This window comes from Thermoactinospora rubra (genome assembly GCF_002093975.1).
GTDB lineage: Bacteria > Actinomycetota > Actinomycetes > Streptosporangiales > Streptosporangiaceae > Nonomuraea > Nonomuraea rubra_A.
Genome location: NZ_MSZZ01000032.1, coordinates 1 through 54,334, shown reverse-complemented (window position 1 = coordinate 54,334; position 54,334 = coordinate 1). Strand labels below are relative to the sequence as shown.

General features: G+C 71.5%; 57 protein-coding genes, 2 tRNA genes and 1 riboswitch (1 of these 60 cut by a window edge). Of the genes, 31 read left to right on the top strand and 28 right to left on the bottom strand.

Annotated elements, in window-relative coordinates; genetic code table 11:
• A protein-coding gene (locus tag BSB02_RS25790) for a TetR/AcrR family transcriptional regulator (RefSeq protein WP_084962763.1) crosses the window boundary here: on the bottom strand, positions 1 to 71 show its beginning. Its footprint begins 487 nt before the window's first position; the window shows 71 of its 558 coding nt (coding positions 1-71); the start codon lies at positions 69 to 71; its stop codon lies off the left edge, out of view.
• 15 nt (positions 72 to 86) lie between these two features.
• Between BSB02_RS25790 and BSB02_RS25785 the strand changes: the two genes are divergently transcribed.
• Positions 87 to 1,691, top strand: a complete 1,605-nt coding sequence (locus BSB02_RS25785) for an MDR family MFS transporter (protein ID WP_084962761.1) — start codon at positions 87 to 89, stop codon at positions 1,689 to 1,691.
• A gap of 77 nt (positions 1,692 to 1,768) precedes the next feature.
• Positions 1,769 to 2,509: a M15 family metallopeptidase gene (locus tag BSB02_RS25780; protein ID WP_169729435.1), complete on the top strand. Its 741-nt coding sequence runs from the start codon at positions 1,769 to 1,771 to the stop codon at positions 2,507 to 2,509.
• Between the two features lie 101 nt (positions 2,510 to 2,610).
• Here BSB02_RS25780 and BSB02_RS25775 read toward each other — a convergent pair whose 3' ends face one another.
• The 3 genes from BSB02_RS25775 to BSB02_RS25765 form a co-directional block, all read right to left on the bottom strand.
• Positions 2,611 to 3,108 carry an Imm26 family immunity protein gene (locus BSB02_RS25775; protein ID WP_158088722.1) on the bottom strand — a complete coding sequence of 166 codons (498 nt, stop codon included), beginning with the start codon at positions 3,106 to 3,108 and terminating at the stop codon, positions 2,611 to 2,613.
• A 68-nt stretch (positions 3,109 to 3,176) separates the two neighbouring features.
• Complete coding sequence (locus BSB02_RS25770) at positions 3,177 to 3,644, bottom strand: hypothetical protein (protein ID WP_084962757.1); 468 nt, start codon at positions 3,642 to 3,644, stop codon at positions 3,177 to 3,179.
• Positions 3,645 to 3,670: 26 nt separating this feature from the next.
• On the bottom strand, positions 3,671 to 4,657 hold the full coding sequence (locus tag BSB02_RS25765; protein WP_084962755.1) for a helix-turn-helix domain-containing protein: 987 nt from the start codon (positions 4,655 to 4,657) through the stop codon (positions 3,671 to 3,673).
• A 98-nt stretch (positions 4,658 to 4,755) separates the two neighbouring features.
• On the opposite strand from BSB02_RS25765, the gene BSB02_RS25760 reads away from it, so the two are divergent.
• The 3 genes from BSB02_RS25760 to BSB02_RS41590 are packed head-to-tail and all read left to right on the top strand — an operon-like array spanning position 4,756 to position 7,429.
• On the top strand, positions 4,756 to 5,829 hold the full coding sequence (locus tag BSB02_RS25760; RefSeq protein ID WP_084962753.1) for a saccharopine dehydrogenase family protein: 1,074 nt from the start codon (positions 4,756 to 4,758) through the stop codon (positions 5,827 to 5,829).
• A gap of 1 nt (position 5,830) precedes the next feature.
• Positions 5,831 to 6,157 carry an ArsR/SmtB family transcription factor gene (locus BSB02_RS25755; protein WP_084962751.1) on the top strand — a complete coding sequence of 109 codons (327 nt, stop codon included), beginning with the start codon at positions 5,831 to 5,833 and terminating at the stop codon, positions 6,155 to 6,157.
• Positions 6,158 to 6,199: 42 nt separating this feature from the next.
• Positions 6,200 to 7,429, top strand: coding sequence for a GNAT family N-acetyltransferase (locus tag BSB02_RS41590; RefSeq protein WP_084962749.1), 1,230 nt, complete (start codon positions 6,200 to 6,202; stop codon positions 7,427 to 7,429).
• A 65-nt stretch (positions 7,430 to 7,494) separates the two neighbouring features.
• On the opposite strand, the gene BSB02_RS25745 is transcribed toward BSB02_RS41590, so the two are convergent.
• Genes BSB02_RS25745 through BSB02_RS25735 form a run of 3 tightly spaced genes read right to left on the bottom strand, consistent with a single transcriptional unit; the run spans position 7,495 to position 9,857 of the window.
• A complete protein-coding gene (locus BSB02_RS25745) occupies positions 7,495 to 7,899 on the bottom strand; it encodes an arsenate reductase ArsC (RefSeq protein WP_084962747.1) in 405 nt (134 codons plus the stop codon).
• 28 nt (positions 7,900 to 7,927) lie between these two features.
• Positions 7,928 to 8,314, bottom strand: coding sequence for an ArsR/SmtB family transcription factor (locus BSB02_RS25740; protein WP_084962745.1), 387 nt, complete (start codon positions 8,312 to 8,314; stop codon positions 7,928 to 7,930).
• Between the two features lie 49 nt (positions 8,315 to 8,363).
• Positions 8,364 to 9,857 carry an FAD-dependent oxidoreductase gene (locus BSB02_RS25735; RefSeq protein WP_084962743.1) on the bottom strand — a complete coding sequence of 498 codons (1,494 nt, stop codon included), beginning with the start codon at positions 9,855 to 9,857 and terminating at the stop codon, positions 8,364 to 8,366.
• A 182-nt stretch (positions 9,858 to 10,039) separates the two neighbouring features.
• On the opposite strand from BSB02_RS25735, the gene BSB02_RS25730 reads away from it, so the two are divergent.
• The 3 genes from BSB02_RS25730 (at position 10,040) to BSB02_RS25720 (ending at position 12,006) form a co-directional block, all read left to right on the top strand.
• Positions 10,040 to 10,534 (top strand): hypothetical protein, encoded by a 495-nt coding sequence (locus tag BSB02_RS25730; protein ID WP_084962741.1) that lies wholly within the window; start codon positions 10,040 to 10,042, stop codon positions 10,532 to 10,534.
• Between the two features lie 147 nt (positions 10,535 to 10,681).
• Entirely contained in the window at positions 10,682 to 11,137 is a 456-nt protein-coding gene (locus tag BSB02_RS25725) for a lamin tail domain-containing protein (protein ID WP_084962739.1), read from the top strand.
• Between the two features lie 29 nt (positions 11,138 to 11,166).
• Positions 11,167 to 12,006: an NUDIX hydrolase gene (locus tag BSB02_RS25720; protein ID WP_084962737.1), complete on the top strand. Its 840-nt coding sequence runs from the start codon at positions 11,167 to 11,169 to the stop codon at positions 12,004 to 12,006.
• A 7-nt stretch (positions 12,007 to 12,013) separates the two neighbouring features.
• Here BSB02_RS25720 and BSB02_RS25715 read toward each other — a convergent pair whose 3' ends face one another.
• Positions 12,014 to 12,349 (bottom strand): STAS domain-containing protein, encoded by a 336-nt coding sequence (locus tag BSB02_RS25715; RefSeq protein ID WP_158088721.1) that lies wholly within the window; start codon positions 12,347 to 12,349, stop codon positions 12,014 to 12,016.
• Positions 12,350 to 12,436: 87 nt separating this feature from the next.
• Here BSB02_RS25715 and BSB02_RS25710 point away from each other — a divergent pair.
• Positions 12,437 to 12,523, top strand: a tRNA-Ser gene (locus BSB02_RS25710).
• Here the strand turns inward: BSB02_RS25710 and BSB02_RS43120 are convergent.
• Positions 12,514 to 14,139, bottom strand: coding sequence for a MinD/ParA family ATP-binding protein (locus tag BSB02_RS43120; RefSeq protein ID WP_276206353.1), 1,626 nt, complete (start codon positions 14,137 to 14,139; stop codon positions 12,514 to 12,516). The genes BSB02_RS25710 and BSB02_RS43120 overlap by 10 nt on opposite strands.
• A gap of 102 nt (positions 14,140 to 14,241) precedes the next feature.
• Here BSB02_RS43120 and BSB02_RS25700 point away from each other — a divergent pair, with 102 nt between their 5' ends.
• Positions 14,242 to 15,198: an NAD(P)H-quinone oxidoreductase gene (locus tag BSB02_RS25700; protein WP_084962734.1), complete on the top strand. Its 957-nt coding sequence runs from the start codon at positions 14,242 to 14,244 to the stop codon at positions 15,196 to 15,198.
• Between the two features lie 5 nt (positions 15,199 to 15,203).
• On the top strand, positions 15,204 to 15,716 hold the full coding sequence (locus BSB02_RS25695; protein ID WP_084962732.1) for a bacterial proteasome activator family protein: 513 nt from the start codon (positions 15,204 to 15,206) through the stop codon (positions 15,714 to 15,716).
• Positions 15,717 to 15,784: 68 nt separating this feature from the next.
• Here BSB02_RS25695 and BSB02_RS25690 read toward each other — a convergent pair whose 3' ends face one another.
• On the bottom strand, positions 15,785 to 16,582 hold the full coding sequence (locus tag BSB02_RS25690; RefSeq protein WP_084962730.1) for a Cof-type HAD-IIB family hydrolase: 798 nt from the start codon (positions 16,580 to 16,582) through the stop codon (positions 15,785 to 15,787).
• Positions 16,583 to 16,802: 220 nt separating this feature from the next.
• On the opposite strand from BSB02_RS25690, the gene BSB02_RS25685 reads away from it, so the two are divergent.
• Both BSB02_RS25685 and BSB02_RS25680 read left to right on the top strand, forming a co-directional pair.
• Positions 16,803 to 17,006 (top strand): cold-shock protein, encoded by a 204-nt coding sequence (locus BSB02_RS25685; RefSeq protein WP_084962729.1) that lies wholly within the window; start codon positions 16,803 to 16,805, stop codon positions 17,004 to 17,006.
• Between the two features lie 215 nt (positions 17,007 to 17,221).
• Positions 17,222 to 18,268, top strand: a complete 1,047-nt coding sequence (locus BSB02_RS25680) for a hypothetical protein (RefSeq protein ID WP_084962727.1) — start codon at positions 17,222 to 17,224, stop codon at positions 18,266 to 18,268.
• A gap of 99 nt (positions 18,269 to 18,367) precedes the next feature.
• Here the strand turns inward: BSB02_RS25680 and serS are convergent, their stop codons facing one another.
• From serS to BSB02_RS25660, 4 genes are read right to left on the bottom strand one after another with little or no spacing between them, the layout of a single operon-like run.
• Positions 18,368 to 19,630, bottom strand: coding sequence for a serine--tRNA ligase (gene serS, locus BSB02_RS25675; RefSeq protein ID WP_084962725.1), 1,263 nt, complete (start codon positions 19,628 to 19,630; stop codon positions 18,368 to 18,370).
• A 58-nt stretch (positions 19,631 to 19,688) separates the two neighbouring features.
• Complete coding sequence (pheA, locus tag BSB02_RS25670) at positions 19,689 to 20,606, bottom strand: prephenate dehydratase (RefSeq protein ID WP_084962723.1); 918 nt, start codon at positions 20,604 to 20,606, stop codon at positions 19,689 to 19,691.
• Between the two features lie 4 nt (positions 20,607 to 20,610).
• Positions 20,611 to 21,021: a DUF4446 family protein gene (locus BSB02_RS25665; RefSeq protein WP_240506655.1), complete on the bottom strand. Its 411-nt coding sequence runs from the start codon at positions 21,019 to 21,021 to the stop codon at positions 20,611 to 20,613.
• Positions 21,022 to 21,040: 19 nt separating this feature from the next.
• The gene (locus BSB02_RS25660; protein ID WP_240506654.1) at positions 21,041 to 22,237 is read right to left on the bottom strand and encodes a glycosyltransferase 87 family protein; all 1,197 of its coding nucleotides are present in this window, start codon (positions 22,235 to 22,237) and stop codon (positions 21,041 to 21,043) included.
• Between the two features lie 61 nt (positions 22,238 to 22,298).
• On the opposite strand from BSB02_RS25660, the gene BSB02_RS41585 reads away from it, so the two are divergent.
• Together BSB02_RS41585 and BSB02_RS25650 are read left to right on the top strand one after the other, a co-directional pair.
• On the top strand, positions 22,299 to 24,788 hold the full coding sequence (locus tag BSB02_RS41585) for an alkaline phosphatase family protein (protein WP_206184882.1): 2,490 nt from the start codon (positions 22,299 to 22,301) through the stop codon (positions 24,786 to 24,788).
• Between the two features lie 151 nt (positions 24,789 to 24,939).
• Positions 24,940 to 25,605: an alpha/beta fold hydrolase gene (locus BSB02_RS25650; RefSeq protein WP_084962717.1), complete on the top strand. Its 666-nt coding sequence runs from the start codon at positions 24,940 to 24,942 to the stop codon at positions 25,603 to 25,605.
• A 41-nt stretch (positions 25,606 to 25,646) separates the two neighbouring features.
• Here BSB02_RS25650 and mptB read toward each other — a convergent pair whose 3' ends face one another.
• The 3 genes from mptB to BSB02_RS25635 form a co-directional block, all read right to left on the bottom strand.
• A complete protein-coding gene (mptB, locus tag BSB02_RS25645) occupies positions 25,647 to 27,398 on the bottom strand; it encodes a polyprenol phosphomannose-dependent alpha 1,6 mannosyltransferase MptB (protein WP_084962715.1) in 1,752 nt (583 codons plus the stop codon).
• 470 nt (positions 27,399 to 27,868) lie between these two features.
• Complete coding sequence (locus tag BSB02_RS25640) at positions 27,869 to 28,585, bottom strand: glycosyltransferase family 2 protein (RefSeq protein ID WP_084962713.1); 717 nt, start codon at positions 28,583 to 28,585, stop codon at positions 27,869 to 27,871.
• Between the two features lie 9 nt (positions 28,586 to 28,594).
• On the bottom strand, positions 28,595 to 28,942 hold the full coding sequence (locus tag BSB02_RS25635; RefSeq protein ID WP_084962711.1) for an STAS domain-containing protein: 348 nt from the start codon (positions 28,940 to 28,942) through the stop codon (positions 28,595 to 28,597).
• 225 nt (positions 28,943 to 29,167) lie between these two features.
• On the opposite strand from BSB02_RS25635, the gene BSB02_RS25630 reads away from it, so the two are divergent.
• Positions 29,168 to 29,689: a hypothetical protein gene (locus BSB02_RS25630; protein WP_240506653.1), complete on the top strand. Its 522-nt coding sequence runs from the start codon at positions 29,168 to 29,170 to the stop codon at positions 29,687 to 29,689.
• Here BSB02_RS25630 and BSB02_RS25625 read toward each other — a convergent pair.
• Positions 29,679 to 30,755: a sensor histidine kinase gene (locus BSB02_RS25625; RefSeq protein ID WP_084962709.1), complete on the bottom strand. Its 1,077-nt coding sequence runs from the start codon at positions 30,753 to 30,755 to the stop codon at positions 29,679 to 29,681. The two genes, BSB02_RS25630 and BSB02_RS25625, sit on opposite strands and share 11 nt — an antisense overlap.
• Complete coding sequence (locus BSB02_RS25620) at positions 30,752 to 31,441, bottom strand: response regulator transcription factor (RefSeq protein ID WP_084962707.1); 690 nt, start codon at positions 31,439 to 31,441, stop codon at positions 30,752 to 30,754. Before BSB02_RS25620 ends, BSB02_RS25625 begins: the two co-directional genes overlap by 4 nt.
• Positions 31,442 to 31,537: 96 nt before the next feature.
• On the opposite strand from BSB02_RS25620, the gene BSB02_RS40715 reads away from it, so the two are divergent.
• The 3 genes from BSB02_RS40715 to BSB02_RS25610 are packed head-to-tail and all read left to right on the top strand — an operon-like array spanning position 31,538 to position 32,623.
• A complete protein-coding gene (locus BSB02_RS40715; RefSeq protein ID WP_158088720.1) occupies positions 31,538 to 31,714 on the top strand; it encodes a hypothetical protein in 177 nt (58 codons plus the stop codon).
• On the top strand, positions 31,711 to 31,944 hold the full coding sequence (locus BSB02_RS25615; RefSeq protein WP_084962705.1) for a DUF6412 domain-containing protein: 234 nt from the start codon (positions 31,711 to 31,713) through the stop codon (positions 31,942 to 31,944). The genes BSB02_RS40715 and BSB02_RS25615 overlap by 4 nt, the downstream gene beginning before the upstream one ends.
• A 49-nt stretch (positions 31,945 to 31,993) precedes the next feature.
• Positions 31,994 to 32,623, top strand: coding sequence for a YidC/Oxa1 family membrane protein insertase (locus BSB02_RS25610; RefSeq protein ID WP_084962703.1), 630 nt, complete (start codon positions 31,994 to 31,996; stop codon positions 32,621 to 32,623).
• Here the strand turns inward: BSB02_RS25610 and BSB02_RS25605 are convergent.
• Both BSB02_RS25605 and BSB02_RS25600 read right to left on the bottom strand, forming a co-directional pair.
• A complete protein-coding gene (locus BSB02_RS25605; protein WP_084962701.1) occupies positions 32,620 to 33,039 on the bottom strand; it encodes an ATP-binding protein in 420 nt (139 codons plus the stop codon). The two genes, BSB02_RS25610 and BSB02_RS25605, sit on opposite strands and share 4 nt — an antisense overlap.
• A gap of 136 nt (positions 33,040 to 33,175) precedes the next feature.
• Positions 33,176 to 35,071 carry a sensor histidine kinase gene (locus tag BSB02_RS25600; RefSeq protein WP_084962699.1) on the bottom strand — a complete coding sequence of 632 codons (1,896 nt, stop codon included), beginning with the start codon at positions 35,069 to 35,071 and terminating at the stop codon, positions 33,176 to 33,178.
• A gap of 56 nt (positions 35,072 to 35,127) precedes the next feature.
• On the opposite strand from BSB02_RS25600, the gene BSB02_RS25595 reads away from it, so the two are divergent.
• Positions 35,128 to 35,670 carry a methylated-DNA--[protein]-cysteine S-methyltransferase gene (locus tag BSB02_RS25595; protein WP_084962697.1) on the top strand — a complete coding sequence of 181 codons (543 nt, stop codon included), beginning with the start codon at positions 35,128 to 35,130 and terminating at the stop codon, positions 35,668 to 35,670.
• On the opposite strand, the gene BSB02_RS25590 is transcribed toward BSB02_RS25595, so the two are convergent.
• From BSB02_RS25590 to BSB02_RS25580, 3 genes are all read right to left on the bottom strand, one after another.
• Positions 35,654 to 37,009 carry a purine-cytosine permease family protein gene (locus tag BSB02_RS25590; RefSeq protein ID WP_084962695.1) on the bottom strand — a complete coding sequence of 452 codons (1,356 nt, stop codon included), beginning with the start codon at positions 37,007 to 37,009 and terminating at the stop codon, positions 35,654 to 35,656. The genes BSB02_RS25595 and BSB02_RS25590 overlap by 17 nt on opposite strands.
• Positions 36,999 to 37,112: riboswitch (TPP riboswitch) on the bottom strand. Its footprint overlaps the gene before it by 11 nt.
• Positions 37,113 to 37,144: 32 nt before the next feature.
• Positions 37,145 to 37,477: a rhodanese-like domain-containing protein gene (locus tag BSB02_RS25585; protein ID WP_084962693.1), complete on the bottom strand. Its 333-nt coding sequence runs from the start codon at positions 37,475 to 37,477 to the stop codon at positions 37,145 to 37,147.
• A 51-nt stretch (positions 37,478 to 37,528) separates the two neighbouring features.
• Positions 37,529 to 38,407, bottom strand: coding sequence for an Fpg/Nei family DNA glycosylase (locus tag BSB02_RS25580; RefSeq protein ID WP_084962691.1), 879 nt, complete (start codon positions 38,405 to 38,407; stop codon positions 37,529 to 37,531).
• Positions 38,408 to 38,447: 40 nt separating this feature from the next.
• Between BSB02_RS25580 and BSB02_RS25575 the strand changes: the two genes are divergently transcribed.
• Positions 38,448 to 39,098, top strand: a complete 651-nt coding sequence (locus BSB02_RS25575) for a GOLPH3/VPS74 family protein (RefSeq protein ID WP_084962689.1) — start codon at positions 38,448 to 38,450, stop codon at positions 39,096 to 39,098.
• 73 nt (positions 39,099 to 39,171) lie between these two features.
• On the opposite strand, the gene BSB02_RS25570 is transcribed toward BSB02_RS25575, so the two are convergent.
• On the bottom strand, positions 39,172 to 40,395 hold the full coding sequence (locus BSB02_RS25570) for an LCP family protein (RefSeq protein ID WP_240506651.1): 1,224 nt from the start codon (positions 40,393 to 40,395) through the stop codon (positions 39,172 to 39,174).
• Positions 40,396 to 40,608: 213 nt separating this feature from the next.
• Here BSB02_RS25570 and BSB02_RS25565 point away from each other — a divergent pair, with 213 nt between their 5' ends.
• Complete coding sequence (locus tag BSB02_RS25565) at positions 40,609 to 41,934, top strand: hemolysin family protein (RefSeq protein WP_084962685.1); 1,326 nt, start codon at positions 40,609 to 40,611, stop codon at positions 41,932 to 41,934.
• On the top strand, positions 41,931 to 42,941 hold the full coding sequence (locus tag BSB02_RS25560) for a CNNM domain-containing protein (protein WP_084962682.1): 1,011 nt from the start codon (positions 41,931 to 41,933) through the stop codon (positions 42,939 to 42,941). Before BSB02_RS25565 ends, BSB02_RS25560 begins: the two co-directional genes overlap by 4 nt.
• 277 nt (positions 42,942 to 43,218) lie before the next feature.
• On the opposite strand, the gene BSB02_RS25555 is transcribed toward BSB02_RS25560, so the two are convergent.
• Positions 43,219 to 43,301: transfer RNA gene (locus BSB02_RS25555), tRNA-Leu, on the bottom strand.
• Between the two features lie 197 nt (positions 43,302 to 43,498).
• On the opposite strand from BSB02_RS25555, the gene BSB02_RS25550 reads away from it, so the two are divergent.
• The 7 genes from BSB02_RS25550 to pknB are packed head-to-tail and all read left to right on the top strand — an operon-like array spanning position 43,499 to position 52,139.
• Positions 43,499 to 44,239, top strand: coding sequence for an FhaA domain-containing protein (locus BSB02_RS25550; RefSeq protein ID WP_084962680.1), 741 nt, complete (start codon positions 43,499 to 43,501; stop codon positions 44,237 to 44,239).
• 17 nt (positions 44,240 to 44,256) lie between these two features.
• Positions 44,257 to 44,724 carry an FHA domain-containing protein FhaB/FipA gene (locus BSB02_RS25545; protein ID WP_084962679.1) on the top strand — a complete coding sequence of 156 codons (468 nt, stop codon included), beginning with the start codon at positions 44,257 to 44,259 and terminating at the stop codon, positions 44,722 to 44,724.
• Positions 44,721 to 45,998, top strand: a complete 1,278-nt coding sequence (locus BSB02_RS25540; RefSeq protein ID WP_084962677.1) for a Stp1/IreP family PP2C-type Ser/Thr phosphatase — start codon at positions 44,721 to 44,723, stop codon at positions 45,996 to 45,998. Before BSB02_RS25545 ends, BSB02_RS25540 begins: the two co-directional genes overlap by 4 nt.
• Positions 45,999 to 46,024: 26 nt before the next feature.
• Positions 46,025 to 47,371 carry an FtsW/RodA/SpoVE family cell cycle protein gene (locus BSB02_RS25535; protein ID WP_084962675.1) on the top strand — a complete coding sequence of 449 codons (1,347 nt, stop codon included), beginning with the start codon at positions 46,025 to 46,027 and terminating at the stop codon, positions 47,369 to 47,371.
• A complete protein-coding gene (locus tag BSB02_RS25530; RefSeq protein WP_084962673.1) occupies positions 47,368 to 48,831 on the top strand; it encodes a peptidoglycan D,D-transpeptidase FtsI family protein in 1,464 nt (487 codons plus the stop codon). The genes BSB02_RS25535 and BSB02_RS25530 overlap by 4 nt, the downstream gene beginning before the upstream one ends.
• A gap of 31 nt (positions 48,832 to 48,862) precedes the next feature.
• On the top strand, positions 48,863 to 50,245 hold the full coding sequence (locus BSB02_RS25525; RefSeq protein ID WP_084962671.1) for a serine/threonine-protein kinase: 1,383 nt from the start codon (positions 48,863 to 48,865) through the stop codon (positions 50,243 to 50,245).
• Between the two features lie 52 nt (positions 50,246 to 50,297).
• The gene (gene pknB, locus BSB02_RS25520) at positions 50,298 to 52,139 is read left to right on the top strand and encodes a Stk1 family PASTA domain-containing Ser/Thr kinase (protein WP_084962669.1); all 1,842 of its coding nucleotides are present in this window, start codon (positions 50,298 to 50,300) and stop codon (positions 52,137 to 52,139) included.
• 155 nt (positions 52,140 to 52,294) lie between these two features.
• On the opposite strand, the gene BSB02_RS25515 is transcribed toward pknB, so the two are convergent.
• Entirely contained in the window at positions 52,295 to 52,879 is a 585-nt protein-coding gene (locus BSB02_RS25515; protein WP_084962667.1) for an anthranilate synthase component II, read from the bottom strand.
• A 234-nt stretch (positions 52,880 to 53,113) separates the two neighbouring features.
• On the opposite strand from BSB02_RS25515, the gene BSB02_RS25510 reads away from it, so the two are divergent.
• On the top strand, positions 53,114 to 53,374 hold the full coding sequence (locus BSB02_RS25510) for a cell division protein CrgA (RefSeq protein ID WP_084962975.1): 261 nt from the start codon (positions 53,114 to 53,116) through the stop codon (positions 53,372 to 53,374).
• Positions 53,375 to 53,410: 36 nt separating this feature from the next.
• On the opposite strand, the gene BSB02_RS25505 is transcribed toward BSB02_RS25510, so the two are convergent.
• Positions 53,411 to 54,274 (bottom strand): rhomboid family intramembrane serine protease, encoded by an 864-nt coding sequence (locus tag BSB02_RS25505; protein WP_084962665.1) that lies wholly within the window; start codon positions 54,272 to 54,274, stop codon positions 53,411 to 53,413.
• Between the last annotated feature and the right edge of the window lie 60 nt (positions 54,275 to 54,334).

Sequence of the window (54,334 nt, the reverse complement as noted above, 5' to 3'; positions counted from 1 at the left end):
GCCGCGCGCAGCAGACGCCGCCGCGTGGCCTCCCGGTCACGCGGCCTGGACTCCGCCGTCGCCGTTCGCATCACGTGCCCAACTGTATGCCGACTCGTACACTTGCCGCCCGGCTAGTAAACATTCGTATACTCGACACCGTGGCAACCCGAACGCACTACACCCACCGCGAGATCCTGGAGATCCTCTCCGGGCTGATGCTCGCCATGCTGACCTCGATGATCTCCACCTCGGTGGTCGGTACGGCGCTGCCGACGATTGTGGGCGAGCTCGGCGGCCAGGAGCAGTACTCGTGGGTCGCCACCGCGACCATGCTCACCATGACGGTCTCCACGCCGCTGTGGGGCAAGCTCTCCGACCTGTTCGGCAGGAAGCTGCTGTTCCAGACCGCCCTGGTGACCTTCGTCGCCGCCTCGCTGGCCGCCGGCATGTCGCAGGACATGGGCCAGCTCATCGCCGCCCGCGCCGTCCAGGGCCTGGGCGTCGGCGGGCTGTCGGCGCTGTCGCAGGTGATCCTGGGCGACGTCGTCTCCCCGCGCGAGCGCGGCCGCTACTCCGGCTACATGGGCGCGGTCTTCGGCATCTCGACCGTCGCCGGCCCGCTGCTCGGCGGCTTCCTCGTCGACGCCGACGGGCTCGGCTGGCGCTGGTGCTTCTACGTCTGCGTGCCGCTCGCGGTCGTGGCCTTCCTGGTCATCCAGAAGGTCCTGCGGCTGCCCAGGATCAAGCGCGACACGACCGTCGACGTCTGGGGCGCCACCACCATCACCGCGAGCGCCGGCGCGCTCATGCTGCTGCTCTCGCTGGGCGGTCACGAGTTCGAGTGGAACTCCTTGTGGACCTACCTCCTCGGCTCGGTGAGCCTGGTCATGCTGGCGCTGGCCGTCCTCGCCGAGCGCGGGGCGCGCGACCCGATCCTGCCGCCGCGGCTGTTCCGCGACCGCACCTTCGTCCTGACCAGCCTGGCCTCGCTGCTCGTCGGCATCGCGCTGTTCGGCGCGATGATCTACCTGCCGCAGTACCTGCAGATCGTCAAGGGCATGTCGCCCACCGCGTCGGGCCTGATGATGCTGCCGATGGTCGGCACGATGTTCGTCTCGGGCGTCGTGTCCGGCAAGATCGTGACCAGCACCGGGCGGTGGAAGGCCTTCCCGGTGGCCGGCATGGTCCTCGTGGCGGTCGCGCTGTACCTGCTGTCGCGGCTGCACGTCGACTCCGGGCAGTGGGTCGTCGGCCTCGACATCGCCGTCCTCGGCGCCGGCCTGGGCCTGACCATGCAGATGCTCATCCTCGCCGCCCAGAACGCCGCCGAGCCGCGCGACATGGCCGCCACCACGGCCGGCGTGTCGTTCTTCCGCTCGCTGGGCGGCGCCGTGGGCGTGGCGGCGTTCGGCGCGATCCTCACCAACCGGCTGAAGGACGAGATGGCCGGGCTGATGGCCGCCGCGCACGTCCGTCCTCCCGCGGGAGGCGCCCACCTGGGCACCCCGGAGGCGATCCAGGGGCTGCCCGAGCCGTACAGGGGGATCGTTCTGGAGGCCTTCACCCGGGCCCTGGAGACCGTCTTCCTCGTCGGCGTCCCCATCGCCCTGCTCGGGTTCGTGGCCGTGCTGTTCCTCAAGGAGCTGCCGCTGCGGTCCGGCCGGACCCCGGGCCGTCCCGAGCGCGTCACCGAGGAAGTCGCGAAGTAACACGCATCGGCGCTCGGAGCGTGCCCTGACCAGTGCTGATCACCCAGGGCGCTCGCGGCGTCGCATATGGTGGGGCGATGATGCGTCCAGCCGTACTCGTCGGGATGGCGTTGGTGGTGGCGGCTTGCTCGACGGGCGAGCCCGCGGCCACCTCGGCCGCCACTTCCCCGCCCAGTCCTAGTTCGACCCCGGCCTCGGCTCCTTCCTCGGCCCCGTCGCCGAGCCCGCGGCCGACGACGCCTCCCGGCCCGCCGAAGTTCGCCGCGCAGGTGTCGAAGGTGCCCAGGGACCGCGTGCCGTACTCCTGGCGCCCCGGCTGCCCGGTCCCCCTCGGCGACCTGCGGCTGATCAAGCTCACCTACTGGGGCTTCGACGACAAGGCCCACACGGGCGAGCTCGTCGTCCACGAGCGGGTCGCCGACGACGTCGTCACCGTCTTCGGCAAGCTGTACGGCTGGCGCTGGCCCATCAGGCGCATGGAGCTGGTCGACGTCTACAAGGGCAGCGACTTCGACTCGATCGAGGCGGACAACACCTCGGCCTTCAACTGCCGCCGGGCCACGGGTTCGAGCAGCTGGTCCAAGCACGCCTACGGCCAGGCCATCGACATCAACCCGCGCGAGAACCCGTACGTGACCGCGTCGGGGACGACGGCGCACGCGAACGCGCAGAAGTTCAAGCGGCGCCCGCTGCAGGGCAAGGGCGTGATCAATCCCGGCGACCGCGTGGTGCGGGCGTTCGAGGCGCTGGGCTGGGAGTGGGGTGGCTACTGGTCCGGCACGAAGGACTACCAGCACTTCTCGAAGGGTGGGGGCTGAGACCCGGGCCGATGTCCCGGCATAGCGCCCGGCCTACGGTTCGCCATGCACCGACGCGGAACGACCTCAATCTTTTTAATCTCTGCAGCGGGAAAACCATGTCAGTAATCTTCTGGAGTCTCCAGCTGGGGTAGGCCCAGAGCGTCGCCGATGGCACTGCTGATTCCTGAATAACTGTGCACGCCAAAGATGCCGCACGGCTCGACCTTCGCGCGGATCGGGCGCTCCATCTCGTCTACGTAGCGCCCGAAAATCGCATCGTGGAAGCAATGCTGAGGAAGTAGGTCATCGGTGCCGAGCGGCACGTTTGACACCGTTTGAAAGAAGCCTGCTCTCCAGGGAAGCCTGTTAGTGAAGAGAGGAGGAAGAAGGAGCATGTCCGGCCTCATACAAGAATTATCCGGCAGGGGACCGTCATGCTGTCGCGCATATATGTATATTAGACACGCCTCATGCGTGTGAGGGTGATCCTCAGGCAGCCGCGGAATGATAACTCTTCCAAAGAAATAGCCTTTTCCTTTAATCCGCATCGCGAAAACATCGCCGGCCGACAGCCGCCTTCTGGCGCTCTTGAGCTGTTCGAAGTGCAGCTTGTCCATCCTCATATTGGCGTTCTACCACACACATGAGGTACGCCTGTGCGGACGGGCACATGCTCTGGGGACGCCTACCGCGTGAGCTTCACAGCGAAAACAGGGAACGAGCGCTCGACCTGCTCATCCGGGCCGGCAGCCTCCCCAGCGGAGACTTCCCTCAGATCGGCCCACGGCACCACACCTGGCTGCGCATCCGCAGCCATCAGGGCAAGCACAGGCGCGGGATCGTCCACGGTGCGGAACCGCCCCTCGAACGGCAGGTCACCCGGCTCGACGGAGGCCACCGAACACCGCAACTGGCCGGCCTGCTCGTCATACCAGGCATAAAACGTCACCGGCCCCGCGACATCGACGAACCGCATGACGAGTCGCTCGCCAACCACGCCGAGCGCACGCTCGACGGACCGCGCGTCGAAGCTTTCCGGGCCGACGCCGAACGCCACCAGATTGCCCCGGGCCTCCGCGTTCACATCCTCCCGGTTGAGGATCAGCTCCTCGTCAGCGAAGGACAACACGAGCTGCGCGAGATCGTCCGACACTCACCATCTCCGCTCACCGGTACGTTTCAGAACGAAAGCGACTTTCCCACGGGTCGGTCCGAGATGAGCGCCTGCCGGCTGCGGAAGGTGCGGCGGTAGGTGTCCGGGGAGACGCCGACCGTGCGGTTGAAGTGGCGGCGGAGCGTCGTGGCGGTGCCCATGCCGGTGGCCTCGGCGATGGCCTCCACGCTGTCGTCGGTGGTCTCCAGGAGCTCCTGGGCGCGGCGGATCCGCTGGGTCAGCAGCCATTGCAGCGGCGTGGTGCCGGTCATCGCCCTGAAGTGGCGGGCCAGGTTGCGCGAGCTCATGTTCGCCTGGCGAGCCAGGGCCTCCACCGTCAACGGCTGGTCCAGCCGTTCGAGCACCCAGGGGAACAGCCTGCCGAGAGGGTGGTCGGGCTGGTCGGGTATCGGGGTGGTGACGAACTGGGCCTGGCCGCCGGCCCGGTGCGGCGGCACGACCAGCCGCCGGGCCAGCGCGTTGGCGACCGCCGAGCCGTGGTCGCGGCGCACCAGGTGCAGGCACAGGTCCAGCGCGGCGGCCTTGCCGGCGGAGGTGAGCACGCTGCCGTTGTCGACGTAGAGCACCGCCGGATCGACCTCCACCCGGGGGTAGCGGGCGGCCAGCGTCTCGGCGTGCGCCCAGTGCGTGGTGGCGCGCCGCCCGTCCAGCAGGCCGGCGGCGGCCAGCACGAACGCGCCCGTGCAGAGGGAGGCCACCCGCGCCCCGGCTTCGTGGGCCGCGCGGACGGCGTCGACCAGGTCGGCGGGCGGGTCCTCGTCGACGTCGGCCCACGCGGGAACGATCACGGTGTCGGCCCGCGCCAGCTGGTCGAGCCCGCAATCGGGATCGAGCCGGAACCCGCCACCGGTCCGGGCGGCACGCGGACCGCAGACGACGACCTCGTACCAGGGGTCGGGCGCGTCGGTCCAGTCGCCGCCGAAGACCTCGTACGCCACCGCGAGCTCGAAGTGCAGCATCCCGTCGGTGACGGCCAGCGCGACCTTTGGCATGTCGGAAATTGTACGCATGATGTCGTTCCGGACACTCGTGCTGGATCGCCACCCTTCGCCACGATGCCTTCGTCGCGCATTCGAGCACGGGAGAACCGATGGGAACAGGTCATGCGGTCGCGGTGTACGGCGCCTACGGGCACACCGGGCGCTTCGTGGTGGCGGAGCTGCGGGAGCGCGGGTTCGTCCCGGTGCTCGCGGGCCGGGACGCCGGCAAGCTGGAGGAGTTGGCGGCGTCCGGTCGGGGGCTCGACGTCCGGCCGGCGTCGGTCGACGATCCCGCCTCGCTCGACCGCGCGCTGGCCGGCACGGCCGCCGTGATCAACTGCGCCGGGCCCTTCGCCACGACGGCCGCCCCCGTGATCGAGGCAGCGCTGCGGGCCGGGATTCCCTATGTGGACGTCGCGGCCGAGATCGAGGCCAACCTCGACACGTTCGCGCGCTTCGCGAGCCGGGCGCGAGCCGAGGGAGCCGTGGTCGTCCCCGCGATGGCCTTCTTCGGGGGCCTGGGCGACCTGCTGGCCACGGCGGCCATGGGCGACTGGACGGCGGCCGACGAGGCGCATGTCGCGTACGGCCTGAGCAGCTGGCACCCCACGGCCGGGACCCGCGCCGCGGGCAGGGTCTCCCGGCAGCGGCGCAACGGCCTGCGTGTCCGCTACGCCGGCGGCCGGTTGGAGTACCGCGACGACGACCCGCCGACCCTGGAGTGGCCCTTCCCTGCTCCGATGGGCAGCCGCGCCGTCATCGGCGAGTTCACCATGGCCGACGTCGTCACCATCCCCAGCCACCTGTCCATCCCCGAGGTGCGCACGTACATGACCGTCGAGGCGGCCAGGGACGTGACCTCCCCGGACACACCGGCACCGGCCGCGGCGGACGGACGGGGGCGGTCGGCGCAGAGGTTCCTGGTCGACGTGGTCGTCCGCTCCGGCGACACGCGGCGGCGCGCCGTGGCGCGGGGCCAGGACATCTACGCGGTCAGCGCTCCGCTCGCCGTGGAAGCCGTCCACCGTGCCCTCACGGGGCGGACCAAGACGGTCGGCGTCGCCTCGGCGGGCGAGATGTTCGACGCGCTCGACTTCCTCCATGCCCTCTCGCCGCACATCTCGCTCGACTCCACCGCTTCCCCCTCCCAGATTCATCGACTATCGTCGATTATCGATGGGTGAGATGGACGGACCTCTGGGACGGGCCGAGGCCGAGGAGTACGCGAGCTGGTTCAGGGCGCTGGCGGACGCGACGCGGATCCAGATCGTGTCGCTGCTGGCGCGGCGGCGCAGGCCGATGAGCGTGGGCGAGATCGTGGCGGCCTCGGGAGTCGGCCAGTCGACGGTGTCGCACCACCTGAAGATCCTGGCCGAGGTGCGCTTCGTGCTCGTCGACAGGCGGGGCGCCTCCAGCCTGTACCGGATCAACGACAAGTGCGTGAGCTGCTTCCCCACCGCCGCCGACGTGGTGATGGGCAACCCCGTCCCGGCGGCTCCTGCCTGTGACTAGAAGGCCTGCGACTAAAGGCCTGTGACGAGAAGGAGAGGCGCGATGGCTCACGACGAGGTCGTCCGGCGGTACTCAGAGCTGGCCCGGGAGGCGCTGGCCGGCAAGGTGGTCGTCGACTGCGAGGCGGGCGAGTTCGAGCGGGGCTGCTTCGGCGCGGCCGGCTACGGCGACACCACGGGCCTGCCCGAAGGCGCGCTGCGCGCCGGCCTCGGCTGCGGCGACCCGGTGGCCGTCGCCGGGCTGCGCGCCGGGGAGACGGTGCTGGACCTGGGCTCCGGCGGCGGCATCGACGTGCTGCTGTCGGCGCGCCGCGTCGGGCCGCACGGCAAGGTGTACGGCCTGGACGCCAGCCCCGACATGCTCGACCTCGCCCGCGCCAACGCCGCCCAGGCGGGCGCGGCCAACGTCGAGTTCCTGCACGGCGCCATCGAGGCCGTCCCGCTGCCCGGTCACGCGGTGGACGCGGTCGTCTCCAACTGCGTCATCAACCTGTCCGACGACAAGGCCGCCGCCCTGGCCGAGGCCTTCCGGGTGCTGCGGCCCGGCGGCCGGTTCGCCGTCAGCGACGTGGTCACCGACGGCGACCCCGATCCGGTACGGCGGGCCGCGGCCGAGCGGCGCGTGGGCTGCGTGGCCGGGGCGCTGACGGTCGAGGAGTACCGCGACCTCCTCCGGCGAGCGGGGTTCGCAGGCATCGCCATCCGCCTCACCGCCGATCACGGCGACGGGGTTCATTCGGCCATCGTCCAGGCCGTCAAGCCCGCCATCGGGCCGGGCATGGAGATCCGCCCGATGCGCGAGCAGGACGCCGCCCAGGTGCTGGAGATCTACCAGGCCGGCCTGGACACCGGCAACGCCAGCTTCGAGACCGCCGCACCGAGCTGGGAGGCGTTCGACCGCGGCAGGCTGCCGCACCCGCGGTACGTCGCGGTGGACACCGGCAGCGGCGAGGTGCTCGGCTGGGTCGCCGCCTCACCGGTCTCGAGCCGGTGCGTCTACGCCGGGGTGGTGGAGCACAGCCTCTACGTCCACCCCGGGTGCCAGGCGCACGGCATCGGCCGGGCGTTGCTGACCGCCTTCATCGCCGCCAGCGAGGACGCCGGGATCTGGACGATCCAGGGCGGCATCTTCCCGGAGAACACCGCCAGCCTGGCCCTGCATCGGAAGCTGGGCTTCCGGGTCGTCGGCACGCGCGAACGCATCGGCCGCCACCACGGGGTCTGGCGGGACGTCGTTCTCATGGAACGCCGCAGCCCGGCCGTGGGCGGGTAGCCGGGGAGGCCGATCAGCGCCCGTCGCCCGCCGTCAGCTCGCCGATCCGCTCCCGTCGTCCGCCGTCAGCCCGCCGTCAGCTCGCCGATCAGCTTCTCGACGCGGTCGCGGATCTCGTCGCGGATCGGGCGGACGGCCTCGATGTCCTTCCCGGCGGGGTCGTCGAGCTGCCAGTCCTCGTACCGCTTGCCGGGGAACACCGGGCATGCGTCGCCGCACCCCATGGTGATCACCACGTCGGAGTCCTGGACCGCCTCGGCGGTGAGGATCTTGGGACGCCGGCCGGTGATGTCGACGCCGACCTCGGCCATGGCTCGGACGGCGACCGGGTTGACCGCCTCGGCCGGGGCGGAACCGGCGGAGCGGACCTCGATGCGGTCGCCGGCCAGGTGGGACAGCCAGCCGGCGGCCATCTGGGAGCGTCCGGCGTTGTGGACGCAGACGAACAGCACGCTGGGCTTGCCGGACACGTGATCGCCTTCCTCTCGGTCGCCTCGGCTAACGCGATGCCGCGAGCGGCACGAGCTCCACTTCCACCGGGCCACCCGTGGCGGGAGCCGGCTCGGCCAGCGGGGCGAACAGGGCGCCGAGCCTGTTCACCGTCTCCGGGACGATCCGGTAGTAGACCCAGGTGCCGCGCCGCTCCCCGTCGATCAGCCCGGCGGTGCGCAGCACCTTCAGGTGGTGCGAGATGGTGGGGGCCGTCAGGTCGAAGGCGTCGGTCAGGTCGCACACGCAGGCCTCGCCGCCCGCGTGGGAGCCGATCATCGACAGCAGGCGCAGCCGTACCGGATCGGCCACCGCCTTCAGCAGCACCGCCAGCTCGGCCGCGTCGGCCTCCGAGAGCGGCTCGCGGGTGATGGGGGCGCAGCAGGCGGCGGCCATGACGCGACTCCTTACTTCGACGACGGTCTAAATTATAGGCTCCTACGGCTCAGCCACAGCAGCCGCCTTCGGTGGAGGCGGACACGGTGGCCAGCGGGAGCGGGGTGGACAGCAGGCCGCCGCCGACGCCGGTGGCCAGGCCCAGCCGCCGCTCCTGGGCCTCGGCGAGGCTGGAGGAGCACACGCCCGTCTCGGGCAGCTCCAGCCGCACCTGCCGGGCGGCCTCCCAGTCGCCGGCCAGCGCGGCGACCACCGAGCGGACCTGCTCATACCCGGTGGCCAGCAGGAACGTGGGCGCCCGGCCGTAGCTCTTGACGCCGACCGCGTAGTAGCCGGGCTCGGGGTGGGCCAGCTCGTCGACCCCGTGCGGCGGGACGGTGCCGCAGGAGTGGTGGTTGGGGTCGATCAGCGGGGCCAGCCGCCGGGTGGAGCCCAGGACCGGATCCAGATCCAGGCGCAGCTCGCCCGCGATCGTGTGGTCGGGGCGGTACCCGGTGGCCGACACGATGCGGTCGACCACCAGGCTGCGCTCGTGGCCGGACGGGTCGCGGCTGATCACCTCGATCCCTTCGGCGGTCCTGCGCAGGCGGTGGGTGAAGAAGCCGGTCAGCAGCCGGATGCGGCCGGACGCCACGTGCGCCCGCAGCCGGGTGCCGAGCGCCCCGCGGGCCGGGAGGGCGTCGGCCGCGCCTCCGCCGTAGGTACGGCTCGCGCTGCCGGCGCGGATGGCCCAGGTGATGGTGGTGTCGTCGAGCCGGGCCAGGGCCAGCAGAGTGGTGGCGGCCGAGTGGCCGGCGCCCACGACCAGCGTGTGCCTGCCCGCATAGCGCTCCCGGTCGGCGCCCAGCACATCGGGCAGCGCGTGGTCGATGAAACGGCTCGCCTCGGCCTCGCCGTGGGCGGGCAGGCCGTTGGCGCCCAGCACGTTCGGGGTGAAGTACGTCCCGGAGGCATCGATGACCGCCCTGGCCAGGATCTCCTCACCGGTGGACAGGCGCAGCGCGAAGGGCGCGTCCTCCCGGCCGGCGGTGCGCACCCGGTCATAGCCGAGGCGGCTGATCGCGGCGACCTTCGCGCCGAGCCGTACCCGCTCGCCGTACAGCTCGGCCAGCGGGGCGAGGTAGCCGGAGATCAGCTCGGCGCCGGTGGGCAGCCAGTCGGGGTCGGGCGCGGTCCAGCCGGCGGCCTCCAGCAGGCGGCGGGCGGCGGCGTCGACGTTGTACCTCCACGGGCTGAAGAGGCGGACGTGTCCCCATCGGGCGACGGAGGCGGCGACCTGGCGACCCGCTTCCAGGACCACGAAGTCGATGCCACGCTCGGTCAGGTGCGCGGCGGCGGCCAGGCCCACGGGCCCGGCGCCGATCACCACCACCGGCAGGGCGCGCTCGGCATCGCCCCGGGCGGCGGTCACGCAGGCGCAGCCGCTGTCCGCCTTGGCCTGCGCCACCGTGGTGGCGGGGTCCAGGGCCCGCTCGCTCGGGGTGCAGCAGCCGCTCACCCCGCAGCATCCTCCGGCGCCCTGGCCACCGGCGTTCTCGCTCATCGCCCCTCCCGAGGTTTTGATTAGACCGATATCGAATCAGCCTCCAGCATGGCCCTTGGATAGAAGGATGTCAAATTAGATGTCCTTCTAAGCTAGGTTGACACGCCCTCGAAAGCCCCAAGACTGCGCATTCCCCGCACGCCGCGACGCCCGCCCGGCCACGGTCTGGTCAGACTGCTGTCATGGACGCGCACGACACGCAAAGCCCCCGTCCCCGGGCGGAGTACGCCGGCGCCGTGTACGGCTCGCTGCTGGCCGCCTCCGTGGCCGTCGGCAGCGCGGTCGACGGCACGCCCCTCCCGGCCACGGGCCTGGTGACCGTGCTGATCAGCACCGGGGCCGTCTTCTGGCTCGCCCACGTGTACGCCCACGTGGTGGCCCAGGGAACCCCGCCGACCTGGCGGTGGCTGCGGGCGGCCGGACGCCAGGAGTGGCCGGTGGCGCAGGCGGCGCTTCCGCCCGCCATCACCGCGGCGCTGCTGTCGGGGCTCGGCATGTCGGACACGGTGGCGACCTGGGGAGCGCTGGCCGCCGCGGTGGTGAACCAGGTCGTCTGGGCGGTCGCCGCCGCGGTCGGCACCCGCGCATCCACCGGGATGGTGGTGCTGTCGGGCCTGGCCAACCTCGTGCTCGGCCTGGCCGTCATCGCGCTCAAGACGTTCGTGACCCCCCACTGACAGTGTTGTGGGTACGGCCTGAGCCGTACCCCCACGGGAAAGACGGTCAGGAGACCGAGGGCGGCGGGGACGACGGCCACCAGCACGGCGGCGACGGTCACGGGGAGCCGAGGACAACCGGACACGGGGCTCGGCCGTCTCTCCTTGGTGCGAAACATTTCCCTGATCCTCGCCCCGGCCGTCGCGGCCGTCTTATGGGCGTCCCCGGCGGCCCAGGCCGCGACGCCCGCCGTCCAGATCACCCGCATCCACTACGACTCGCCCGGCAGCGACCGGGGCGGCAACAAGTCCGTCAACGGCGAGTACATCGTCATCCTCAACACCACCCGCAAGCCGATCGGCCTCGAAGGCTGGACGATCCGCGACAAGACGGGGTTCGTCTACGAGTTCGGGCCCGACGTGGTGCTGGGCGGCAAGAAGAAGCTCGTGCTGCGCTCCGGCCAGGGCGACGACGGCGCCTCCACCGTGTACTGGGGCCGCCGCTGGTACGTGTGGAACAACGACAAGGACACCGCCTACCTGCGGCGCGCCGACGGCAGGCTGGTCGACAAGTGCGCCTACGACTCCAGCCGCCACGACCACACCAACTGCCAGGAGAGGTGACAGGCCGGGACGGCTGACAGAATCCTGGCATGGCGGCGAAGGACGGCGACGGCTGGATCGAGTGCTCCCAGGGCCACATGCACTGGGGCGTCCACGGCGCGTCGGGGCTGCTCGCCGTCCACCACGACACGGCCGGCGTGCCGTACGTCCTCATGCAGGAGCGCGCCCTGTGGAGCCATCACGGCGGGACGTGGGGGCTGCCGGGCGGGGCGCGGGACAGCCACGAGGACGCCGTCGCGTCGGCGCTGCGTGAGGCCAGGGAGGAGGCCGGGCTGGGGGAGGACGGCCTGCGCATCGCCGGCGTCTACCGCGACGACCATGGCGGGTGGGCGTTCGAGACGGTGATCGCCGAGGCGGCCGAGCTGATCGACGCCCGTCCGGCCAACCTCGAGAGTACGGCGCTGCGCTGGCTCAGGCTCGACGAGGTGGCCGCCAAGCCGCTGCACCCGGGGTTCGCCGCGAGCTGGCCGGTGGTCCGCGAGCTGATCGGCCCGCAGACGGTGGTGCTCGACGTGGCCAACATCGTGGGCGCGCGGGCCGAGCACGGCTGGTGGCACGACCGGCGCGGCGCGGCGGAGCGGCTGCTGGGCGACCTCCGGACGGCCGGGCTGGAACATCCGGTGCTGGCCCGGTGGTTCCCGAGGATCGTGGCCGTCGTGGAGGGCGCCGCCAGGGATGCGGCCGCGGTGGACGGCATCGAGGTCGTCGCCGCGCGGGCCGGCGGTGACGACGCGATCGTGGAGGTCGTACGGCGGGCCAGGCCGTGGGAGCGGGTGACCGTGGTGACCGCGGACCGGGAGCTGCGGCGGCGGCTGGCCGAGCTCGGCGCCGAGGTGCGCGGGCCGTCGTGGGTGCTGAACCGGCTCTGACAGGTCACTAGCCGGAGGCGGTGCCGGGGTCGACGTCGGGCGGGAAGGCGGCGCTCAGCCCGGTGACGTCGAGGACGCGACGCAGCACCCCGTGAACGTGGGCCAGGCGCAGCGACCCGCCCTGGCGGCCCAGGGCCCGCTGCGCCTCCAGCAGCACCCACAGCCCGCTGGAATCGCAGAACCCCAGCTCGCCCGCGTCGATCACGACGATGTCGCAGCCGTCGCCGATCAGCTCCGTGAGCCGTTCGCGCAGCAGCGGAGACGAGAGCTTGTCGAGATCCCCGTCGAGGCGCACCACGGCGGTGGAACCGGCTCTCTCCACCTCGACGGCGAGACCTGCCAACGAGTCGCCTCCCGGCCATCGTCCTGGCCCTGACGGTACACCTTCGCAGCGCGCCGCGTCAGGGGCCGCTATCGTGGTTCCCGCACAGGAGGGTTCGCATAGTGGACTAGTGCAGCCGCCTTGAAAGCGGCCAGGTCAGCGATGGCCTCGAGGGTTCGAATCCCTCACCCTCCGCTCAGCCCGGCGAAGCCGTCCCCGACGTGGGCGGCCAGCTGGAGGTAGGCGTCCCTGGTCGCCTCCTGGAGCCGGTCCAGGTCGATCTCGGCGCCTTCCTCCAGATGCGGGTCGTACGGCACGCGCACCACGGCCCGGCAGCGGGCGGCGAAGTGGGCTTCCAGCTTCTTGATGTCCACCGCCGACTTCGAGCGCGGGCGCACGCTGCACAGCACCACGGTCGCCTGCCGCACCAGATCGGCGTAGTGGTGCGCCTCCAGCCAGTCCAGCGTGGCCGAGGCGGCCCGCGCGCCGTCCACCGAGGGGGAGCTGACCAGCACGATCTGGTCGGCCAGGCCCAGCACGCCGCCCATCGCCGAGTGGAGCAGGCCGGTGCCGCAGTCGGTGATGCAGATGGAGTAGAAGTTCTCCAGCACCTGGGCGACGGCCTGGTAGTCGGCGCCGCTGAACGCCTCGGAGATCGACGGGTCGCGGTCGGAGGCGAGCACCTCCAGGCGCGAGGAAGCCTGGGTGGTGAAGGCGCGGATGTCGACGTAGCGCTTGATCTGGTCGCGCTCGTTGAGCAGGTCGCGCACGGTCGCCGAGGTCTCCAGCTCCACCTTGTCCGACAGCGTGCCGCGGTCGGGGTTGGCGTCCACCGCGATCACCCGGTCGCCGCGCACCTGGGCGAGGGTCGCGCCGAGGCCCACGGTCGTCGTCGTCTTGCCCACGCCGCCCTTGAGGCTCAGCACGGCCACCCGGTGGTGCCCGGTGGCGACGGGCGTGCGGGCGCGGCGCAGCAGCTCGCGGCGCCGCCGTACCTCGGGAGACTCGCCGGGGCGGATCCAGCCGCCGGAGGCCTTGTAGACCAGGCGGCGCCAGCCGGTGGAGGGAGCGTTACGGCGACCGCCGCCGCGCAGCAGCGACTCGGGGTCCAGGCTCTCGGCGGTGGGCCGCGCGGGGGCCTGCGGCATGGGGATGTGGCGGCGGCGCCGGGGCTCCTCACGGACCTCCGGCTCGGCGGCGTGCGCGACCGGCTGCGGGTCCTCGTACGCCCGGGGCGTCGGCTCCTCGTACCTTGGCTCCTCGTACGCCTGGGGCCACTCCGGCGGCTTGGGCCAGGCCGGTTCCTCCTGCGCGGGCTCGAACATGCCGCGGGAGGGCGGCTGGAGCCTGGTGTCGGTGTCGTCGGGCCGGGGCAGGGGCTTGAGCGGGGCCAGGAAGGGGTCAGTCTCGCGGCGCGCGTCCGGCGCGGTCGGCGTGGTCGCGGCCTCCTCGGCCGGGGCCTCGCGGTCGTCCGTGGCGTGCCCAGAGCCCTGCGCGGCGTCGGCCGTGCCCTGCGCCGCGTCCTGCACGGCGCCCTGCCTGGTGTCCTGCCTGGTGTCCTGCCTGGTGTCCGCGGGCTCCTGCGGGCCGTCTCCGGTTCCCCTGCCGGTCTCCCCGGGGCCCTTCACGGTCTCCACGGCCGAGGGGAACAGCGGCGTGCGCGAGGTCTCCGCCCAGGGGTCCTTCGGGTAGGGCGATTCGGCCGCCGTGACCGCGCTCACCGCGATCGGCGTGGAGTCCTCGGCCTCCTTGATGGCGTCCAGCCAGGCCAGCTGTTCCTCAAGCGATTCTTCGCGATCGTGTCGTGCCACCGTGTTCCCCCTCGGGACGGGTGCAAAGGGGCAGCAAACACATTGCAGATTAACGTTTGCCGTTCCGCCGAAGGAGGCCAACCCGCAAGTTAGCGTGGTGGCATGCGCGCGATTGTGATCAACGGGGCCGGCGGGCCGGAGGTGCTGGAGTGGCGCGAGGTGCCCGAGCCGACGCTCCGACCTGGGGATGTGCTGATCGAGGTGACCGCTTCCGCGGTCAATCGGGCCGACATCCTCCAGCGAATGGGCTTTTATGACCCGCCGCCGGGAGAATCGAAATATCCCGGGCTGGAATGCTCCGGAGTGATCGTTGAGACCGGCCCGGACGTCGTGGGCCTGTCTGTCGGGGACCGCGTGTGCGCGTTGCTGGCCGGCGGCGGGTACGCCGAGCGCGTCGCGGTGCCCTGGCAGCAGGTCATGCCGCTGCCCGAGGGGGTCTCCGAGGTGGAGGCGGCCGGGCTGCCCGAGGTCGCGTGCACGGTGTGGTCGAACCTCTTCATGACCGCCCGGCTGCGGCGCGGCGAGACGCTGCTCGTGCACGGCGGAGCCAGCGGCGTCGGGACGATGGCCATCCAGCTGGCCAAGGCGCACGGCGCGCGGGTCGTGGCCACGACCGGCAGCGACGCCAAGGCCGGGCGGCTGCGGGAGCTGGGCGCCGACGAGGTGGTCAACTACCGCACCGAGGACTTCGCCGAGAAGGTCGAGGCCGACGTGATCCTGGACATCATCGGCGCGAAGTACTTGTCCCGAAATATCAAGGCACTGCGGACGGGTGGCCGGCTCGTGGTCATCGGCCTGCAGGGCGGCGCCACGGCCGAGCTCGACCTGAGGGCGCTGCTGACCAAGCGGGCCTCGGTGCACGGCACGACGCTCCGCTCGCGCCCCGCCGACGAGAAGGGCGTCATCTGCCGGGGCGTGGTGCAGGACGTCTGGCCCCTGGTCGCGGCGGGAGCCGTGCGGCCTGTGGTGCACGCGGAACTGCCGATGGCGCAGGCCGCCGAGGCCCACAGGATGCTCGATTCCGGGGACCACATCGGGAAGATCCTGCTAGTACGGTGAAACTTATGAATGCTGAGCAGAACAACACCCCCCACATCGTGGTCGTGGGTTCGGACTTCCAGAAGCAGCAGGAGGAGGGCGAGGAGCGCTCGATCGCCAGCATGGTCGAGCAGCCCGCCAAGGTCATGCGCATCGGCAGCATGATCCGCCAGCTCCTGGAGGAGGTGCGGGCGGCTCCGCTCGACGAGGCCAGCCGCAAGCGGCTCAAGGAGATCCACGAGAGCTCGATCAAGGAGCTCGAGGACGGCTTGGCGCCCGAGCTGGTGGAGGAGCTGGAGCGGTTGTCGCTGCCGTTCACCGACGACAACGGCGCGCCGCCCACCGAGGCGGAGCTGCGCATCGCGCACGCCCAGCTCGTCGGCTGGCTGGAGGGGTTGTTCCACGGCATCCAGACCACGCTGTTCGCCCAGCAGATGGCCGCCCGTGCGCAGCTGGAGCAGATGCGGCGCGCGCTGCCCGGAGGCATCCAGCAGGCCGCCCAGGACGGCCGGCAGGGCGGTTCCGGCCCCTACCTGTAGGGTTTTCGGCTTCTACCTGTAGGCCCGCAGGCCGCCCGGACCGTGGCCGCCCGGACCGGGGCTTCCCGTCACCCGAACAGGGTCTCCAGCACCTGGGCGACGCCGTCGTCGTTGTTGGCCGCGGTCACGTGGTCGACCGCGGCCAGCACGGCGGGATGGGCGTTGGCCACGGCGTACGACGTGCCCGCCCAGCTCAGCATGGGCAGGTCGTTGGGCATGTCCCCGAAGGCGATGGCCTCGGCGGGCTTGATCTGGTGGCGTGCCGCGAGCGCGGCCAGCGCCGAGGCCTTCGTCACCCCGTGCGCGCTCATCTCGATCAGCCCGCGGCCGCTGGAGTGAGTGGCGGTCACCAGGTGCCCCACGAGCTCCTGGACGGCCGCCAGCAGCTCGTCCGGCGCCATCCGGGGATGCAGCGCGAGCAGCTTGAAGCACGGCCGCGCGGTCAGCGTGGCGGCGCCGACGCGCAGCCCGGCCACGCTCGTCCGGTCCAGGCCGCCGAGGCTGAATTCTGACTCGTGCGCAAAACCGCCTTCGTACTCGACCGAAAATGAGAGGTCGGGGAAGTTCGCTCGAAGCTGACTGACCACCTCGGCGACCACCTCGGCGTCGATCAGATGCGACTCCACGATCCTCTCGCTGTGCAGGTCGTAGACCAGGGCGCCGTTGGCGCAGATCGCCAGGCCCCGGTGGCGTACGGTTCCCGCCACGCAGTTCATCCACCGAGGTGGGCGGCCTGTGACGAACACCAGCATCGCGCCGGCGTCCTCCACCCGCGCGAAGGCGGCAGCCGTACGGGGGGAGACTGTTCCGTCGCTGCGCAGGGCTGTTCCGTCGAGGTCGGTGGCGACGAGACGGGGCACTTCCATGACGCTTCCAGTTTGCACTGAGATGCGGCCGCCCAGAAATCTTCCCCGTGGCGGAACACCGAGGGCTCTCGATGGTGTTAGATGAAGGAGCGTTGTATTAGCTGATCCCGAAGTGAAGACCAGCACGTCTTTGTCTGAGCCACCCAGGGGTGCTTGCTGTACGACCACCGGGAGCCGCGAGGTGCGGCTGCCTTAGTTTCACCATCCTGAGGAGAGCTTCATGGCTCAGGGAACCGTCAAGTGGTTCAACGCCGAAAAGGGCTACGGCTTCATCGCCCCGGACGGCGGTGCGCCGGACGTGTTCGTTCACTTCTCCGAGATCCAGGGCAACGGCTACCGTTCGCTCGAGGACGGCCAGCGGGTCGAGTTCGAGGTCACGCAGGGTCAGAAGGGCCCGCAGGCCTCGCAGGTCCGCGCCCTCTGATTCAGAGACGGCCAACGGCAGCGGGATCCACCTCCGGGTGGGTCCCGTTCGCGTTTTCCGGCACTTCCAAAGCCTTGGGCGTGTCCGGGACAGCCCCCGCCTTTCCGGGCACCTCCGAGGCTTCCGGGCGCCCTCCCGGCATGGCATGGTCACAGGTGGGCCTCGAAACGCGCACCCGCACGAACCACGGGATCTTCACGCGCGTCTATTCGACTATGAGCGGCGTTCTACGGAGGTTCTTCCGGCTCCGGCTGGCGGCTCTCGCCCCGCTGGCCGTGATCGCCCTGGCCGGCTGCGGTCCGTCCGCCCCTCCCGAGGCCGTCAACTCGGTGGAGGAGCGGGACGGCACGCTCATCGCCTTCGCCGGCTACGGCGCCTATCCCAGCGACCCGCGCCCGGCGGAGGACGGCTGGGTCTCCCACGACGGCGGCAGGACCTGGACGGCGACGGTGAGCGAGCCCGAGGTCGTGGTGCACACCAGCGCCTGCGTGAGCGGGTACTGCTACCGCGTCGTCCCCGGACGGCTGGCCGTGGAGCAGTCGGCCGACGGCGGCAGCACGTTCCGCCCGGCGTGGTCCATCCCGCCCGAGCGCGTGGAGCTGCTGGAACGCGCCCTGGATACGGCCCGCGACGAGAGCCTGCGGTCGCGCGCGGTCGCCGTGCAGAAGCGCCCCTCGGGACGGCACGTGGTCGCGGTGGCCAACGGCTCCTACGGGCTGACCGTCCGCGACGAGACGGGCGTCTGGCGCCGGTACACCGTCGACGGCGACGGGGAGCTGAGGGAGAGCGCCGCCATGCCGTCGATCCAGCCGGGCGAGCTCATCGGACAGGAGAGTGCCGCGGCGGTGCTGGCCGGGCTGTGGGCGCTGACCGTGGGCTTCTTCCTGGCCGCTGCCGACCGGCGGGCCAGAAAGACCCTGGGCGTGCTCGCGGGCATCGGCACGGCGGGCGCCGTATTCTCCCTCGGCATCTTGACGGACGAGCCGCTGCTTGCGCTGCTGGGCGTGCTCGGCACGCTGACCGGCGCGGTGGTCGCGCTCGTCGCCTGGGCGGTCGCGGCCACCTCCAAGCTCGGCGGCCCGGCGATCACCCGGGCGGTGTCGAGCGGCCTGGCGGTGTCCATCGCCGTGCTCGCGCCGTTCTGGCTGTGGTCCGCCGGGTGGCTCGCCTCCTACGGCGGCGCGGCGGTGGCGGCCGTCGTGCTCGGCCTGGCCGCCGCCGTAACCGGATTGACCTACGTCCGCCGGCGCCGGGCCGGGTGACAGGCCCTTGAGGCGTGCCCGGCCGGGCCTTCACCGCCGAGCCGGAGGCGCCCGCCGTACGGCCCGATCCCCGGGGTGTACGGCGGGCGCCACGGCCTGCTACTTGACCGGCTCCAGGACGTCGAGGCCCACGTAGGGGCGCAGCGCCTTCGGGACGACCACGGAGCCGTCCTTCTGCTGGTGGTTCTCCAGGATCGCCACGATCCACCGCGTGGTGGCCAGCGTGCCGTTCAGCGTCGCGGCGGTCTGCGGCCTGCCGTCCTTGTCGCGGTAGCGGACCGACAGGCGCCGGGCCTGGAACTCCGTGCAGTTGGAGGTCGAGGTCAGCTCGCGGTAGCGGCCCTGGGTGGGGATCCAGCCCTCGCAGTCGAACTTGCGCGCCGCCGACATGCCCAGGTCGCCCGCGGCCGTGTCGATGATCCGGTACGGGATCTCGATCTTGGCGAGCATCTCCTTCTCCCAGTTCAGCAGCCGCAGGTGCTCCTCGCGCGAGTCCTCCGGCCGGCAGTAGGAGAACATCTCGACCTTGTCGAACTGGTGGACGCGGATGATGCCGCGGGTGTCCTTGCCGTAGGAGCCGGCCTCGCGCCGGAAGCACGAGGACCATCCCGCATAGCGCAGCGGCAGGTCCTTGGCGTCGAGGATCTCGTCGGCGTGGTAGCCGGCCAGCGACACCTCGCTGGTGCCGACCAGGTAGAGGTCGTCCTCGGGCAGGCGGTAGATCTCCTTGTCGTGGGCGACGTGGAAGCCGGTGCCCTGCATGGTCTCCGGCTTGACCAGCACCGGAGTGATCATGGGGACGAACCCGGCCTCGATCGCCTGCTGCATGGCCATGTTGAGCAGGCCGAGCTGCAGGCGGGCGCCGACGCCGCGCAGGAAGTAGAACCGCGCGCCGGAGACCTTGGCGCCGCGGTCGAGGTCGATGGCGCCGAGCAGCTCGCCCAGCTCCACGTGGTCGCGGGGCTCGAAGTCGAACTCGCGCGGCGTGCCGACCGTCTCCAGCACGACGTAGTCGTCCTCGCCGCCGTGGGGCGCCTCGGGGTCGACGATGTTGGGGACGGTCTGCAGCAGCTCGTCGAGCTCGGCGCCGAGCTTCTCCGCCTCCGCCTCGGCCGCCTTGACCTGCGCGGCCAGCTCCTTGGCGCGGTCGAGCAGGGCCTGCTTCTCCTCGCCGGACGCCTTGGAGACCGACTTGCCCAGGGACTTCTGCTCGGCGCGCAGCGACTCGAACGACGCCAGCGCGGAACGACGACGCTCGTCGAGGTCGAGCAGCGAGTCGACGACCGATTCGTCCTCGCCGCGGGCGCGCTGCGAAGCACGCAGCCTGTCGGGGTCCTCACGAAGGGTTCGCAGGTCAATCACGTACCAAGGCTACCGACCTCCGGCGGCGCTTCGCTCGTGTATTCCGCCCCGCGGGTTTTCAGGCCAGCCCCGCCCGGATGCGGCTCAGCCACTCGGCCGCCTCGGCGAAGTCGGCGTCGGCCGTACCCCTCTTGATCTGCGGCGCGACGCCGTCGGCCCGCGGGTAGCTGCCCAGGAACCGCAGGTCGCCGCAGACCCGGTGCAGGCCCGACAGGGCCTCGCCGACACGTGCGTCGGCCACGTGCCCCTCGAAGTCGAAGTGGAAGAAGTAGCGCCCGATCCCCTCGCCGGTGGGCCGGGACTCGATGCGCGTCAGGTTGACGCCGCGCACCGCGAACTCGGTGAGCATCTCCAGCAGCGCGCCGGGGTGGTCGTCGGCCAGGAAGACGACGAGCGTCGTGCGGTCCCTGCCCGTCGGCGCCGGAAGCTCGCCGGGCAGCGACACTTTCACGAACCGCGTGACCGTGTCGGACCTGTCGCCGATGTCGGAGGCGATCTCCCGCAGGCCGTACACCTCGCCGGCGATCGGCGCCGCGATCGCCGCGTCGTACGGCGAGCCGGGCAGCGACACCTCCTGGGCCGCCGCCGCCGTCGACGGCGCGGCCACCACGTAGGCGTCGGGCAGCTCCCGCGCGATGAACCCGCGGCACTGCGTCAGCGCGGCCGGGTGTGAGTAGAGGCGCTTGATGTTCCTCATCTCGGTGCCGGGCCGCGCCAGCAGCGAGAACCGCACGGGCAGCAGCAGCTCGGCGGTGATGTGCAGCGGCTCGCCCCACGCGAACTCGTCGAGCGTCGTGGTGATCGCGCCCTCGAGCGAGTTCTCCAGCGGCACCACCGCGCCGTCGGCCTCGCCGGAGCGCGCGGCGTTCAGGGCCGCGCTGACATTGGGGTATGGCAGGCGCTCGGCTTCGGGAGCAAGCGTGCGCAGCGCTTCCTCCGAAAAGGTGCCTTCCGGACCGAGATAGGCGAGACGCATATCCCTAGGGTAACGACCGTCTTGCCATGTGAGGTTCAAACACGGGACCGAGGCCCAGCCTGGCCGCCCGGACGGCTTCCTCCTCCTCGGGCGAGAGGGGCTGGGCGCCCTTGCCGCCGACCACCGGGCGGACGTAGGTGCGCGTCTCGGACCGCCCGTTGATGGAGGTCAGGACGATGCCGTCGCCGAGGCCGTTGATCATCGCGATCGAGAACGACAGGCGGCCCGCCATCTCCTCCAGCGCGTCGTAACGGTAGACGGCCACGTCGCGGATCGCCTTGAGGTCGCCGTTCGCGCCCGCGGCGGTCTGCCTGGCCAGCGCCTGACGGCACTCGTCGACCGCGGCGCGCGCCCGCCTGAGCGCGACGTAGCCGATGACGACGCCGCCGGCCCCGGCCAGGAGCCCAACGGCCACCCATGCGGTAACCAACACATCACAAAGAGTAGCGCCGTTTCGGCAGCCACGTGCCCAGGACCCATACCAGGGCGAGCGCCCCCAGGCCGAAGGCGTTCTGCACGATCCTGCCGAGCACCGGGCTCACCACGGGGATCTCCACCGCCCGCAACGCCACGCCCCACCAGGGGATCGGCACCACGTAGTACAGCCACACGCCCGTGGCCACGCGCAGGCGCACGGGGTCGGCTCCGTTTCCCGCGATCGCGCCGAGCACGACGACCACCCAGGCCAGGTGGTGGATCCAGGCGACCGGCGAGAGCAGTACGGCCATCAGGCCCACCAGCGCCACCGCGGTCATCGTGTCCTTGGCGAGGTAGGCCTGCCTGGCGTGGCGGAAGCCGTACCAGCCGACCACGGCGACCAGAGCCAGCCAGATCAAGGAGGTGAGCAGGTCGGAGGGCAGGTAGAGGCGGATCAGCATGCCCCTCGTCGACTGGTTGGTGGTGGCGGCGTTCGAGCCGAGACGCTCGGGGTCGAGCAGGGCCGAGAACCAGAAGTCGGCCGCGTCCTGCGGGATGACGGCGAACGGCAGCAGCGTCAGGAGGGCGGTCACGAGGGTCGCGATCCAGAAGGTCCGCCATTGGCGGGTTATGAGGAGATAGATCAGGAAGACACCGGGCGTGAGCTTCACGGCGGTCGCCAGCCCGATCAGCAGCCCGCGCGGCCACCAGGGCCGCCTGGCCACGCAGTCGGCCAGGCAGAGGGCGACCAGCAGGATGTCGACCTGGCCGAACCTGACCTGGTCCCTGATGGGCATGAGGTAGGAGCACGCGACCACCAGGAACGCGAACAGCCAGGCGGCGTGCTTCCCGAGCGCCAGACGGTCGCCCAGCGACTCCCGGAAGGAGTACGCCACGGTGACGCCCAGGGCGAGGAAGATCCCGGCGGTCCACACCCACTGGGCGGTCTCCCACGACATCATCGCCAGCGGTACGGCCAGCAGCGCCGCCACGGGCGGATAGGTGAAGGGCAGCAGCTGCGGCGCGGGGGTGAAGAAGTCGTAGACCGGGCGGCCTTCCAGCACCATCTGGCCGCCGGTGCGGTAGACGTCGAGATCGACCAGGCGCTGGTCGTCGGGATTGGTCAGCCAGTACTCGACGAGCGGGGTTATCCCCAGGAGGATGATCAACCCCGCGGTTGTCCACACCCACAGGTGCCGGGCGCCTCGTGTCACGTCCCGGCACGTTACCGTGAGTCCAGATCCGCGGGTTCCACACCATCGGGGGTTTGCCACCATGCGCCGTCTCGCCGTGCTCGTGCTGCTGTCCGCGCTGGCAGCCGTCCCGGTCCTGGGCACGGCTGCCGCCGCGGCGGCCGGCGTGGCGAGCGGCCAGGGCCGGGTGGCCGTCGTCGGCGTCCCGGGCCTGCGGTGGAGCGACCTGTCCGAGCGCGGCACCCCCAACCTGTGGCGGCTCGTCGGGGAGAGCGCCGTCGCGTCGATGTCCACGCGGGCCGTGCCCCCGCCCGACCGTGGCGTCACGTGTCCCGTGCAGGGCTGGCTCACCGTCTCGGCCGGGCAGCGCGCCGGAGCTCCCGGCCGGGGATGCTCCCCGGCTCCGGCGCCGCGGGGCACCACGGTTCCCGGCTGGGCCGAGCTGGCCGCCCACCAGGACACCACGGGGTTCGACGCGCGCATCGGCACGCTGGGGCAGCTCGTCGCCGACGCCGGAGGGAAGGTCCTGGCGATCGGGCCCGGGGCGGCGCTGGGCGTGGCCGACTCGTCCGGGAAGGTCACCGCCTACGCGAGCTCCCCGGCGGACGTGGCCGACCTGCGGCAATACTCGCTCGTCGCCCTGGAGGCGGGAGATCTGGCGGAGGCGTGGCTCGCGCGGCCGCGCGACGAGCTCGGCTTCCCGCGCGACCTGCCCGCCGAGGAAAGGCGGGCCGCGGTCACGCGCGCCGACCAGCGAGTCGGGGCGCTGCTCGGCAAGCTGCCGCCGGACACCGCGGTCCTGGTGGCCGGGGTGTCGGACACCGGCGTGAACGCGCAGCTCCACGTCGCGATGGCGCGCGGCGGGCCGTACCGTCCCGGCTATCTGACGGCGACCTCCACCCGCCAGGACGGGCTCGTCACCATCACCGACCTGACGGCGACCGCGCTGGAGCTGCTCGGCCTGGAGCCGCCCGCCACGATCGTCGGCCGCGCTTGGGCCAATGGCGGCGGGGCGGCGGGCGTCGGCCAGACGGTGTCGGGCCTGGCGGACCAAAACCTGGCGAGCCAGGTGTTGCGTGACGTCCGGGGGCCGTTCTTCGCGGTGTTCGTGACGCTTCAGTTGCTGTTCTACGTGACGGCCGCGGCGATCTTCCGTCGCAGGTCCCGTGCCGTCGCCGGCTCCGAGCCGGCGGCTTCCACGCCGGCAGGCTCCGTGGGTGGGGCCGTGCCCGCGCAAGCCGCTGGAGACGAAACCGGGGCGCGGGAGATCCGGCCGGAGAGCGTCCCGGTGCGAGGGAGACGGGCACAGGCGGCACAAGACACGTGGACGCGAGGCGCGCGGACAGAGGTCACCGGGACCGGCAGGCCCCAGGCAGGAGGCGGCGGGCCGGAGGCCACCCCGGCAGCGGAGAACCCAGCTGCGGGCGCTGGAACGTCAGGCGGTGCCGGAACACCAGGCGGGGGAACGGCAGGCCGTGCGGAGGCCGGCGGGTCCGGTGCGGCGGTGTCCCGGGTGCTGGCGGCCGTGCAGGTCGTCGCGGTGGTCAGCGGCTCGATCGCGGTGGCCACCTTCCTGGCCCAGCTGGCGCCGTGGTGGAACCTCCCCGCCCCCATGATCGGCGTGATCGCCACCATCCTGGCGTTCGCCGGGCTGATCACGGCGATCGCCTTCGCGGGGCCGTGGCGCAGCCACGTGCTGGGCCCGCTCACCGTCGTCGCCGGTGTGACGTCACTCGCGCTGCTGATCGACGTGATGACCGGCTCCAGCCTCCAGGTGAACGCCGTCACGGGATACGAGCCGGTGACCGGCGGGCGGTTCTACGGCTTCAGCAACATCGCGTTCGCCGTCTACTCCACGGGGACCATCCTGGCTCTGGCCGGAGCGGCGCAATGGCTCCTGCGCCGGGGGGTGTCCCGCGTGCTCGTCGTCCTGGCCTGCGCGGCGTACGGGCTCCTGGCTGTCTTCGCGGACGGCTGGCCGGCCTGGGGCGCCGACTTCGGTGGCGTACCGCCCTTCGTGGTCGGGCTCGCCGTGTTCCTGATCCTGCTGTCCGGGCGCCGGGTCTCGATCGTCAAGCTGATCGTGGTGGGCCTGGCCGGGGCGCTGGTCATCGGTTCGCTGGCGTTCGCCGACTGGCTCCGCCCCGCGACGCAGCGCACGCACCTCGGCACGTTCGTCCAGCAGATCCTCGACGGCTCGGCGCTGACGGTGATCGGCCGCAAGTTCAGCGCCATGATCGGCGTCACGGTCGGGAACTGGTCGCTGACCCTGCTGTCCCTGGTGGCGCTGGCCTTCCTGTTCCTGGTCCTCGACCGGCCTTCCCGCTGGGGCGCCTCGGCTCTGGGCCAGGCCTACGCTCTGGCGCCACCGCTCCGGGCCGGCCTGTTCGGCGCGCTCACGTGTGCCTTGATCGGCTTCCTGGTCAACGACTCGGGCATCGCCATCCCGGCCATGGCGCTCACGGTCGCGGTCCCTCTGGCGCTGGCGGCCTCCGTACGCGCCCTGCAACTCGCCGCGCCTCCAGACGCACTGCCGTCCTCGCCGACGCGGCGGGCGACGCCGGAGCCGTAACCACGCGGCGACGACACCAGACGACACCCCGCGACGGCGCCCAAGCCTCGCCACGGTACCCAGGCATCCAGGCATCCAACGGCAGCTTGATCATCCGAAGTGCCCTGGGCAGCGCCGATGAGTTTCCGCGCCGCCGCCGGTCAGTACCGTCATGACAACCTTCGCTCTCATCCACGGCGGCGGCGGGAGTGCCTTCGACTGGCACCTGGTCGAAGCCGAACTCCGCAGCCGCGGGCACGACACGGTCGCGGTGAACCTGCCGATGTCCGACCCCCAGGCCGGGCTTTGGGACTACGCGGACGCCGTCGTCCAGGCGACCGGCGAGCGCCGGCCCCTCGTGGTGGTGGCCCACTCCTGGGGCGGATTCGTCGGCCCTCTCGTCTGCGCGCGTACCAGTGCCGCCGCGCTCGTCATGGTGACCGCCATGATCCCGAGTCCCGGTGAGACGCCGGAGGACTGGTGGGAACGCAGCGGATGGCAGTCGTCCGGCATCGAGGACGAATACGAGCTCTACCTTCACGACGTCCCGCGCGATCTGGCCGACCGGGTGATGGCCCACGACAGCGCGCTCGCCGAGAGCATGTCCATGGACCGCGCCTACTACGAACCGTGGCCGCTGGCCGGCTGGCCGGAGGTTCCCACGCGATACCTGCTCTGCAGCGACGACCGTTTCTTCACTCCCGAGTTCGTGCGCCGCCACGTGAAGGAGCGGCTCGGCGTCACCCCGGACGAGATGCCCGGCAGCCACATGGTGATGTTGTCGCGGCCGGGCGAGCTGGCCGACTATCTCGTGCGGGTTCTTCCCGCCGCCTCATGACCGGCGGAGACGCCCCACGCGACTCGGCAACCGCCCCAACGTCACCGTGAACCAGCCCCACGGGGCGGGGAACCACGCCTCCGGCGGTCGCCGCCCCCAGCACGCCACACCCACCACAACAGCAGGGCCGTCAACGCCAGCAAGGCCCAGGGCACCACGGCGATTCTCACGACGTTCCGCAGCCACTCCACCAGCTCCGACGGCGGCACCTCCACCCGCGCCGGCAGGTAGCCCAGCGAGAGGATCGCGATGTGCGCCGCGACGAACAGGTCCAGCTTGGAGGCGGCGACGATGGCGAGGAGCCCGAAGGCCAGGCCGTCGTACCAGGGCAGGATGTACGGCGTGGCGAACAGGTAGGCGATCGCCAGCACCGCCGCCACGGTCGGCGCATCCGCACCGGCCATGCCGTCGGCCGCCCGGCCCGGAGGCACCGGCCCTTCCACCGCTCCGCCGGGCGGCGACAACGCCGAGGCGGTCCGGGCGCCGGCCGGTTCGGAGCCGGTTCCCCTGGACCCTGGGGAAGGGGCCAATTCGTCGACGCCGGACACGACTGACGTCGGCCGGCTGGCCAGCCCCGGGGAACCGGAGGCCAGGAGGTCGGCGCGGCGCCGGAGCAGCCCCCACGCCAGGAGGATCATGACGGCGAGCGCGCACAGCTGGATCTGCGTGCGATAAGCCGTACCCTCCCCGAAAACCATCCAGAACCATCGCTGGACGAGCTTCCAGAGCGATGCGTGCGAGATGGCCTTGCCCGTCGTGCTGACCTGGCTGAAAGCGTCCAGGCCGGCGATCGCGTAGCCCACCCCGGCGACCGCCAGCGCGACACCGGACACCACGAGCAGCTTGCCGCGGTGCCTTCGCAGCTCCCACGCCGGGCCGAGGGCGACGATGCCGGCGTTCAGCTTGACGGCGACGCCCAGGCCCAGCAGGACGCCGCTCGTGACCAGACGCCCCCGGGCCAGCAGGGCGGCGACCACGCAGGCGATGGCCAGGGTGTCGGCGTGCATGCCGGCGACGAGGTGGTAGAGCAGCAGGGGGTTGGCGGTCCACAGGAGGGCGGCGCGGAGCCGGCGGTCGGGGTCGTGCCTGGTGAAGCGGTCGATGAGGAGGCCGGTGGCGATGAAGGCGGCCGCGTTGACGGCTGCGAGGACGAAGATCGTCAGGCGCAGGGAGTCGCCGCCGATCCACGCGGCCAACGCCTGGACGGCCGTGGCGACCGGGCCATAGACGCTGGGCTCCTCCCGCCACGGGTCCTCGACCGCGTCCGCGATGGGGTCACCGGGCAGGTCGGCGGCACCGTGGGTGTAGGGGCTCAGGCCGAGGGTGACCATGCGGCCGTAGGCGGCGTAGTTGAGGTGGTCCGCCGAGCCGATGGGGGGAAGGAAGGCGAGGATCCCGGCGGCGAGGGAACCGAGCACGGCGAGCCTTCCGGCCCTACGGTGACGCGCCGAGTGGGTGGATGCGGGGCTCGTGGCGGGCTTGGAGCCGTGTGGTGGCGCGGCACTGGAGGGCGTGGCGTGGAGGGCATACAGCGAGCCCAGGAGGCCGAGGCCGCCGAGGATGACGGCTGCGGCGGCCAGGGAGACGGCCAGGTGGGGGCTGGGGTGGAGGCCGAGGGAGTACGGCGGCTGCCAGGCGGGGCCGGGGAGGGCGGGGGCCATGGCGGAGGGGCCGAGGGCCGCGACGGCGATGGTGAGGAGGACGGAGGCGATCGAGGCGGCGGGGGCGACCGCGGCCACCGAGGCGGCCAGGGCCGACCGGCCTGCCGGCCGTGTCGCGCGTTCCCATCTCACCCGCAAATTCCAGCACATTCGGGAACTGGTGCCGCACGGTACGGCGGGGCGGGCCTACCGCCACTCGGGCTACCGGGGCGGTCGTTGCTGCAACACGTGCGGCGGGGGCGAGCCGCTGCTTCCTGAAGCGGGCGTATGGGACGTCGGTGCCGCGATCGGGAAAGAGGGAGCCGCCACGTGGGGAATGGTGCATCCGCAAACCCACGGTCTCGGCGTTTCGCCCGTCCCTAATTCGGCACATCGCATATCAGGCAAATCGCCCAACCCCAGGGGTTGCCATTTGCGCGTGGAGACGGGTGACCGGCGGACAGGCGCGGGAAGCTGCCATCTGGCGCTACGTCATGAGCACCGCGCCATCGGAGTCGCGCCCCTGGCAACGCCGCCACACAGCGCCAACACACGGCATCCGCACAACGCACCGGCACGCCTCGCCGTACCAAGGCCACCGACCATGCCCCGGCGAAGGCCCCTCAGTGCCGCAACCGCCGCAGATCCCGCAGAGCGGGCTCACGGGCCGCCAGCGCGAGCGCCACGTCCCGGAACTGCCGCGCCCGATGCACCTGCGCGCGCCAGTCCGTCCCCGTCGCCCGATGCGCCATGTCGACCTCGACCTCCACCACGCGGTACCCCTTGCGCAGCAGGTCGACGGTCAATCCCGTCTCGACGCCGAAGCCGTGCGCGAGCGGGCGGGCGGCCTCGAAGGCGGCACGGGTGATGCAGCGCTGGCCGTTCAGCGGCTGGGCCGCCTCGAAGCCGGTCAGCCGCCGGATGCCCTCGCGCGACAGGCGCACCACGAACCCGTGCCCGCCCAGCTTGACCCGGTTGGCGAACACGGCGATCGTCATGTCGGCCGCGCCCTCCCGCACCGGCTCGATCAGCGGGGCGGCGGCCGACGCCGTGGCGCCGAGGTCGGCGTCGAGGAACAGCAGGTGCCGGGGCACGTCGCCGTCGAGCAGGCGTACGGCTTCCGCCCCGCTCTCCATGGCGGCCGCCTTGCCGCGGTTGCGGCTGTGCCGTACCACACGGGCTCCGGCGGCACGCGCCACGCGGCCGGTCTGGTCGGTGGAGCCGTCGTCGACGACCACGACCAGGTCGACGCCGGGCAGCTCCAGCGCGGCCGTCACGGTGGCGGCGATGCGCTCGGCCTCGTTCCTGGCCGGGATGACGACCGCGGTGTCAGCAGTCACGCAACACCCTCACGAGCCCTCGGCGATCAGGAGCTCCTCGGGCACCGCGTCGTGCACGGTGAACACCGAGTCGAGCCCGGTGACCTGCAGGATCTTGCGTACGGCCGGGCGGGGCGAGGCGACCTCGAGGGCGCCGCCCTGCTCCTTGGTGCGCTTGAGCGCCGACAGCAGCACGTTCATGCCCGTGGAGTCGCAGAACTCCACGCCGGACATGTCGATGACCACGCGGCGGGGCCCTTCCTGGAGCAGCCGGGTGAACTCCGCCTGCAGCCTCGGGGCCGTATAGAGGTCGATTTCACCGACGATCGCCACCAGGGCGTGGCCGGCATGTGATCGAGTCGAGACCTTCAGCTCCACAGAGGGCAGGCTATCCGCACGAAGGCCTCCGGTCACGCTTGTCACGCCAATCCGAGGTGATCAGCTTTTTGTGCCCCGTTTGGGCTCCGCGAAAACGCTGAGTACGCGAAGCTTAACAGTGTGACACCGGCGCGGCCGGAAGGGGGGGAAGGCCCGGTTACCTCCGAGTCCGGTCCACCACGTTCACGTGCGAATCACGACCCTGACGTACGAAGGGGGACACGGGTGGCCAGACCGATCGGGCCCGAGCATCGCATGACCAACGAGCTGTCCGACGATCCGCAACGACACCGGCTCCGGGAGATCCTCGAGGACCTGCTCCTGCGCACGGAGAAGGCGCGGTCCTGGGAGGAGCAGGCGACGCGCCTGCGGGGGCTGGTGAACCACGAGGGGTTCGTGCCGGTCCGCGCCCGGCTGGCGAGGGAGGACCTGGACTTCCTGGCCGGGGCGCGCGACACCCTGCTCATGTTCGTGGAGCTGGGGCTGCGCCTGCTGGACCTGCACCAGCCGCGCGACGCGGGCGGGATCACCAGCGACGCCGCGCATCCGATCCTGCGGTGCCGCAGCTGCATGTGGCGCTGGCCCTGTCCGACATTCCGGGCGATGTCAGAGGCTTTCCATGCAAGTCTGACACTCCCGGCCGACGCGAGCCCGGCCCAGCCCGCCGACGCGAGCCCGGCCCAGCTCACCGAACCGCCTCCCGGCACACCGCCGGAGCTGGACCCGCAGCACGAGCTCAACCCCTGAGCGGCAACCGGATGTCGAACCGGCATCCCGGCCCGTCGTTCACCACTCCGATCGCGCCCTGATGGGCCTCCACGATCCCCTGCGCGATCGCCAGCCCGAGCCCCGCGCCCCCGTCCTTGCCGGGGGTGCGGGCCGACTCGCCACGGAAGGCGACGTCGAAGACGCGCTCCAGATCCTTCTCCGGGATGCCCCCGCAGGCGTCCCGGACCGACACGCACACCGCGTCCTCGTCCTGGAACGCCCGCAGCTCCACGACCCCGTCGGAGGGGGTGTACCGGATCGCGTTGACGACGAGGTTGCCCAGCGCCCGCCCCAGGGCCCCGGCGTCCGCCTCGATGGGGATCGGCTCGGCCGACACCGCCAGCCGTACTCCCTTGGCCCTGGCCAGCGGCTCGGTCTGGTCGATGGTGTCGGCCACCAGGTCGGCCAGCCCGACCCGGGCGCGCGACAGCTTCAGCGTCCCCGCGTGGATGCGCGACAGCTCGAACAGGTCGTCCACCATCGCCGACAGCCGTTCGACCTCGACCCGGATCTGCGCGTGGTAGCGGCTCACGGTCGCCGGATCGGTCACCACGCCGTCCTCCAGCGCCTCGACCATGGCGCGCATGCCGGCCAGGGGGGTGCGCAGGTCGTGGCTCACCCACGCGACCAGCTCGCGCCGCGCGCCCTCCAGGGAGCGTTCCCGCGCGTACGACTCCTCCAGGGCGTCGGCGATGACCTGCAGCTCGGCCGGGAGCCCCTGGGGCGCGACGTAGTCGCTGGCCCGTACGGCCTGCGCCAGCCTCCCGCTCTCGGCCACGACGCGCCGGGCGAGCATCGCCGCCACCGCGAGCCCGACCAGCCCGCCGACGGCGACGACGCCGAGCACGGTGTCGCGTGCCGAGCCCTCGATGGCCATCTTGAAGATCCCGGCGACCACGCCCGCCAGGGTCGCGAGCACCGCGACGACCACGACGAGCACCACCATGGCCCGCAGGGTCCGCAGCCGGGACAGCACGGCCACGCCCGCCAGGGCCACCAGGCCGCCCAGCCCGGCGGTGATCGTGATGATCTCCAGGACGGTCATGACAGCGGCTCGTACCGGTAGCCGACCCCCCAGACCGTGACGATGCGGCGGGGCGCGGTGGGGTCGGGCTCGATCTTCTCCCGCAGCCGGCGCACGTGGACGGTCACGGTCGAGGTGTCGCCGAAGGACCACCCCCACACCTGGTTCAGCAGGGCGGCCCGGCTGAACGCCTGGCGCGGGTTGCGCATGAGGTAGGCCAGCAGGTCGAACTCCCTCGTGGTGAGCATGACCTCCCTGCCGCCGAGCCGTACCTCGTGGGCGCCGACGTCCACCACGAGGTCCCCGTCGCGCAGCACCCCGGTGCCGCCCGTGACGGTGGCCCCGCGGGCGCGGCGCAGCACGGACTGCACGCGCAGGGCCAGCTCCCGGGGGCTGAACGGCTTGGTGACGTAGTCGTCGGCGCCGGTCTCCAGGCCCACGACGCGGTCGATCTCCTCGCCCAGCGCGGTCAGCATGATCACCGGAACCGGCCAGCGCTCCCGCAGCTTCCTGCACACCTGCAGCCCGTCGACCTTGGGCAGCATGAGGTCGAGCACCATCAGGTCGGGCGGCTGGGCCAGCGCCCTGCGCAGCGCCTCGGCGCCGTCGCCCACGCACTCCACCTGGTGCCCGTCGCGCTCGAGGTACCGGGCCACGACCTCGGCGACGGTGGGGTCGTCCTCGACGACCAGGATGCGGGTGCTCACCTGTCAACGGTACGGCGGGGGGCCGGAATGCGGCAGCATCGTCACGGGTCCGTAAGATCCATCGCGGTTCGGGCGCGGAAGACGTACGGTGGGCGCATGGGTCGAATCATCATGCTCGTGGCGGGCACTCTGCTCGGCCTCTTCGTGCTGTTCAACTTCATCCTCCCCATGGTGGTGGGGCTGGTGAAGGTGGCACTGATCATCGGCGTCATCGGCGTCGTGGTTTTCCTGGTCGTCCGGCTGGTCAGCGGTTCCTCGTCGTCCTACCGGTGACGTTCCTGTTCGCGCTGGCCCTCCTGCACGACCCGGCCGGCCTGATCGTCGTCGCGAGCCTGCTGCTGGCCTTCTGGGCGAGCGGCAGGCTGCCCACCGTGCGCGAGCCCGGCGTGCCCGCGTTTGTGCGGATGTACGGCAGGCGCACCGCGTTCCTGCGGCAGCGCGATCCCGACGCCGCGGGCAGGCCGCGGCCGCGAGCGCCATCCCTTCGCCCCGTCTTCACGTAGGCGGGGCTCGTGTCGAGCCCTGAAGGACACCGTTCCCGAAGAAGGGCTCATGATCGATACTTTCGTGGCGTTCATCACCGGGCTGACGCACCCGGCTCTCGCGATCGTCCTGTTCACGCTCGCCGTACGGTCGCTCCTCCTCCCGCTCGGCATCCGCCAGGCGCGCGGCGTCAAGCTCAGAGAACGGCTGGCGCCCAGGCTCAAGCAGCTCCAAAAGCGCTACGCCAGGAACCCCGAGCGGCTGCGGAAGGAGGTCATGGCGCTGTACGCCAAGGAGGGCAGCTCGCCGTTCGCCGGGATCCTCCCGGGTCTGGCGCAGCTGCCGTTCCTGTGGCTGATGTACCGGGTGGCCACCCATCCGACCGCGCTGGTGGGTCACGACCTGTTCGGCGCGCCGCTGGGGCAGAACGTCGCCGCCGTGGTCGCCAATTTCGGTCTGATTAGCTGGCCATTTATGGTCTTCGCGGTGTTGGTCGCCGCGATCCTGGTCGTGGCCTGGCTGACCTCGCGGAAAGTGAAGGAGAGGCTACCTGAAGACCAGCCCGAAATGATGCGGAGGATCCTGCCGCTGATGGCGTACGGCTCGGCCGCCGCGGCGCTGTTCCTGCCGCTGGCCGCCGGGCTCTACCTGCTGGTGTCCACGGCGTGGACCTACACGGAGCGGCTCGTCCTCTACTAACCGGCCTCTTGCAGGAGTTTCTCCTGCGGAGCCGGCAGCACGGCCCAGACGGTGGTGGTGTCGCCCTCGTGGCGCACACCCCACCGTTCGGCGACGTAGTCGACGATCCCCAGCCCCCGGCCGCCCAGCGACGACAGGGTGGGACGGCCGGCGCGCGGCTCGGTGGCCGACCCCCCGTCACTCACAGCGACCTCCACCCGGTCGTCGCTGCACATCCAGGCCACCCTGATCATGCCCGACGGCAGCGGGTGGGCGTGGCGCAGCGCGTTGCTCAGCAACTCGCTCACCACCAGCACCGCATCGTCGACGGCGTCGGGGTAGACCCCGCTTTCCCGCAGGTCAGTGCTGAGGCGCTGGCGTGCGACGGCGACGCTCGACGGTGCGTACGGCAGGAGCACCACGCTCGACACACCCACCTCCCCGCTCCCTGGTCCCCCCGAGGGAACACACCCCGGTACGACCGAAATGCCCCGTTAATCGGTCCCAGAAACCGGGCTCCGATCACAGCTTGCCCACATTGGACGATAGATCAGCAGATCCGTGACCGCCTCGTTACCGCCTGGGTGTGTCGCGTCCGATAAATGATGCCGGTTCGGCAGGTAAGGCTAGCCGCATCCGCGTCCCGCCACCAGGCCTGGGGTGGGCCGTCACGTCGCCGCCCTGCGCCCGGGCCAGGCTCCGCACGATGTACAGGCCCAGCCCGACGCCGCCGAACCGCCTGCGGTCGCCGCTGTCGGCCTGCACGAACCGCTCGAAGATCCGCTCCCGGTCCGCGGGCCGGATACCCACGCCGTCGTCGTCGACGACCACCACCACGGCCTGGTCCTCCCGCCAGGCCGCCACGGAGATGAGGCCGCCGCTCGGCGAGTACTTGAAGGCGTTCTCCAGCAGCTGGCCGAGGATGATGTCGGTGGCCAGCGCGTCGCCCATGGCCCTGGGCAGATCGGGCGGGACGTGCACCTCGACGCGGTGCTTGTCCGACAGCGTGGGCAGGCCCAGCGTGGCGGCGTGGATCCGCTCCCCCACGTCGAAGGCCTCGATGCGGACCGACAGCTCCTCCGCGCCCGCCCTGGCGCCCAGCAGCAGGTGGTCCATCAGCCGGCCGAGGGAGCGGGCCCGCTCGGCGATGGTGTGGACGGCCGCCCTGCGCTCGGCGTCGGTCAGCTTGTCCCAGCGGGAGTCCAGCGTGCTGGCGAAGCCGCGCACGATCGTGATCGGCGTGCGCAGCTCGTGGCTGGTGGTGGCCAGGAACAGGTCCTTGGCCTCCTCCAGCTCCTTGGCCGCGGTCACGTCGCGGAAGTCGACCACGACCTCGCCGGTCTCGGAGATCTCCGCGGCCACGATGTCCAGCCAGCGCCCGGACTCCAGCTGCACCGTCCGCTTGCTGCCCGGCTCCGGCAGCGGGAACGGCGGCGGCCCGCCCAGCACGGCCTCGGCCGAGAACCCGGTCAGCTCGCCGGCCGCCGGGTTCCACTGGATCACCGAGCCGTGCCGGTCGAGGACCGCGATGCCGTCGGCGCTGGCGTCGAACACCGCGCGCTCGTGGGCGCGCTGCCGTACCGCGTCCTGGTAGGCGACCGCGTTGCCCACCGCGATGCTCGCGTGCCCGGCCAGCAGCTCCAGCAGCTCCAGCTCGATGTGGCCGGGCTTGCCGTTGGCGAACAGGGCATACAGGGCGCCGTACGGCCGGCCGCCCACGGCGGCCAGGCCCAGCGCGATGGTGTGCAGGCCGGGCAGCTCGGCCCAGATCAGGTCGTCGAGCTCGCGCGTCTCCAGCAAAACCGTCTTGCCGGTGCGCAGCAGCTTGCCCACCAGGCTGGCCCCCAGGTCGGCGGTGGCGCCCTTGAGCCGTTCCGGCAGCCGGTGGGAGGACACCAGGCGCACCCGCTCATCCTCGATGAGCACGAAGCCGCCCGCGTCGGCGCCGGTCAGCTCGGTCAGGCTGGCCGCGATCCGGTCCAGCACCGCCGACAGCTCCAGCGCCGCGTTGATGTCGGCGACCACGTCGGTGAGCTTGCGCACGAGGTGGGCGCGGCGCGCGCCGCGGTTCCGCGCGGCGATGTCGTCCTTGACGCTGTGGTGCACGCACACGTACCCGGCCACCGAGGAGCCCTGCCACAGGGCGCTGGTGTCGACGCGCAGGTCGAGCAGCGTGCCGTCCCGGCGGAAGCGCTTGGTGCGTAAGCTGACCTGGCCGCCGGTGCGGACCCGCTCCAGCACCGCGTGGTGCTCGGCCGTCAGCTCGGCGGGCACGATCGGGGCCCGGCGCCCGAGCATCTCCTCGGCCGTCCAGCCGAACAGCTTCTCCGCCGCGGCGTTCCACACCAGCACGGTCTGGTCGCGGTCCAGCGCGACCACGGCGTTGGGCGCGCTGGCCAGCACGGCGTGCACCAAGCCGTCGTCGGCCGGCGCCACGCCGTTGTCCCAGTCGCCACTCACATTCCCCATAGTGCCGACGACGGAGCGGCCGCGCAGGCCGATCCGTCCGATACGCTGCGTTCACCATGTCTTCAGCCGACCTCGATGCCCTGCTGCGGGTGACCTCGCCCACCTACCGGGGCGAGTCACCGCCCGACGTCGCGTTCGGCGCCTACGACGGCGCCGTGGGCCGGCTGGTCCTCGCCGTCACCGGGCGGGGCGTGGCGGCCTGCAGCTACGAGGACGAGCACGTCGTCTTCGAGCGGGTCAGCCGCGTGATCGGCGCCTCGATCGGGTCCGACCCCGGCCGGCTCGATCCGGTGCGCCGGGAGCTCGACGCCTACTTCTCCGGCCGGTTGCGCGCCTTCACCGTGCAGGCCGACCTCCAGCTGGCCACGCCGTTCGCGCGGACCGTGCTGAAGATGGTCGCGGCGGTGCCGTACGGCGCGACCACCACCCGCGCCGAGCTGGCCGCGCGCATCGGCCGGCCGCAGGCGCTGCGCGCGGTGAGCAACGCGCTGGCCACCAACCCGGTGTGCGTCATCGTGCCCTGCCACCGGGTGAGCGACGAAGGCGGCTACGCCGGAGGCGCGGCCGCCAAGGAACGCCTGCTCAGGCTCGAACACTGACCCGGCGCGGCCGCACGGCGCCGACCGCCAGCGTCACCAGGCCGGACACCAGGAACGCGCCGAGCGCCGCGCTCATCCACGGCTGCGGGGTGAACCCGATCGCCTCGCGCACGCCGTTCCAGATGGCGGCCCACCAGGCCACCTGCGACGGCGCGGCCAGCAGCCACCAGGTCGCGAAGCCGAGCACCCACGGGACGGTCATCAGCAGCCGCGAGGGGGCGTCCTGCGCGGTGTTCCAGCCGTGGCGCCCGCCGAGCAGGAAGTAGTCGACCACCAGGACGCCGAACATCGGCACGAAGACCGCGCCGATGATGCTGAGGAACGCGCTGTAGGAGTTCACGTCCACCACCAGCGCCACGCCGACGGTCAGGACGCCGATCGCCACCGAGAAGATCCGCCTGTCGACGCGCGGCATGAGGTTCTGCAGGGACATCGTGGTCGAGTAGACGTTGGCGAAGGACTGGTCGGTCTCGCGCAGTACGAGGATGCCGAAGAACAGCACGCCGAGCGGCGCGGCCACGAACGGCGCGAACACCGCCGTCGGGTCGCCGGCCACGGCCTGGTGCCCGGCGATGGCGACCGCGTACACGCCGATCCCCAGGCAGGCCACCTGGGCGAGCGTGTAACCGATCACCGCGCCACTGAAGGCCGCGCCGCTGGAGCGGGAGTGCCGGGCGAAGTCGGCCGCCAGCGGCACCCACGACACCGACAGGGCGATCACGAAGTCCACGGCCGGGACGAACGCCTCCCACGAGCCGGTCACGGGCGGGGCCTGGCGGACGAACACGACCGCGAACCAGATCGTGGCGACGATCACGCCGGCGGTCACGATGCGGCGGATCAGCCGGATCGCGCCGAGCGGGTAGATCGTCAGGCCCACGGTCAGCGCGCCCGCCACCAGGACCCAGACGGGGTACGGCACCGCCGTACCGAAGATCGCCTGCGCCCCCTTGGCGATCACCCACAGCTCGAAGGCGCCCCAGCCGAGCATCTGGACGATGTTGAGCACGGTCGGGACGTAGGACAGCCTCGCCCCGAACAGGCCGCGCAGCAGCACCATCGCCGGGCTGCCCGTCTGCGCGCCCGGCACGGCGGCCAGGCCGACCATCGCGGTGCCGATGAGGCTGCCGACCACGGTGGCCACGATCGCGGCGGGCACCGACAGCGGCCTGCCGCTGCCCAGGGGGTCGATGAGGAACAGCGCGAACGCGAAGCCCAGCAGGCTGACCCCGAGGTTGGCCCAGAAGGCGCCCTGGTCGAGGACGCCCAGGACCTTGGGCGGCTCCTCCTCGAGGGTCAGCGGTACTTCGGCACGCTTCGGATCGGCGACATGCGTCATCACACGCTCCCTACGCCGGCATTACCCGGACAGGTTCATGCGGTCGGCGACAGCCGTAGTCGCCCTCTCAGCCTGGTTGCCCCAAGCTCCCGCGGGGTTGCGAAATTCGACCGAATTATGCCATCGGCGGGGTTTCTAGGCTACAAAGGGGGGCTGGCCCGTCTCGCTGACCATCGGGCGGTCGGCGGCGGCCCACTCCTGCATGCCGCCCTCGACGTTGACGGCGTGGCGGCCGATGTGGTTCAGCCACGCGGCGGCGTTGTAGGACCTGCCGCCCACGCGGCACACGACGTAGACGGTCCGGTCGGCGGGCAGCTCGCCGACGCGGGCCTGCAGCTGGCCGAGGGGGATGTGCACCGCGTCGGGCGCGTGCCCGGCCAGCCACTCGCCCGGCTCTCGCACGTCGAGCAGGTAGGCGTCTTCCGGCACGTCTCGGGCGGGGATCTCGGGAACCGTCATGGTGTCCATTGTCGCCGGTCCCGGGCGATGCTCGCCTCCTGCGCCGCCTCCCAGGAGGTGTCACTTGAGCAGGCGCGACAGCCGCCGGTCGGCCAGGGGCTTGCCCCCGGTCTGGCACGTCGGGCAGTACTGCAGCGCGGAGTCGGCGAAGGAAACCTCCCGGACGGTGTCGCCGCACACGTCGCACGGCTGCCCGGTCCTGTTGTGGACGCGCAGCCCCGACTTCTTCTCCGCCTTGAGGTCCTTGGCCGCGATCCCGCGGGCCCGCTCCACCGCCTCCCGCAGCGTGTGGACGATCGCCTCGTGCAGGTCGGCCACCTGGGCGTCGGTCAGCGTTCCGGCGATCTTGAAGGGCGACATCCTGGCCGCGTGGAGCACCTCGTCGGAGTAGGCGTTGCCGATGCCCGCGATCACCTTCTGGTCCCTGAGCAGGCCCTTGATCTGCGTACGGCTCCCGCGGAGGATCTCCGCGAGCCTGTCCGCGGTGAAGGACGGGTCCAGCGGGTCGGGCCCCAGGGAGGCGACGCCGGGCACCTCCTTCGGATCCCGCACGACGTAGACGGCCAGCCGCTTCTGCGTGCCCGCCTCGGTGAGCTCGAAGCCCGGCGCCATGCCCAGCTCGTTCGGCGACAGCCGTACCCGGACGGCCAGGGGACCCTTGCCGGGACGGACCGGTTTGGCGCCCGAGAGGTCCTCGCGCCAGCGCAGCCAGCCCGCGCGGGCCAGGTGGATCACCAGGTGCAGCCCGTCGCAGTCGAGGTCGAGGAACTTGCCGTGCCGCGCGACCCCGGTGACGGTCAGCCCGCCCAGCGCGGCGACGGGCGGGTCGAAGGTCTTCAGCGCCTGCACGGCGACCACGTCGACGCCGAGGATCGTGTGGCCGACGGCGCGGTCGCGCAGGAAGTCGGCGAGCGACTCGACTTCGGGAAGCTCCGGCATGGCTCCAGACTAGGGTCCTGCCCTGTGGAACACTACGAGCATGAGCGTGACGATCGCGGAGGAACTGCTCCTTCTCGCCCATAGCGAGGACGAAGGCAGGCAGCTCATCGACTCCACGTCCCTGGACGCGGCGCTGAGCGGGGCGATCCTGGCCGAGCTGGCCCTGGGCGGCCGCGTCGACCTCGAAGGGAAGAAGGTCGCGGTCCGGGACGCCACTCCCCTGGGCGACGAGGAGCTGGACGCGGCGCTGGCGCGCATCGCCGAGGACGGCAAGGAGCGCAAGCCCGACTGGTGGATCCACAAGTTCCACTCCGCCAAGTTGCGCAAGCGCCTGCTCACCAGGCTCGCCGACCGCGGCGCGCTGAGCGAGCGCAAGGGCAAGGTGCTCGGCGTCTTCCCCACGACGCGCTGGCCGGAGGCGGACGGCCGCATCGAGGCGGGCGTGCGCGAGCGGGTGGCCTCGGCGCTGGCCGGCGCCGACCCGGACGCGCGTACGGCGGTGCTCGTCGCGATCATGCATGCGTGCAAGCTGGACCGCAAGGCGTTCCCCGGCGCCGACAAGGACCGGATCAAGCAGATCGCCGAGGGCCGGTGGGCCGGGGACGCGGTCGCCAAGACCATCGCCGCCATCAACGCGGCGGTGATGGCAGGCGCCGTGGCGGCCATCGCCGCCGCCACCGCGTCAGGCTGAGGGCCCCGGGGCGGCGGGCGGTTCCGTCAGCCGCCCGACAGCAGTCCTTGGGCAATCGGGGCCAGGTGTCCCGTCAGCCGCCCGACAGCACGTCCTTGGGCACCGGCTGGTCCTCCTTCAGCGCCTCGAACAGCCGCAGGGCCTTGGCCCTGTCCCACTTGATCCCCTCGCCGCCGGCCACGCTCTCGGTGCCGCCGAAGGGGACCACGGTGGTGACCGGGCTGTCGCCCATCGCCAGCCCCAGCGACAGCAGGTCGAACGCCCCGGTACCGGAGTCGACCTCGACCGAGTCGGTGGCGCTCATGGCCAGCGGGATCGACGTGAACGGGTTGAGCAGCACGCCGGGGCTGGCCGCCTTGCGCACCACCGCGGCCAGGAACTGCCGCTGCCGCTTGGTCCGCTCGAAGTCGGGCAGCGCGCCGTTGTAGCGGGTGCGCACGTAGCCGAGCGCCTCGGCGCCGCTGAGCACCTGCTTGCCCTTCTTGAGCTTCAGCCCGGCCTTGGGGTCGTTGATGTTCTCGGCGACGTTGATCTCCACTCCGCCGATGGCGTCGACGATGCCGACGAAGCCCGCGAAGCCGATCTCCATGTAGTTGTCGATCCGCAGGCCCGTCACGCCCTCCACGGTGCGGGCGAGCAGCTTGCCGCCGCCCTGCGCGTAGGCGGCGTTGAGCTTGTTGCGCCCCATGCCGGGGACGGTGACCGCCGAGTCGCGGGGGAGGCTGACCAGCGTGGGCCTGCCGCCGCCGTCGGGGATGTGCAGCAGCATCATCGAGTCGGTGCGCTTGCCCACGGCCCGGCCGGTGGCGAGCTTGCGCTGCTGCGCGCGCGTCAGGCCCTCGCGGCTGTCGGAGCCGACGAGCAGCCAGGTCGTGCCCGGCGTGTCGGCCGGGCGGCCCTCGTAGTCGTCGAGCACGCCGGGGATGCCGCGGATCCTGGAGTCGACCCAGAAGAACAGCCCGATCCCGGCCACGAGCAGCCCGACCAGCAACCCGGCGAGGATCTTCAGGATCGTCGAGGCGCGGATGCGCCGCCGGACGCGCGGCCCGCGAGGCTCCTTCTGGCGAGGCTCCTTCTGGCGGGGAGCCTCCAGCGGCTTGACGGGGCTCCTGCCCTCGCGCGGCTTGCCGTACACCCGGGAACGCGCCCTGGGGGCGTCGTCGGCGGGACCCGTCGGCGCGGGCGGAAGCGGGTAGGCGGGCGCGCCCGCCGCACGTGGCGGCTGATCTGACCGGCCTGGCCATGGGCGCCTGTCCTCTGGCCTGCGCACGGCTCGGGTGCGGTCGTCTTCTGGCACGTAGGTCTCCCCCCTTGCTTGACTTCGACGTTACTGCGCCCGTCGCATTCTTGGGGAGGTAGAAGTACGCAGTGGGCACGGCGGAAACATCTGACCCCGCCTGCCCCGTTACCGTTGATGGACGTCCATTGTCGAAGGGATGACAGTGTCCACTCCGGACCCTTGGAGTACCAGCCCGTGCACGTGCACGGGACCGTCTGAAGGCGCGCTGAGGTGAGCGCCTATCTGGGCCTGGCGGCCCTGTTCCTCCTCACCGCGGCCACCGGCTACTTCGTCGCCCAGGAGTTCGCGTTCGTGGCCGCCGACCGCGGCGTCCTGCGCGACCAGGCCGACGCCGGCGACGCCGCCGCCGAGAGGGCGCTGAAGGTGACCTCCCGGCTGTCGTTCATGCTCTCCGGCGCGCAGCTCGGCATCACGGTGACCGCCCTGCTGGTCGGCTTCCTGGCCGAGCCCGCGATCGCCGCCCTCGTCCGCCCCCTCCTCGGCGACCTGCCCGCGGGCGTGTCCGTGGCCATCGGCGTGCTGGCGGCCACCGCCGTGCAGATGGTCATGGGCGAGCTCCTGCCCAAGAACCTCGGCATCGCCAAGCCGGAGCCGGTCGCCAAGGCGCTGTCCCGCTCGACGCTGGCCTACCTGGCCGTCGCGGGGCCCGTCATCCGGCTGTTCGACTCGGCCGCCGCCGGCCTGCTGCGCCGCGTGGGCGTGGAGCCGGTGGAGGAGGTCGAGCAGGGCGCCACGCCGGAGGAGCTGGCCCGCATCATCGCCGAGTCCACCAAGGCCGGCGAGCTGCCCCCGCGGCTGTCGGAGCTGCTGGAGCGGGCGCTGGAGTTCGGCGACCGCATCGCCGAGGAGATCATGGTGCCGCGTCCGCGCGTGCGGACGCTGCGCGACGACCAGCCGATTTCGCAGCTCGTCGAATGCATGCGCCGCAGCGGCCACTCGCGCTTCCCCGTGCTGGGCGCCGACGGCGACGTCGCAGGCGTCACGGGCGTGCGGGAGCTGCTGGCCTCCGGCCAGGAGGCCGGGCTGGTCAGCCAGATCACCCGGCCGGCCGTCCTGGTGCCCGACTCCCTGCCGCTGCCCGCCGTCCTGGAGCGGATGCGGCAGGCCAGGCAGGACCTGGTCTGCGTGATCGACGAGTACGGCGGGCTGGCCGGCGTCATCACGGTCGAGGACCTGGCCGAGGAGCTGGTCGGCGAGCTCGTGGACGAGAGCGACCCCGAGCCGCTGGGCGCGATCGAGCAGCCGGGCGGCGTGTGGGACGTCCCCGGCACGCTCCGCCTCGACGAGGTCGAGCGCGCGACCGGCGTCGCGCTGCCGGAGAGCGACGACTACGACACCGTGGCCGGCCTCGTGCTGGCCCGGCTGGGCCGGATGCCCGAGCCCGGCGACACGGTGACCGTGGAGCTGACGCCGGAGGTCGACCCGTTCGACGACGAGCCGCAGGACCAGCACGCGGTGCTGACGGTGCTCTCGCTGCACCGCCGCGTTCCCGAGTGGGTACGGCTGGCGCCGGCGCGGGTGGAGGTCGCGCGATGATCGGCATGATCCTCCTCAGCCTCGCGCTCCTGGCCGGCAACGCGCTGTTCGTCGCGGCGGAGTTCGCCTTCGTCGCGGCCCGGCGGCACCGGCTGGAGGAGATGGCCGGCGGCGGCCGGTTCACCAGGTTCGTCGCCAAGTCGGCGGCCACCGGCAGCCGGCAGCTCGGCCTCATGCTGGCCGGGGCGCAGCTCGGCATCACGCTGTGCACGCTGGGCCTGGGCATGGTGACCGAGCCGGCCATCGAGCACGGCCTGGAGCCGGTGTTCGCCGCGCTGGGCGTGCCCGAGGCCTTCCGGGTGCCCGTCTCGCTGACGCTGGCGCTGGCCCTGGTCACGTTCCTGCACATGGTCGTCGGCGAGATGGCGCCGAAGTCGTGGGCGCTGACGCACCCCGAGCTGGCCGCCATGGTGCTCACGGTGCCGTTCCGGTCCTTCACCTGGCTCATGCGGCCGCTGCTGTGGTCGCTCAACGGCCTGACCAACCTGCTGCTGCACGCCTTCGGCGTGCGGGCGCGCAACGAGCTGGCCACCACCAGGACGCCGCGCCAGCTGGCCATGCTGGTGGGCGAGTCGGGACGGATGGGCCTGCTGGACCGGGAGGAGCACGACCTGCTCACGCGCGCCCTGCGGCTGGAGGCCGAGGGCGTCGAGCGGCTCATGGTGCCGATCGACAAGGCCGTCTTCGTGCCCGCCTCGGCCGGCTCCCAGCAGATCAAGCACGTCGCGGCGAGCAGCGGCCACCTGCGCCTGCTGGTGGGCGAGCCCGCCGGCGTGCTGGGCGTGCTGCACGCGCGCGACGCCGTGCTGCGGCCGGAGGCGACGGCGGCCGAGCTGGCCCGGCCGATGCCGCGCCTGCCCTGCGTGACGCAGGTGCCGGAGGCGGTGGCTGCCCTGCAGGACGCCAGGGCTCACCTGGCGCTGGTGACGGGCGGCGACGGCACGGTCATCGGCATGGTGAGCCTCGCCGACCTGCTGGGCGAGCTGCTCGACACCCGTGCCGCCTGACGTGCGGTTTTCAGCTCTGCGCGAAACCGTTCAAGCGATCTGAAAGCGTGACGCAAGGCGCCGGTGTTAGCCTCGTCTCACCGGAGACTGATGCGAGGACACGCATGCTGACGAAACAAGGCCCCGGCTCTTGCGAACCGGGGCCTTGTTTCGTCACTGTGGGTCTGCCGGTTCCGGTCGGCGACCGGGGTGCGGGGGCATCCTTGCCGTCAAACGACGAAGTGGCCTGCGGGAGCGATGCTGGGATCGCCGCCACAAGCCACTGGGTCGAACCGTGTGGGCGAGGAGGGATTTGAACCCTCACGTCCTCTCGGACACACGGACCTGAACCGTGCGCGTCTGCCGTTCCGCCACCCGCCCGTTGTTGGGTGCGGAGAAACAGTAGCACGGATCGGCTGGTGGTACTGAACCCGGATACGATCGCATAAGACACGGGAGCGGAGGAGCAGGGCGCGGAGGCGAGGCGCCAGAGTCCACGCGCCCGTGGAAGGAGGCAGGGTGCCGGGCTTGCCGGCACAACCAGCAGGCCTCACGTGCACGAGAGGGAGGTACACCCGGTGGGAGTCCTTCAGCGCTTCGAGCGAAGGCTCGAGGGCTTGGTTGAGGGCGCCTTCGCGCGGGCGTTCAAGTCCGACCTGCAGCCGGTGGAGGTCGCCAGCGCGGTTCAGCGGGAGATGGACGAGCGGGCGGCCATCGTGGCGCAGGGGCGCACACTCGTGCCCAACGACTTCGTGGTGGAGCTGTCGACCACCGACAGCGAGCGGCTGGAGGTCTACGCCGACAGCATCAGCCACGAGCTGGCCAACCTCGCCAGGGAGTACGCCAAGGAGCAGGGCTACTCGTTCGTGGGGCCCGTCAGGGTCCGCTTCGAGACGGCGGCCGACCTGGCCGTGGGGCTGTTTCGGATCCGCTCGGGCGTCATCCGCGGCGCCACGGTCGAGCAGGACGAGATCCGCCAGCCCGTCAGCGACCTGCCGCCCTCGCGTCCGCACGCCTTCCCGGGCCGGCCGAGGCTGCTGGTGTCCACCCAGGACGACCCGCAGGGCGACCGCTCCTACGAGCTGACCACTCCGGTCACCCTGCTGGGCAGGGGCACCGACTGTGATCTTCGTCTCGTCGATCCGGGCGTGTCCCGTCACCACGCCGAGCTGCGCGTGGAGGGGCCGCAGGTCGTGCTCGTCGACCTGGGCTCCACGAACGGCACTTTCGTCAACGGCCAGCCGGTACGCAGGATCGAGCTCCAGAACGGCACGCGAGTGACGTTGGGGCGCACGACTCTGGTGTTCCGGCGCGATTAGGGGTAGACAAACGGTCCATGTCCGAGCTCACGCTGCTGCTGATCCGGCTCGCCTTCCTGGCGGTGCTGTGGTTCTTCGTCATTGCCGCAGTCGGCGTGATCCGCACGGATCTGTTCGGCTCGCGCACGGCGCCGGCCACAGCGCCGCGCAAGGCCGCCAAGCCGTCCAGGCCCGCCGCGAAGCCCAAGAAGGGGGAGCCCCGCCAGCTCGTTGTCACCGGTGGCCCCTTGCAGGGCACCACCATCACGCTCTCGGAGTCGCCCATCACCATCGGCAGGGCGGCCGACGCCACGCTGGTCGTCAACGACGACTACGCATCCAGCCGGCACGCCCGGCTCTTCCCCCAGGACGGTCAGTGGATCGTGGAAGATCTCGGTTCGACGAACGGCACGTATCTGGACCGCTCGAAAGTCACCCGCCCGACCCCCGTGCCGCTCGGAGTGCCCATCCGGGTCGGCAAGACAGTCATTGAATTGCGCAAATGACCATCGCACTCCGCTACGCCGCCCGCTCGGACGTCGGCCTCCTCCGCGAAGGGAACGAGGACTCGGCGTACGCCAGCGGACGCCTGCTTGCCGTCGCCGACGGCATGGGCGGGCACGCACACGGCGAGGTGGCCAGCTCGGTCGCCATCGCCGCCATGGCCTCCCTGGAGGAGGCCCACGGGGTCGACCTCCTCGACGCCATCGAGGCCGCCGTCCAGGACGCCAACCGCAAGCTGCACGAGATGGTCGGCCGCGACCCCTCGCTCAAGGGGATGGGCACCACCCTCACCGCCATGCTGTGGAACGGCACGCAGGTCGCCCTGGTCCACGTGGGCGACTCCCGGGCCTACCTGCTCCGGCGCGGCGAGCTGTACCAGATCACCCACGACCACACGCTGGTGCAGCAGCTCGTCGATGACGGCCGCATCACGCCGGAGGAGGCCGCGACGCATCCGCAGCGCTCCATCCTGCTGAAGGCGCTCGACGGCAGCGAGGAGGTCCGCCCCGACCTGGCGTTGCGCGAGGCGCAGGTGGGCGACCGCTACCTGCTGTGCTCCGACGGCCTGTCCGGCGTGGTGAGCGCCGAGACGCTGCACGCCACGCTGACCAACATCGACGACCCCGACGAGGTCGTCCGCCAGCTCATCGACCTGGCCAACCGGGGCGGCGGCCCCGACAACATCACCTGCGTGGTGGCCGACGTCCTGGAGATCGGCGAGGGCTACGAGCTGCCGCCCAGCGAGGTGGCGATCGTCGGCGCGGCCGGCGCCAACCGGCTCAGAGGCGACACCCAGGCGGGGCCGCCGGGGCGATCCAACGCGGTGACCGCACCCCAGCCGGCCATCCTCGACGACGACTACGAGCCGGTCCCCCCGCCGGTACGGCGTCGCCGGGTCTGGCCGGTGCTGGTCACCGCTGTCGTGGTCGTGCTGGGGGTCGGCGGCTACTTCGGCTACAGCTGGACGCAGGACCACTACTTCGTCGGGGCCCGAGACGACGAGGTGGTGGTCTACCGCGGCATCCAGCAGGAGATCGGGCCGATCAAGCTGTACTCCGTGGCCAAGGGCACCGGCCTCAGCCTCAAGGGCCTGCCCGCCGCCGAGCAGGCCTCCGTCGTGGACGGCATCCCCGTCGCCAGCATCCCCGACGGGCTGGAGACGATCGCCGCGCTGAGGTTCCCCACTCCCACCCCCACGGCCAAGCCGACCACGAAACCGAGCGCAACAGCCACGCCATCCCCCAGCGCGTCCCCCACGAAGAAGACCAACAGGTGAGCGAAGTGGTTGCTGCCCCCGTCCCCATGCCGGCCAAGCGGCGTGTGGCCCAGCTGGTCATGCTGGCCTTCGCCGTGCTGATCGTCATGGTCGCCTACGCCAACGTGGGCCTGGCCATCGACGAGCAGATCCCGTCGGGCATGCTGACGTACGGCCTGGGCCTGGGCGGGTTGATGCTGGCCGCCTACCTCGTGCTGGCCAGGTTCGCCCCCTGGGCGGACCCGCTGCTGCTGCCGCTGGTGACGCTGGTCAACGGCATCGGGCTGGTGATGATCTACCGGATCGAGCGGGGCGGCGAGGACCTCGCCTCGGCCACCAACCAGCTCATCATGACCGGCGCCGGGGTGGTGCTGTTCACCGTCACCCTGATCGCGTTGCGCGACCATCGCGCCCTGCAGCGCCTGACCTACACCTCCGGCTTCATCGGCCTGTTCCTGCTGGTCTCGCCGCTCATTCCGGGCCTGGGCAAGGAGATCAACGGCGCACGGATCTGGATCGGCTTCGGCCCCGCCACCATCCAGCCGGCCGAGTTCGCCAAGCTCGCCCTGGTGGTGTTCTTCGCCGGCTACCTGGTGGCCAAGCGCGACGTGCTGGCGCTGGCGGGACGGCGGCTGCTGTTCATCGACCTGCCCCGCGCCCGCGACCTCGGCCCGGTGCTCATCACCTGGGGCGTCAGCCTGGGCGTGCTGGTCATGCAGAAGGACCTGGGCTCCTCGCTGCTGCTGTTCGGCACGTTCATCGTGATGCTCTACATCGCCACGCAGCGCACGTCGTGGGTGCTCATCGGCATCCTGCTGTTCGTCGGCGGCGCGTTCGTGGCCAGCCAGCTCTTCGACCACGTGCAGCAGCGCATCGACGTGTGGCTGAACCCGGAGAACGACGAGCTGTTCCGCAAGGTGGGCGGCAGCGAGCAGCTCATGCAGGGCCTGTTCGCCATGGGCGCGGGCGGCATCCTCGGCACCGGGCTCGGGCAGGGGCACCCCAGCCTGATCCCGCTGTCGTTCTCCGACTTCATCTTCGCCGCCGTGGGCGAGGAGCTGGGCCTGACCGGCGTGATGGCGATCCTCATGGTCTACGCGCTGATCGTGGAGCGCGGCCTGCGCACCTCGCTGTCGGCGCGCGACCCGTTCTCCAAGCTGCTGGCCGGCGGCCTGTCGTTCCTGCTGGCCTGGCAGGTGTTCATCATCGTCGGCGGCGTGACCAACCTCATCCCGCTGACCGGACTGGTCACCCCGTTCATGTCCCAGGGCGGTTCCGCCCTGCTCGCTAACTGGGTCCTTATCGCGCTCCTGGTACGCATGTCGGATGCCGCGAGACGCCCCCCGCCCCAGGCGATCCAGAACGAAGGATTGACGCAGGTGTTCCAGCGATGAACGGCACGCTCAAGCGGACCGCGGTGGCCTGCCTGGCCATGTTCGCGCTGCTCATGATCAACGCCAACTACCTGCAGGCGGTCAGGGCCTCCGACCTCGAGGAGGACACCCGCAACCAGCGCAACTACTTCGAGCGCTACGAGGTCCAGCGGGGCCGCATCACCGCGGGCGGCGACGTGATCCTCGCCCAGTCGGTGGAGACCGACAAGGGCGACTTCCGCTTCCTGCGGGAGTACCCGGAAGGCCCGCTGTACGCGCACGTGACCGGCTTCTTCTCGCCCGAGAGCGAGTCGGGCATCGAGAAGGCCACCAACGAGCTGCTCGACGGCTCCAGCCCCGACCTGCTGCTGCGGCGCAGCATCGACCTGTTCACCGGCGAGCCGACCAGGGGCGCCAACGTCGACCTGACCCTCAACCCGAGGGCGCAGAAGGCCGCCTACGACGCGCTGCGCCAGGAGGGCAAGCGCGGCGCGGTCGTGGCGCTCGACCCCAGGACCGGCGCCATCCTGGCCATGGTGTCGCTGCCCACCTACGACCCGGCGGAGTTGTCCAAGCCGCAGAAGCAGCCGGTCTTCCAGCGCTACGACGAGCTGGCCAAGGACAAGTCCCAGCCGCTGCTCAACCGCACCATCGACCGCACCTACGCGCCCGGCTCGACCTTCAAGGTGGTCGCCACGGCCGCGTGGCTGGAGGAGGACTCCAGCCGCGACGCGCAGACCCCGGTCGAGGCGCCGGTCCGGCTGTCGCTGCCGCAGACCAGCCACCAGCTGCCCAACTACGGCGGCGCGGCGTGCGGCGACGGCCGGCCGCCGATGGTGTACGCGCTGGAGAAGTCCTGCAACACGCCGTTCGGCAAGATCGCTCTGGACCTGGGCTACGACAAGATGCTGGAGCAGTCCCAGAAGTTCGGCATCCGGCAGCGGATCGGCATCCCCATGTCCGTGGCGCCCAGCGACATCGGCCCGCAGGAGGACCCGGCCGCCATCGCCATGACCGCGATCGGCCAGCGCAGCACGCAGATGACCCCGCTGCAGATGGCGATGATCGCGGCCGGCGTCGTCAACGACGGCAAGGTCATGAAGCCCTACCTGGTCAACAAGGTCACCGACGCCAAGGGCGACGAGATCGATGCGGCCGACCCGCAGGAGCTGTCGGAGGCCATGAGCGCCGACAACGCCCGCAAGCTGCGCGACATGATGGTCAGCGTCGTCAACAACGGCACCGCGAAGAACGCCCAGATCCCCGGCGTCGCGGTGGGCGGCAAGACCGGCACCGCCGAGACGGCCAAGGGCCAGCCGCCGCACGCCTGGTTCATCGGCTTCGCGCCCGCCGAGAACCCCAAGATCGCGGTGGCGGTGCTGGTGGAGTCCGGCGCGGCCAGCGTCGGCGCGGAGGCGACGGGCGGCGGCGTGGCCGCGCCCATCGCCAAGGTCGTGATGGAGGCGGTGCTCAACCAGTGAGCCCGTCACGGGAAGCAGCAGTGAGCGGCCGATGAGCACGAGTCTCGGCGGCCGTTACCTGTTGCTGTCCCGCATCGCGCGGGGTGGCATGGGCGAGGTCTGGCGTGCCCGCGACGAGCTGCTCGGCCGCGAGGTGGCGGTCAAGCTGCTGCACAAGCACGACGCCTCGTTCGTGGCGCGCTTCCGCAACGAGGCCCGCATCACGGCCGGCCTGGCCGATCCCGGCATCGCCCAGGTCTACGACTACGGCGAGCAGGACGACCTGGCCTTCCTGGTGATGGAGCTGGTGCACGGCGAGTCGCTGTCGGCCATCCTGGCGCGCAACCCCGTCCTGGGGCCCGAGGTGACGCTGGACGTGCTGCACCAGACGGCCAGGGCGCTGCACACCGCCCACGCGGCCGGGGTGATCCACCGCGACATCAAGCCGGGCAACCTGCTGGTGACGCCCGAGGGCACCATCAAGATCACCGACTTCGGCATCGCCAGGGCGATGGAGGCCGCCCCCGTCACCCAGACCGGCACCGTGCTGGGCACGGCCCAGTACGTCAGCCCCGAGCAGGCCCAGGGGCTGCCGCTCACCCCGGCGACCGACCTGTACTCCCTGGGCGTCGTGGCCTACGAGTGCCTGGCCGGGCGCCCGCCGTTCACCGGCGACACCCAGGTGGCGATCGCCCTGCGGCACCTGAACGAGCAGCCGCCGCCCCTGGGCGTGGACGTCCCCGCCCCGGTCCGCGAGCTGGTCATGCGGCTGCTGTCGAAGGATCCCGGGCGGCGGCCGGCCACGGCCATGGAGCTCGCCGACCAGGCGGCCGCGCTCCGCGAGACCCTGGCGGGCACCCAGCACCTCACCGAGCTGAGCATGCTGACCGACCCCTCCGGCTTCCCCGTGCGCCAGGAGCCCGACCGGCCCGTGGCCACCGTACGGCTGGGCGAGGGGCCGCGGAGGGGACGCCGCCGTACGAAGGTGGTGGTCGCCACGGCGGGATGCGCGGCGGTGGTGGGTCTCGGCGCGCTCGCCGCGGCGCTCGTGGAGCGGGGCGGCCCACCCTCGGTGGCGGACCCGTCGCAGACGGCCTCCCCCTCCAAATCGGTCACTACAAAACCCCCGACAAAGAGCATCAAGAAAACGGCACCACCGCGGCGGAGCCCGACGGTTCCGGTCACGTCGGCTAAGCCGGTACCCTCACGGTCGGCTACCGTAAGCACTACGCCGACTCCCGAGAGGCCGCCGACGACGAACAAGCCGACACCGACGCCGACCAGAACCCCGACACGCACACCATCGTCGACCCCCACCCCGACGCCGACCACCTCGTCACCGACGGCCTCGCCGGACCCAGGCGACACAAAACCGGCCGAAGGAGCACACGCGATGGGTCGCGGGGTCGATGATGGAGACCGGTGGCCGCTATGAGGTCACAGCGCGGCCGGCACCCGATGATGAACGGTAAGGGACAGTGCAGGAAATGACTCAGCCTCGGCTCCTCGGAGGTCGCTACGAGCTCGACGGTGTCGTCGGGCGCGGCGGCATGGCCGAGGTCTATCGCGCCAGGGACATCCGGCTGGACCGAATTGTCGCGATCAAGACGCTGAGGTCCGATCTCGCACGTGACCAAACGTTCCAGGCCCGGTTCCGCCGCGAGGCCCAGTCCGCGGCGTCGCTGAACCATCCGGCCGTGGTGGCCGTCTACGACACCGGCGAGGACGTCACCGACGGCACGCCGGTGCCGTACATCGTGATGGAGTACGTCGACGGCCGCACGCTGCGCGACATCCTGCGGCAGGACCGCCGGCTGCTGCCCGAGCGGGCGATGGAGCTGGTCGACGGGATCCTGCGGGCGCTGGACTACAGCCACCGCGGCGGCATCGTCCACCGCGACATCAAGCCGGCGAACGTCATGATCACCCGCAGCGGCGACGTCAAGGTGATGGACTTCGGCATCGCCCGCGCGATGGCCGACTCGGCCGCCACGATGACGCAGACCGCGCAGGTGATCGGCACGGCGCAGTACCTGTCACCCGAGCAGGCGCGCGGCGAGCGGGTCGACGCCCGCAGCGACATCTACTCCACCGGCTGCGTGCTGTACGAGCTGCTGACCGGGCAGCCGCCGTTCACCGGCGACTCCCCCGTCGCGATCGCCTACCAGCACGTCCGCGAGGAGCCGATCCCGCCGTCGCAGATCGACCCCGAGATCCCCAAGTGGGCCGACGCCATCGTGCTCAAGGCCATGGCCAAGGATCCGGCGCACCGCTACCAGAGCGCCGCGGAGATGCGGGCCGACATCCAGCGGGCGCTGTCCGGCATGCCGGTCGACGCGCAGACCATGGCGATGGCCACCTCCGGCACCCGGATGATGACCTCGCCGACCCAGGCCGGTCCCGCCACCCAGCGCACCGGAGCCATCCCGCCGTACGAGTACGGCGACGCCGAGACCGGGCGCGTCGGGCGCAGGCGGGCGGCCGGAGGCGGCGGTGGCGGCGCGAAGGTGGCCAAGACCCTCGCGTGGATCGTGATCCCGCTGCTGATCATCGGCGCGTTCATCTTCGCCGGCTACAAGCTGTTCACCTCCGACGGCGGCGGGCAGCAGACCACGACGCTGACCGTGCCCTCGGTGGCCAACCTGGAGGTCGAGGCCGCGAAGGCCGAGCTCAGGGCCCTGGGGCTGGAGCCCAAGGTCACCGAGGAGTACAACGACGAGGTCGACGCCGGCAAGGTCATCAAGACCGACCCGGCCGAGGGCGCCAAGGTCAACAAGGGCGACACGGTCACGCTGTTCGTCTCCAAGGGCGTGGAGAAGGTCGCCGTGCCCGGCGGCCTCGTCGGCAAGACGCCGCAGGAGGCCATGGACATCCTCGCCGCCGCCGGGCTGAAGGGCCAGGTGCAGCAGAAGAACTCCTCGCGGGAGCAGGGCAAGGTGTTCGACACCGACCCGAAGGCCGGCGCGGACGTCAACAAGGGCGACACGGTCACGCTGTTCGTCCCGCGGGAGCGCGTGCCCGTGCCCGACGTGCAGAACCTGGACCAGAAGGACGCCGTCAAGCAGCTCAAGGACGCCGGCTTCAAGGTGAAGGTCGTCGAGCAGCCGTCAGACCAGATCCTCCAGGGCACGGTCATCTCGCAGAACCCGCCGCCGGAGACGATGCTGCTGCCCGGCACGACGGTGACGATCGTGGTCTCCTCCGGCGTGCCGGAGCCCACCCAGGAGCCGACGCTCGGCCCCAGCGACGAGCCGACCGACCAGCCGACCGACGACCAGACCCCGTGGCCCCCGGAGGAAAACCCGGAGGACCAGGGCGGTGACGGCTGACGAAACCGACGGGAAAGGCCCCCGAGCGACGGCTCGGGGGCCTTTCCCGTTTGTTCAGCGGCCGATTGAGGGGGCCGGGACATGGGAACGTCCCCGCCGCTCGGGGGCAACGGCGGGGACGCTCACCCAGTAAGTCGTCGCGAAGAGCCCGAGCGTTACACGACTTCCTCGAGTCCTTCGAGCCAGTTTCCGAGCAGCCGGTGCCCGTGCTCGGACAGCACCGACTCGGGGTGGAACTGGATGCCCTCCACGGGCGCCTCGCGGTGGCGCAGCCCCATGACGACGCCGTCGGCCGTCTCCGCCGTGACCTCCAGCTCCTCGGGCAGGGTCGGCCGGACGACGGCGAGCGAGTGGTAGCGGGTCATGCGCACCGGTGACGGCAGCCCCTTGAACACCGAGCGGCCGTCGTGGTGGACGTCGCTGGTCAGCCCGTGCATGAGCTCGGGCGCGCGGGCCACCGTGGCGCCCAGGGCGGCGGCGATGGCCTGGTGGCCGAGGCACACGCCCAGCAGGGGCACGCCGTGCTCGATCGCGTGGTGGACCAGGGCCAGGCTCACGCCCGACGCCTCCGGGGTGCCGGGGCCGGGGCTGACGAGGACGCCGTGGAAGCCGCGAGCGTCGGACACGGACACGACGTCGCGCGGCCGTACGTCGCAGTCGGCGCCGAGCAGGCGCAGGTACTGCACGATCGTGTGGACGAAGCTGTCGTGGTTGTCCACGACGAGCACGCGGGGGTTCACTGGCGGACGGTCACCTCGTCGATCGGCACCGCTGGCTCGGGCATCCGGTTCGGGCATGGAAGGGCCACATACCAGAGTACGGCTCCCGCCGCCGCGACCGGGCCGAGCCCGATCGCCGTAGGACTCGAAATCGCCACGACACGGCCGTGGCGACTATCCTTGGCCAGGCTTCAACTACGCTTAACGCAGAGCCTGTGGATGATCCGGATGCCCAGGCCACCAGCAGGAGTGACCGTGCCCAAGTCCAAGTCGCGCAACAAGAAGGCGGTCTACACGCCGCCGAAGAAGGCCCAAGAGGTCAAGCTGAGCCCGCGCTGGCTCGCGCCGACCATGGTAGCCGCGTGGATTATCGGCATTCTGTGGATCGCGGTGTTCTATGTCACCAACGTGGCCAGCGTCCGCGTTCCGCTGATGACCGATCTCGGCAACTGGAACCTCGGCATCGGGTTTGCTTTCATCATCTTCGGTGTGGTGCTTTCCACCCGGTGGCGTTAGTTCTTTCCACAGTCTTTTCCACACCCTGGGGAAGGTTCAGCCGGCCAGCTGCGCGGTTCTGACCACCGTCAGCCCGACGAGCAGAACCGCCACCCCCACCAGCGCCACCGTCTGCACCAGCGTGCGGTTGGCCCGGGGAGCGTAGGCCAGCGCGGCCGACACCACCGCTCCGGTGATCAGGCCGCCCACGTGGGCCGTCCAGCTGAGGCGGAAGCCGAAGACGCCGGGGATGAGCCACGGCAGGAACGTGATCGCCAGGTTGAGGGCGATGATGACGACCACGCCGCGCACGTCGAACCTGAGCCTGCGGCCCACGATGAAGATCGCGGCGAACAGGCCGTAGACGGCGCCCGACGCGCCCGCGCTCCACACGTTGGGCGCGTCGAACCAGTAGCTCATGACGCTGCCGCCGAACGCGCTCAGCAGGTAGAGCGCCGCGAACCTGACGTGGCCGAAGGCCCGCTCCAGCGAGGGGCCGATGGCCCAGATGGCCCAGCCGTTGAACAGGATGTGCATGATGCCGAAGTGCAGGAACGCACTGGTGATCATGCGGTAGTACTGGTCGAGGCCGGCCACCGCGGCGACGTTCATGGCCAGCTCGGCGGTGACCACGTCGCCGGTGAGGTACTGCGCCGCGAACGCCACCAGGACCGCGCCCAGGATGGTCCACGTGACGTACGGCGTGGCGACCGGCCGGCCGCCGAAGACGGTCTGCGCCTGCCGTACCGTCTTGTTGCCCTCGGCCACGCACTCGGGGCACTGGAAGCCGACGGCGGCGTCGCGCATGCAGTCGGGACAGATCGGGCGGTCGCAGCGCTGGCAGCGGACCCAGGTCTCACGGTCGGCGTGGCGGTAACAGGTGGGCACCGTCTCCGAGGGCTGGGCAGGCTGACTCGTCATGGAGCCAGCCTAGATCCAATGCCGGGTAGTTAAGGCCCACCGCGTGTTGTCAAGTCGGGG

What these genes read in the sequence shown, in the direction of transcription:
- BSB02_RS25785 (WP_084962761.1), top strand. Translation starts at nt 87, where the DNA reads ATGCCGACTCGTACACTTGCCGCCCGGCTAGTAAACATTCGTATACTC.
- BSB02_RS25780 (WP_169729435.1), top strand. Translation starts at nt 1,769, where the DNA reads ATGATGCGTCCAGCCGTACTCGTCGGGATGGCGTTGGTGGTGGCGGCT.
- BSB02_RS25775 (WP_158088722.1), bottom strand. Translation starts at nt 3,108, where the DNA reads ATGGACAAGCTGCACTTCGAACAGCTCAAGAGCGCCAGAAGGCGGCTG.
- BSB02_RS25765 (WP_084962755.1), bottom strand. Translation starts at nt 4,657, where the DNA reads ATGCCAAAGGTCGCGCTGGCCGTCACCGACGGGATGCTGCACTTCGAG.
- BSB02_RS25760 (WP_084962753.1), top strand. Translation starts at nt 4,756, where the DNA reads ATGGGAACAGGTCATGCGGTCGCGGTGTACGGCGCCTACGGGCACACC.
- BSB02_RS25755 (WP_084962751.1), top strand. Translation starts at nt 5,831, where the DNA reads ATGGACGGACCTCTGGGACGGGCCGAGGCCGAGGAGTACGCGAGCTGG.
- BSB02_RS41590 (WP_084962749.1), top strand. Translation starts at nt 6,200, where the DNA reads ATGGCTCACGACGAGGTCGTCCGGCGGTACTCAGAGCTGGCCCGGGAG.
- BSB02_RS25740 (WP_084962745.1), bottom strand. Translation starts at nt 8,314, where the DNA reads ATGGCCGCCGCCTGCTGCGCCCCCATCACCCGCGAGCCGCTCTCGGAG.
- BSB02_RS25735 (WP_084962743.1), bottom strand. Translation starts at nt 9,857, where the DNA reads ATGAGCGAGAACGCCGGTGGCCAGGGCGCCGGAGGATGCTGCGGGGTG.
- BSB02_RS25730 (WP_084962741.1), top strand. Translation starts at nt 10,040, where the DNA reads ATGGACGCGCACGACACGCAAAGCCCCCGTCCCCGGGCGGAGTACGCC.
- BSB02_RS25720 (WP_084962737.1), top strand. Translation starts at nt 11,167, where the DNA reads ATGGCGGCGAAGGACGGCGACGGCTGGATCGAGTGCTCCCAGGGCCAC.
- BSB02_RS25700 (WP_084962734.1), top strand. Translation starts at nt 14,242, where the DNA reads ATGCGCGCGATTGTGATCAACGGGGCCGGCGGGCCGGAGGTGCTGGAG.
- BSB02_RS25695 (WP_084962732.1), top strand. Translation starts at nt 15,204, where the DNA reads ATGAATGCTGAGCAGAACAACACCCCCCACATCGTGGTCGTGGGTTCG.
- BSB02_RS25690 (WP_084962730.1), bottom strand. Translation starts at nt 16,582, where the DNA reads ATGGAAGTGCCCCGTCTCGTCGCCACCGACCTCGACGGAACAGCCCTG.
- BSB02_RS25685 (WP_084962729.1), top strand. Translation starts at nt 16,803, where the DNA reads ATGGCTCAGGGAACCGTCAAGTGGTTCAACGCCGAAAAGGGCTACGGC.
- BSB02_RS25680 (WP_084962727.1), top strand. Translation starts at nt 17,222, where the DNA reads ATGAGCGGCGTTCTACGGAGGTTCTTCCGGCTCCGGCTGGCGGCTCTC.
- pheA (WP_084962723.1), bottom strand. Translation starts at nt 20,606, where the DNA reads ATGCGTCTCGCCTATCTCGGTCCGGAAGGCACCTTTTCGGAGGAAGCG.
- BSB02_RS41585 (WP_206184882.1), top strand. Translation starts at nt 22,299, where the DNA reads ATGCGCCGTCTCGCCGTGCTCGTGCTGCTGTCCGCGCTGGCAGCCGTC.
- BSB02_RS25650 (WP_084962717.1), top strand. Translation starts at nt 24,940, where the DNA reads ATGACAACCTTCGCTCTCATCCACGGCGGCGGCGGGAGTGCCTTCGAC.
- BSB02_RS25625 (WP_084962709.1), bottom strand. Translation starts at nt 30,755, where the DNA reads ATGACCGTCCTGGAGATCATCACGATCACCGCCGGGCTGGGCGGCCTG.
- BSB02_RS40715 (WP_158088720.1), top strand. Translation starts at nt 31,538, where the DNA reads ATGGGTCGAATCATCATGCTCGTGGCGGGCACTCTGCTCGGCCTCTTC.
- BSB02_RS25610 (WP_084962703.1), top strand. Translation starts at nt 31,994, where the DNA reads ATGATCGATACTTTCGTGGCGTTCATCACCGGGCTGACGCACCCGGCT.
- BSB02_RS25600 (WP_084962699.1), bottom strand. Translation starts at nt 35,071, where the DNA reads ATGGGGAATGTGAGTGGCGACTGGGACAACGGCGTGGCGCCGGCCGAC.
- BSB02_RS25595 (WP_084962697.1), top strand. Translation starts at nt 35,128, where the DNA reads ATGTCTTCAGCCGACCTCGATGCCCTGCTGCGGGTGACCTCGCCCACC.
- BSB02_RS25590 (WP_084962695.1), bottom strand. Translation starts at nt 37,009, where the DNA reads ATGACGCATGTCGCCGATCCGAAGCGTGCCGAAGTACCGCTGACCCTC.
- BSB02_RS25585 (WP_084962693.1), bottom strand. Translation starts at nt 37,477, where the DNA reads ATGGACACCATGACGGTTCCCGAGATCCCCGCCCGAGACGTGCCGGAA.
- BSB02_RS25580 (WP_084962691.1), bottom strand. Translation starts at nt 38,407, where the DNA reads ATGCCGGAGCTTCCCGAAGTCGAGTCGCTCGCCGACTTCCTGCGCGAC.
- BSB02_RS25575 (WP_084962689.1), top strand. Translation starts at nt 38,448, where the DNA reads ATGAGCGTGACGATCGCGGAGGAACTGCTCCTTCTCGCCCATAGCGAG.
- BSB02_RS25560 (WP_084962682.1), top strand. Translation starts at nt 41,931, where the DNA reads ATGATCGGCATGATCCTCCTCAGCCTCGCGCTCCTGGCCGGCAACGCG.
- BSB02_RS25545 (WP_084962679.1), top strand. Translation starts at nt 44,257, where the DNA reads ATGTCCGAGCTCACGCTGCTGCTGATCCGGCTCGCCTTCCTGGCGGTG.
- BSB02_RS25540 (WP_084962677.1), top strand. Translation starts at nt 44,721, where the DNA reads ATGACCATCGCACTCCGCTACGCCGCCCGCTCGGACGTCGGCCTCCTC.
- BSB02_RS25535 (WP_084962675.1), top strand. Translation starts at nt 46,025, where the DNA reads ATGCCGGCCAAGCGGCGTGTGGCCCAGCTGGTCATGCTGGCCTTCGCC.
- BSB02_RS25530 (WP_084962673.1), top strand. Translation starts at nt 47,368, where the DNA reads ATGAACGGCACGCTCAAGCGGACCGCGGTGGCCTGCCTGGCCATGTTC.
- BSB02_RS25525 (WP_084962671.1), top strand. Translation starts at nt 48,863, where the DNA reads ATGAGCACGAGTCTCGGCGGCCGTTACCTGTTGCTGTCCCGCATCGCG.
- pknB (WP_084962669.1), top strand. Translation starts at nt 50,298, where the DNA reads ATGACTCAGCCTCGGCTCCTCGGAGGTCGCTACGAGCTCGACGGTGTC.
- BSB02_RS25505 (WP_084962665.1), bottom strand. Translation starts at nt 54,274, where the DNA reads ATGACGAGTCAGCCTGCCCAGCCCTCGGAGACGGTGCCCACCTGTTAC.